This is a genomic window from Wandonia haliotis (assembly GCF_039523435.1).
GTDB lineage: Bacteria > Bacteroidota > Bacteroidia > Flavobacteriales_D > Crocinitomicaceae > Wandonia > Wandonia haliotis.
In genome coordinates, this window is the sequence record NZ_BAAAFH010000011.1 from 2530 (window position 1) to 60200 (window position 57671).

The 57671-nt window shown below is 37.5% G+C and carries 48 protein-coding genes and 1 tRNA gene (1 of these 49 running past the window's edge); 20 read left to right on the forward strand and 29 right to left on the reverse strand.

All coding sequences use genetic code 11. The features are described 5' to 3' along the window. Together ABDZ97_RS08175 and ABDZ97_RS08180 are read left to right on the forward strand one after the other, a co-directional pair. Positions 1-226: T9SS type B sorting domain-containing protein (locus tag ABDZ97_RS08175; protein ID WP_343786392.1), on the forward strand; the 226-nt coding region annotated here is incomplete at its 5' end. A 560-nt stretch (positions 227-786) separates the two neighbouring features. Next, positions 787-1449, forward strand: coding sequence for a hypothetical protein (locus ABDZ97_RS08180; protein ID WP_343786394.1), 663 nt, complete (start codon positions 787-789; stop codon positions 1447-1449). A 6-nt stretch (positions 1450-1455) separates the two neighbouring features. Here ABDZ97_RS08180 and ABDZ97_RS08185 read toward each other — a convergent pair whose 3' ends face one another. Further along, complete coding sequence (locus ABDZ97_RS08185) at positions 1456-4434, reverse strand: NACHT domain-containing protein (protein ID WP_343786396.1); 2979 nt, start codon at positions 4432-4434, stop codon at positions 1456-1458. A gap of 51 nt (positions 4435-4485) precedes the next feature. Continuing rightward, positions 4486-4683, reverse strand: coding sequence for a helix-turn-helix domain-containing protein (locus tag ABDZ97_RS08190; protein WP_343786398.1), 198 nt, complete (start codon positions 4681-4683; stop codon positions 4486-4488). Between the two features lie 103 nt (positions 4684-4786). Here ABDZ97_RS08190 and ABDZ97_RS08195 point away from each other — a divergent pair, with 103 nt between their 5' ends. Beyond that, complete coding sequence (locus ABDZ97_RS08195) at positions 4787-5743, forward strand: hypothetical protein (protein WP_343786401.1); 957 nt, start codon at positions 4787-4789, stop codon at positions 5741-5743. A 436-nt stretch (positions 5744-6179) separates the two neighbouring features. Here ABDZ97_RS08195 and ABDZ97_RS08200 read toward each other — a convergent pair whose 3' ends face one another. Both ABDZ97_RS08200 and ABDZ97_RS08205 read right to left on the reverse strand, forming a co-directional pair. Beyond that, positions 6180-6380 carry a hypothetical protein gene (locus tag ABDZ97_RS08200; RefSeq protein ID WP_343786412.1) on the reverse strand — a complete coding sequence of 67 codons (201 nt, stop codon included), beginning with the start codon at positions 6378-6380 and terminating at the stop codon, positions 6180-6182. A gap of 47 nt (positions 6381-6427) precedes the next feature. Next, the gene (locus ABDZ97_RS08205; protein WP_343786413.1) at positions 6428-7009 is read right to left on the reverse strand and encodes a DUF6037 family protein; all 582 of its coding nucleotides are present in this window, start codon (positions 7007-7009) and stop codon (positions 6428-6430) included. A gap of 180 nt (positions 7010-7189) precedes the next feature. On the opposite strand from ABDZ97_RS08205, the gene ABDZ97_RS08210 reads away from it, so the two are divergent. The 3 genes from ABDZ97_RS08210 to ABDZ97_RS08220 all read left to right on the forward strand — a co-directional run bounded on the left by ABDZ97_RS08210 (position 7190) and on the right by ABDZ97_RS08220 (position 8620). Next, positions 7190-7939, forward strand: coding sequence for a hypothetical protein (locus ABDZ97_RS08210; RefSeq protein ID WP_343786415.1), 750 nt, complete (start codon positions 7190-7192; stop codon positions 7937-7939). Positions 7940-7947: 8 nt separating this feature from the next. After that, positions 7948-8157, forward strand: a complete 210-nt coding sequence (locus tag ABDZ97_RS08215; RefSeq protein ID WP_343786417.1) for a hypothetical protein — start codon at positions 7948-7950, stop codon at positions 8155-8157. A 259-nt stretch (positions 8158-8416) separates the two neighbouring features. Then, positions 8417-8620 (forward strand): hypothetical protein, encoded by a 204-nt coding sequence (locus ABDZ97_RS08220; RefSeq protein ID WP_343786419.1) that lies wholly within the window; start codon positions 8417-8419, stop codon positions 8618-8620. 243 nt (positions 8621-8863) lie between these two features. Here the strand turns inward: ABDZ97_RS08220 and ABDZ97_RS08225 are convergent, their stop codons facing one another. Both ABDZ97_RS08225 and ABDZ97_RS08230 read right to left on the reverse strand, forming a co-directional pair. After that, the gene (locus ABDZ97_RS08225; protein ID WP_343786421.1) at positions 8864-9406 is read right to left on the reverse strand and encodes a hypothetical protein; all 543 of its coding nucleotides are present in this window, start codon (positions 9404-9406) and stop codon (positions 8864-8866) included. A gap of 741 nt (positions 9407-10147) precedes the next feature. After that, on the reverse strand, positions 10148-10858 hold the full coding sequence (locus ABDZ97_RS08230; protein WP_343786423.1) for a hypothetical protein: 711 nt from the start codon (positions 10856-10858) through the stop codon (positions 10148-10150). Positions 10859-11096: 238 nt separating this feature from the next. Here ABDZ97_RS08230 and ABDZ97_RS08235 point away from each other — a divergent pair, with 238 nt between their 5' ends. The 5 genes from ABDZ97_RS08235 to ABDZ97_RS08255 are packed head-to-tail and all read left to right on the forward strand — an operon-like array spanning position 11097 to position 14946. Then, a complete protein-coding gene (locus ABDZ97_RS08235; protein WP_343786425.1) occupies positions 11097-11639 on the forward strand; it encodes a toll/interleukin-1 receptor domain-containing protein in 543 nt (180 codons plus the stop codon). 2 nt (positions 11640-11641) lie between these two features. Then, positions 11642-13102: an SIR2 family protein gene (locus ABDZ97_RS08240; RefSeq protein ID WP_343786428.1), complete on the forward strand. Its 1461-nt coding sequence runs from the start codon at positions 11642-11644 to the stop codon at positions 13100-13102. A gap of 3 nt (positions 13103-13105) precedes the next feature. Beyond that, on the forward strand, positions 13106-13597 hold the full coding sequence (locus ABDZ97_RS08245) for a TIR domain-containing protein (RefSeq protein WP_343786430.1): 492 nt from the start codon (positions 13106-13108) through the stop codon (positions 13595-13597). Between the two features lie 11 nt (positions 13598-13608). Next, entirely contained in the window at positions 13609-14322 is a 714-nt protein-coding gene (locus ABDZ97_RS08250) for a TIR domain-containing protein (RefSeq protein ID WP_343786433.1), read from the forward strand. Beyond that, entirely contained in the window at positions 14323-14946 is a 624-nt protein-coding gene (locus tag ABDZ97_RS08255) for a TIR domain-containing protein (RefSeq protein WP_343786435.1), read from the forward strand. A gap of 204 nt (positions 14947-15150) precedes the next feature. Here the strand turns inward: ABDZ97_RS08255 and ABDZ97_RS08260 are convergent, their stop codons facing one another. The 11 genes from ABDZ97_RS08260 to ABDZ97_RS08310 form a co-directional block, all read right to left on the reverse strand. After that, on the reverse strand, positions 15151-15774 hold the full coding sequence (locus ABDZ97_RS08260; RefSeq protein ID WP_425542651.1) for a P-loop NTPase family protein: 624 nt from the start codon (positions 15772-15774) through the stop codon (positions 15151-15153). Further along, on the reverse strand, positions 15758-16405 hold the full coding sequence (locus ABDZ97_RS08265; RefSeq protein ID WP_343786439.1) for a hypothetical protein: 648 nt from the start codon (positions 16403-16405) through the stop codon (positions 15758-15760). The genes ABDZ97_RS08260 and ABDZ97_RS08265 overlap by 17 nt, the downstream gene beginning before the upstream one ends. Before the next feature lie 3 nt (positions 16406-16408). Further along, complete coding sequence (locus ABDZ97_RS08270) at positions 16409-16684, reverse strand: helix-turn-helix domain-containing protein (RefSeq protein WP_343786441.1); 276 nt, start codon at positions 16682-16684, stop codon at positions 16409-16411. Between the two features lie 99 nt (positions 16685-16783). Then, positions 16784-17605, reverse strand: a complete 822-nt coding sequence (locus ABDZ97_RS08275; protein WP_343786443.1) for an RteC domain-containing protein — start codon at positions 17603-17605, stop codon at positions 16784-16786. A gap of 72 nt (positions 17606-17677) precedes the next feature. Further along, on the reverse strand, positions 17678-19699 hold the full coding sequence (locus ABDZ97_RS08280; protein ID WP_343786445.1) for a heavy metal translocating P-type ATPase: 2022 nt from the start codon (positions 19697-19699) through the stop codon (positions 17678-17680). 22 nt (positions 19700-19721) lie between these two features. After that, positions 19722-20903 carry a M20/M25/M40 family metallo-hydrolase gene (locus ABDZ97_RS08285; RefSeq protein ID WP_343786448.1) on the reverse strand — a complete coding sequence of 394 codons (1182 nt, stop codon included), beginning with the start codon at positions 20901-20903 and terminating at the stop codon, positions 19722-19724. 207 nt (positions 20904-21110) lie between these two features. Beyond that, on the reverse strand, positions 21111-22307 hold the full coding sequence (locus tag ABDZ97_RS08290; RefSeq protein ID WP_343786450.1) for an efflux RND transporter periplasmic adaptor subunit: 1197 nt from the start codon (positions 22305-22307) through the stop codon (positions 21111-21113). A 77-nt stretch (positions 22308-22384) separates the two neighbouring features. Next, positions 22385-22549 (reverse strand): hypothetical protein, encoded by a 165-nt coding sequence (locus ABDZ97_RS08295; protein WP_343786452.1) that lies wholly within the window; start codon positions 22547-22549, stop codon positions 22385-22387. A gap of 18 nt (positions 22550-22567) precedes the next feature. Next, positions 22568-26938 (reverse strand): CusA/CzcA family heavy metal efflux RND transporter, encoded by a 4371-nt coding sequence (locus tag ABDZ97_RS08300; RefSeq protein ID WP_343786454.1) that lies wholly within the window; start codon positions 26936-26938, stop codon positions 22568-22570. 675 nt (positions 26939-27613) lie between these two features. Further along, positions 27614-28873: a site-specific integrase gene (locus ABDZ97_RS08305; RefSeq protein WP_343786457.1), complete on the reverse strand. Its 1260-nt coding sequence runs from the start codon at positions 28871-28873 to the stop codon at positions 27614-27616. A gap of 265 nt (positions 28874-29138) precedes the next feature. Then, positions 29139-29212 (reverse strand) — tRNA-Asp (locus ABDZ97_RS08310). Between the two features lie 344 nt (positions 29213-29556). On the opposite strand from ABDZ97_RS08310, the gene ABDZ97_RS08315 reads away from it, so the two are divergent. Together ABDZ97_RS08315 and ABDZ97_RS08320 are read left to right on the forward strand one after the other, a co-directional pair. Continuing rightward, complete coding sequence (locus ABDZ97_RS08315) at positions 29557-31443, forward strand: DNA topoisomerase IV subunit B (RefSeq protein ID WP_343786459.1); 1887 nt, start codon at positions 29557-29559, stop codon at positions 31441-31443. A 1-nt stretch (position 31444) separates the two neighbouring features. Then, on the forward strand, positions 31445-34123 hold the full coding sequence (locus ABDZ97_RS08320; RefSeq protein ID WP_343786461.1) for a DNA gyrase/topoisomerase IV subunit A: 2679 nt from the start codon (positions 31445-31447) through the stop codon (positions 34121-34123). 17 nt (positions 34124-34140) lie between these two features. On the opposite strand, the gene ABDZ97_RS08325 is transcribed toward ABDZ97_RS08320, so the two are convergent. Genes ABDZ97_RS08325 through ABDZ97_RS08345 form a run of 5 tightly spaced genes read right to left on the reverse strand, consistent with a single transcriptional unit; the run spans position 34141 to position 37496 of the window. Continuing rightward, positions 34141-34965, reverse strand: coding sequence for an outer membrane beta-barrel protein (locus ABDZ97_RS08325; RefSeq protein WP_343786463.1), 825 nt, complete (start codon positions 34963-34965; stop codon positions 34141-34143). 13 nt (positions 34966-34978) lie between these two features. Further along, complete coding sequence (locus tag ABDZ97_RS08330; protein WP_343786465.1) at positions 34979-35386, reverse strand: hypothetical protein; 408 nt, start codon at positions 35384-35386, stop codon at positions 34979-34981. Next, a complete protein-coding gene (locus ABDZ97_RS08335; protein ID WP_343786467.1) occupies positions 35371-35958 on the reverse strand; it encodes a nitroreductase family protein in 588 nt (195 codons plus the stop codon). Before ABDZ97_RS08335 ends, ABDZ97_RS08330 begins: the two co-directional genes overlap by 16 nt. Positions 35959-36009: 51 nt before the next feature. Further along, positions 36010-36630 (reverse strand): LysE family translocator, encoded by a 621-nt coding sequence (locus ABDZ97_RS08340; RefSeq protein WP_343786469.1) that lies wholly within the window; start codon positions 36628-36630, stop codon positions 36010-36012. Between the two features lie 23 nt (positions 36631-36653). After that, entirely contained in the window at positions 36654-37496 is an 843-nt protein-coding gene (locus ABDZ97_RS08345) for a CvfB family protein (protein WP_343786471.1), read from the reverse strand. Between the two features lie 221 nt (positions 37497-37717). Here ABDZ97_RS08345 and ABDZ97_RS08350 point away from each other — a divergent pair, with 221 nt between their 5' ends. Further along, positions 37718-38362: an alpha/beta hydrolase gene (locus tag ABDZ97_RS08350; protein ID WP_343786473.1), complete on the forward strand. Its 645-nt coding sequence runs from the start codon at positions 37718-37720 to the stop codon at positions 38360-38362. A 65-nt stretch (positions 38363-38427) separates the two neighbouring features. On the opposite strand, the gene ABDZ97_RS08355 is transcribed toward ABDZ97_RS08350, so the two are convergent. Genes ABDZ97_RS08355 through ABDZ97_RS08365 form a run of 3 tightly spaced genes read right to left on the reverse strand, consistent with a single transcriptional unit; the run spans position 38428 to position 44163 of the window. Next, a complete protein-coding gene (locus tag ABDZ97_RS08355) occupies positions 38428-40308 on the reverse strand; it encodes a T9SS-dependent choice-of-anchor J family protein (RefSeq protein WP_343786475.1) in 1881 nt (626 codons plus the stop codon). A gap of 12 nt (positions 40309-40320) precedes the next feature. Next, positions 40321-41604, reverse strand: coding sequence for a DUF5689 domain-containing protein (locus ABDZ97_RS08360; RefSeq protein WP_343786477.1), 1284 nt, complete (start codon positions 41602-41604; stop codon positions 40321-40323). 18 nt (positions 41605-41622) lie between these two features. Next, positions 41623-44163: a TonB-dependent receptor gene (locus tag ABDZ97_RS08365; protein WP_343786479.1), complete on the reverse strand. Its 2541-nt coding sequence runs from the start codon at positions 44161-44163 to the stop codon at positions 41623-41625. Positions 44164-44320: 157 nt separating this feature from the next. Here ABDZ97_RS08365 and ABDZ97_RS08370 point away from each other — a divergent pair, with 157 nt between their 5' ends. The 4 genes from ABDZ97_RS08370 to ABDZ97_RS08385 are packed head-to-tail and all read left to right on the forward strand — an operon-like array spanning position 44321 to position 48620. Next, the gene (locus tag ABDZ97_RS08370; protein WP_343786481.1) at positions 44321-45376 is read left to right on the forward strand and encodes an endonuclease/exonuclease/phosphatase family protein; all 1056 of its coding nucleotides are present in this window, start codon (positions 44321-44323) and stop codon (positions 45374-45376) included. A gap of 4 nt (positions 45377-45380) precedes the next feature. After that, complete coding sequence (locus tag ABDZ97_RS08375) at positions 45381-47030, forward strand: phospholipase D-like domain-containing protein (RefSeq protein WP_343786483.1); 1650 nt, start codon at positions 45381-45383, stop codon at positions 47028-47030. Further along, the gene (locus ABDZ97_RS08380; RefSeq protein ID WP_343786485.1) at positions 47023-47715 is read left to right on the forward strand and encodes a 5'-nucleotidase C-terminal domain-containing protein; all 693 of its coding nucleotides are present in this window, start codon (positions 47023-47025) and stop codon (positions 47713-47715) included. The genes ABDZ97_RS08375 and ABDZ97_RS08380 overlap by 8 nt, the downstream gene beginning before the upstream one ends. Next, positions 47706-48620: a bifunctional metallophosphatase/5'-nucleotidase gene (locus ABDZ97_RS08385; RefSeq protein ID WP_343786487.1), complete on the forward strand. Its 915-nt coding sequence runs from the start codon at positions 47706-47708 to the stop codon at positions 48618-48620. The genes ABDZ97_RS08380 and ABDZ97_RS08385 overlap by 10 nt, the downstream gene beginning before the upstream one ends. Before the next feature lie 71 nt (positions 48621-48691). On the opposite strand, the gene ABDZ97_RS08390 is transcribed toward ABDZ97_RS08385, so the two are convergent. Then, positions 48692-52438 carry a PA domain-containing protein gene (locus ABDZ97_RS08390; RefSeq protein ID WP_343786489.1) on the reverse strand — a complete coding sequence of 1249 codons (3747 nt, stop codon included), beginning with the start codon at positions 52436-52438 and terminating at the stop codon, positions 48692-48694. A gap of 91 nt (positions 52439-52529) precedes the next feature. Beyond that, a complete protein-coding gene (locus ABDZ97_RS08395; RefSeq protein WP_343786491.1) occupies positions 52530-53213 on the reverse strand; it encodes a T9SS type A sorting domain-containing protein in 684 nt (227 codons plus the stop codon). Positions 53214-53452: 239 nt separating this feature from the next. Here ABDZ97_RS08395 and ABDZ97_RS08400 point away from each other — a divergent pair, with 239 nt between their 5' ends. Continuing rightward, positions 53453-55804 (forward strand): choice-of-anchor B family protein, encoded by a 2352-nt coding sequence (locus tag ABDZ97_RS08400; protein ID WP_343786493.1) that lies wholly within the window; start codon positions 53453-53455, stop codon positions 55802-55804. Positions 55805-55894: 90 nt separating this feature from the next. Here the strand turns inward: ABDZ97_RS08400 and ABDZ97_RS08405 are convergent, their stop codons facing one another. Further along, positions 55895-56362: a Dps family protein gene (locus tag ABDZ97_RS08405; protein WP_343786495.1), complete on the reverse strand. Its 468-nt coding sequence runs from the start codon at positions 56360-56362 to the stop codon at positions 55895-55897. A gap of 86 nt (positions 56363-56448) precedes the next feature. Between ABDZ97_RS08405 and ABDZ97_RS08410 the strand changes: the two genes are divergently transcribed. Beyond that, positions 56449-57357 (forward strand): LysR family transcriptional regulator, encoded by a 909-nt coding sequence (locus ABDZ97_RS08410; protein ID WP_343786497.1) that lies wholly within the window; start codon positions 56449-56451, stop codon positions 57355-57357. A gap of 1 nt (position 57358) precedes the next feature. On the opposite strand, the gene ABDZ97_RS08415 is transcribed toward ABDZ97_RS08410, so the two are convergent. Further along, a protein-coding gene (locus ABDZ97_RS08415; protein ID WP_343786499.1) for a putative LPS assembly protein LptD crosses the window boundary here: on the reverse strand, positions 57359-57671 show its 3' portion. Its footprint extends 2312 nt past the window's final position; only the last 313 of its 2625 coding nucleotides appear in the window; the start codon falls outside the window, past its right edge; it ends in the stop codon at positions 57359-57361.

The window sequence follows — 57671 nt, forward strand, 5'->3', positions numbered from 1 at the left end:
TGATTTCTTCGGCATCACGACCAACGTTACGGTAAGCGGAAAGGTCTCTTTATTCAACCGTTGGGGGAACCCCATGCGCGAACTGGAATTTACCACACAACCACAGGTTTTTGAACCCCTCTGGGATGGAACGGATACCTCGGAGGGCGTGTATTTTTATCAACTGGAACTGAACTCCGATACGGAAACGTATAGTTATAGTGGATTTGTGCAGTTGGTGCGTTAACGGTTATTTCCAAGTTAAGGGAATAATTGAATTTTTTTACACTTACTTTTTATACTCTATTTTGGAATACCCCGAATCTTAGGTAATTCATTGTCTAAATTCTTTCTTATTTGCCAAAGTTTTCAGAACTAAGATCTCTGGCATTTTCTGAATTACAATGAAGAACGTAAATTATTTACGCCAACTGATGGTTACCTTTAGTGAAAATAAAAAGAAACTTCGATGAAGCATTTTTACTATCTATCTGATTTAGGTATAGTTTCTTTACCTGATGAAAAAGAAATTAACAAAATACGAACGGACAAAGAACTCCTTTTAATCCTTGATAGCTGTGTTTGTTTAGATATTGTAAATTTCATTAATCATAAGAAAAATGCTCGGGTTGATAAAGCGAAAATTTTCAGCTTAAAAGTTATGTACAAAAGTACAATGTAACATACACCCCAATTTTTGCTCTAACGGAATTATGCTATGATCGATCAAACTATGAAATTGTAGAAGATAAGCTTTGGGATTTTAAAAATAAGGTAGATTTCGCATTTAACTACCCAATAAAGTTGTTGAAAAGGTTTGAGTTCAACTATGAATTAAACTATAAGGTTTTTCCACGAAGAGAATCATTGAAGGGGTCGATTAAACCTTTTACATCAAATCTCAATCTATACTATGAAGGACTTTTAAAAATTCGAGAACTAGCAAGTCAAGGATTGAGTAAAGAATTTTCTGAAAAGAATATAGTTCATTTTATTGATTGGATGGATAGTGATTTGAATGTAATGCTTGGCTTAGAGTTTAGCCTTGCATTGGAGATATTTGGTGGTAATACTAAATTACTAACGATGATTTCTATTGGATCTAATTCAGAACAAACTAAGAAAAGACTATGGGGGACTGCATGGGATTTATTTCATGCTAGAATGAGTTGTAATCGCCCTCAAATATCTCGAATGGTCGGACGAGAAACAGATCCAATATTTGTTACAAAAGACTATGCTCTTTTTAAAATAATGGCTCCTTCTGTTTTACATGGGATAAGGTTTAATTCTACTATGTTTAAAATTACGCAGAGCAACGAGTATCCACATCATTACTCAAGAGAGTTTATGGATAAGTTAAATGAGAAATTACTTCGATTATCGGTAGATAGAGTTTCAGAAAAAATCGATATTGATGATTCAAATGTCTTATCAATCATAAAAAGCCTTGAATCTAATTTAGAGTAATTTTCATTACTTGATTTCTACATCTTTATATTCAATTTCTTCTTTTGTTATACTATCAATTTCCCTGAATAAAGGAATAAAACCTTGGAAATTACGAGGATTTCTATTCTTTAGAATATCTGTTGCAAACTTGTTCTTTGCTCCATTTGATTCTTTGATTTTATATATGTCTTGAATATTAGTTTCCTCTAACATTCCCTCCTTTTCCAATAGTTCTTTTGGGAAATAATGCTCAATGGCAAAATAGTTGTCATTTTGTTCATCTTTTAAATAATACTGCATTTCATGAGGAACTGGTAAGAGCAAAGCATATATGTTTTTTTCTTTATTAATTTTTATTCGTTGAGACCCTTCTACTAAATCAAATTTGGCATTTTTAAGCGTACCTTTAAACTGAGGAATCCCCTCCCTGTCATTATCAAAAATCCCTATAACAATCTGATCTTCTCCCAATAATGCCAATCCCTCGTAAAGAGTCTTAGCTAATTGATTTGCTCCACCATGTTTCTCGCTTCCTCCACCAACTTTAATCTCCCAATAAGGGAACCTACCCGTTAGCACAAAATATGCGTGTTCCAAAATTTTTGCATCAGTTGGTCCTTCGACTAAAAGTTTTACATCTCGATCTGAAAATATATAGTCATACTTACTAAAAAGCTGTCGTTTAGCAGGTTGTAAAAAAGTCTGTATTCTACGGTTTTTATGGAACATAGAATCTTGCGATTTTCTTACTTTCTTAGGTTGTAGTAAGTCCTGTTTTTGCTTTCTAAGATTTGCACTACCTAAGTTATCTATCGCTATTTCGAGTACTTGAGTGTAGAAATCATTTCCGATTGTTTTTACCTTATCAATTACCTCTACCAATCTATCTTCCATAGACAGTCTGTCACTAGACATTGTAACTGCTAGGATTAAAATTTTATATTTAAGTGCATCTAAATATTCATAGCCTTCTAATTTTTCTTTTTCTTCCAGTTCCTTCAGAAGATCGTTTAGTGCTAAATTGAACGGTTCTCGTAAAGTGATAGAGTCGAAATTGTCCATAAATAAAAAGAAGGGAAAAATCGAAAGCATAGGTAAACTCATTTTACTGATAAGTACCTTGTCTGGAAGACTTGAACTCATTTGCTTAAACCCTTCATAAGTTCGTACCATTACTTTCAATGTTTCGATTATCCCTTGCTTCCTAAGATCATCATCAGTAAGATATAATGCTTGAAGTAAATACCCCATTCCATTGGCTGAAGACCAATATTCCTGCATATTTGAACTCCTTTTAACTTTATCGCAAATCTTTTCTAAGAAAGCTGGCATACTTCGAGACATTCCCCCATAAAACACACCTACATACTGCCAATTAACATCAAAGAAATTAGATACAATTTCATCTTCCAAATCACGTCTATTGTAAAAAATTTCTTTGGCTGCAAAATACTCCATATAAGAGTCATGCCTGAACTTAACATATTTACCGTTGTGTAGAGTAAGAAGTCCAGTATGCTCAATTATATAATCAAGTGCAGCTGGGATTTGTTCAATTTTTATCGTTCCTGAAACAGATTTTAGTTTAAGTTTAAAAAAATCAACAAACTCTTGTTTCGTTAGGAGTTCACTATTAGGCTTTTCGATTAATTCTAATGCATAAGTTCTAAGAATATTTTCCTTTATGGTTATATCCAAGAAATCAATAGACTTATCTACCATAGTCCTACCTAAAAGTAAATTACTGAACTTGTCGTAAATATCGTTAAGAGTGGCGGGGATCTCTTGATTATCTGTTTCCTCATAAAGTATAGACATTAAGGAAATATTCAGAGGTGTAATGGGCAATTTTTCAAGGATCTTATTCTCACGCATAGAGTTCATTAATCCTGCTGCTCTATCCCCATTTCCTTCAAAATATCTTTGAGTAAAGCGTTCTATTTGCTCATCATTAAACTTTTGAATAAAGACATCGTGTTTGTTGGGAGTTTCGTTTGTTTTAAACAAAGATTCAAGAGTGTTAGACCTTGTTCCTAAAAATATTAATACTCCCTTTGAAAGAAGTTCTTGAATTTCATCCTTTATCTTTATTTGAAAATTATCCTCAAATTCATCAATACTATCTATCAGAAGAACGAGTTGATAATCTTTTAACAAGTTATCTTTCGTAATGTTGTTAAAATCTTGATTAAGGAAGTTATCTATTACTAAGCTTAACAAACATAAGTCATCTTCCACAAATGCGTTTCTAATACTTATAGAGTCAACAAAAACAGGTAAATAATGCTTGTCAAGTTCATTTTCATTTCTCTTGACTAATTTTCTCCCAAGTTCATTCAATAATCTTGTCTTTCCTGTTCCTGGATCTCCATGGAGTAGCATCAATGAATCATTAACATCTATCGCTTTATCGATACTAACTTTTGTAAATGCCTTTTTCGTAGATTGTTTGTCTTCTGTTCTCAAGAACAAGACTGGTTCAATAAATATTGAAATTAGCTTTTGGTAAGCCGCTTTAAATTCTATTAATTTCTTAATTTGAAACGAATCCTTAATCCCATTTTCAAACCTCTGTTCATAGGATAATAACTCCTGATCTGTGTGTCTCCAATAGTCTTTATAGTTTTCCTCAATTAAGTCAAGGAGGTCATCTATTTCCCAATATTCTATTAAATTTTTAGATTGTAATTTAGCTTCCAAAGAAGCTTTAAATCCACCCGAAATAGTTGATGATGAGATTAAATATATTTTTGTAAAACCTTCAGAAATCTTTGAATTAAGATAATCGGACATTGTACTGACATCACTATTCTTTAACAGTTTTTCAATAGTACAATGATAATAGGTGTTGAACTCACCAGCAGTAGAATCAATTTTAGCACTTAAAGAAGATTCATTTTCTTTGTTTACTGATGTTCTCCCCATTTTGGGAAGTAAGTTCTCAATCAATAATGTTAATTCATATAATGATATTTCGTCAAAATGCTCTCTCTTGCCTGTCATAATTTATTCTTTGGTTTTTACCAATCCTAAATATCCTTAAAATCTTATAGTTCATATATCATTCTCACTCTGAATTAAATCTTTTATATCGACTTGAAGAATATCAGCAATTTTAAACAATACTTCTAAACTAGGTTGTTTTCTGTTTTGCACATAGCCATTAACAATGTTGTAGCTTTTACCTAATTGATCAGCTAGCCAAACTTGTTTAATTCCCTTTTCTTCAAGAACTTCTTTTATTCTATTCATAAACAAGAAATTTCGACAGTAAATATATGTATTATATAATATAAATACCCCGTTTTACAGTGTATTTATTTAAAAAATGTATATTTAATTAAAATCTTTTCAAATGCTAAAGTACCGTGTCTATTTAGAAAATTATTGGGAAACCCAATTTGATGAATTTAATTATGTCGATTACTCACAACATTTCACAGAAGACAAACCGTGCAACATATACATGGTAGGTATTAGACCCCGAGTAATGATAGATCCTAGGTCTTTTGAAGTGATAAATAGTACTGCTATTATGTTAACCTTCATTATTCAATATGACTTAAAAGAGTATGACGAAAAAAGAATAGAAGTTAAGTTGCCAAGGGAGATTAGTGGCACAGCAAATTTGGTGTCTAATAAACCATATTCACGATTTCAAATTACTGATAATAAAGGAGATATATTTGAAGATATCGAGCTTTTAGGAGACTCTGGAATACATGCAAAGGCTTTTTATGTATTAAGGAATAATCTAAGTGATGAAGATGAAATAGCGGAAATTAATGATCTTGAGGTAGTTTATATAGGTCAATCCCTAAAAATGGATAAAACTCTTTCTGCTATGAAAAGATTAGGACATCATCAGAAAGCTCAAAAAGTGTTAGAAAGATGCAATAGGGAATTTATATACAATGAAGTCTATATTTTACTTTGTTCTTTTATTCAGAAGGTCGATCTAATAACAGATTCTGAAGAATTAACAAAAGTAGATGGACAGGATAAATTATTCAAAGCAATTGAAGAATCGAAAAGCTTGGAAGATGAGACTAAGTTTAGAACGGATATTGCTGAAGCTTCTTTAATTGATTATTTTGATACAAAGGATTTTAATAGTGACTTTATCGGGAGTTTTGGCAGGAAAACACATAAGTATTACAAGAAGTTAATTTTAAGCAGTATCTCAGAGGTTACTCTTGAAGTAGATCTTACGAAGCTTTGTTATATGTATTCACAAACAATAAATCGAAAAAACTATCATTCTGTATCTTATGCACCTCATTCTAATTTCCAAAAAACTATATTAAAATAACCCCCGTAACTTCACGGGGGTTGCTAAAGGGTTGCTTTTTTGCTTTCTAATAATACCGACTTAAAGATACTAAGAATTTAACGGAACAGGAGGATACAAAGACCTAAACCAGCTAAAATAGTTGTAAATAAAGGGAATCCGAAACTATAAGATATAAAAAAAGCCTCCAAATAGGAGGCTTAACTTTTAATAGTTGCGGTCTGGACGGGTCCTTGACCTATTTTTTAATGCCTTTTATTTCAACCACTTACATCTTAGTTCTAAAATCAGGTTACCGAATTGGTTACCGATTTCTTTGTTGGATAATGTATTGTTTTAAAGAACTATGATGCAGCAAATTTAATGAAAATCAACATTTTTACATAGATAAAATGCAATAAATTACCACAAATTTTATGATTGATATGCTGGGAATGTTTATGGCTGATTTTCAGCCTTAATCCAGGATGTATTGTTCGATTTCGGCTTCATTAATTCCCGTGTATTCGCTGAACTCTTTTATAGTAACGAACTGGTGCTGATCCTTTTCAAAGTGCTTTCTGATCTTCTGTAACAGCTTTCTGCCGTATCGCTCACTTCTGCCTGTTAATCTTTGTACATCCTTTGGGTATATGCATATTCGTTTAAGCTTACTCATTCATACATTATCCATACTTAATCCATAGCGTTAACATTGCTAATCTATTACTTTAAAAATTCCAATGATTTTTCAGTAGGTACATTGGACCATACTGAGCTAATATTTTCTTGATAGCACTTTTCTCTAACTTTGCTACCGAACAAACGTTCTGTCTTTCTTAAGTTGTCTCCACTTACATGAGTTCTTTCCGAATTTCTCCTCCAAGTTTTAAAATATGGTAAATTTCCTAATTCATCATATGATTTATCGTCTGTTTTTGTATTTCCTAAATGTTCTATTATGTCATTTGTACCTGCTATTTCGACATCTTTTTGTCGCAATAATGAAATGGAGTAATCAAGTGATTCCCAAAGTTGTGTTATGTTATGACTTCCCGTTTGGTCGAGTAAGGTACCTCTAATCGAATAATAAAACTCACTCGGAAGCTTACCGTTAAACTTCCCGTTATCATCTAGAGCAAACATGTAAGCACAATCCTGATTTGAATGTGAGATTAAAAATGTACTTGATTTTTGAAAGTAAAGGCACTTGAACTCTATTGTATGAAATTCAAATGAAAAAAGTAGTTTACTTAATTCTGATGAAATACATAATTCTTCAAGCTTTTTATGGTTTTTGATGATCATATTACAAAGATATTCATTCTAAGGGGTTGTATAGAAGTTCTTTTTCGGAATAAATACACTGTTACTGTTTTATGCGGAACGGGAAATTTTCAAATGTGATGTGTTGCATTGATTTTTGTGTTGTGCACTGGTGTAATGGTCGACCAGAAAACGGACCTGTAATTATCAACAACACGAATTATGGCAAGACAGAAAGGCATAATCAAGTTGGAAGGAAAAATCGGAGATATTTCCTTCTACAAGAGCAAAGACGGTTTCCTTGCAAGAGAAAAAGGAGGTGTTGATGCTGCTCGTATCAAGAATGATCCGGCTTTCGTTCGTACCCGTGAAAATGGTTCCGAATTCGGATCTTCTGCAAGTTCAGGAAAGCTTTTACGCGATTCAATCCGAACTATGATGCAGAATGCATCAGATAGCCGTGTTACGTCTCGTTTGACTAAACTTATGACGCAGATTAAGAACCTGGACGGAACCAGTGCTAGAGGAGAACGAAATGTTGGAGTTGGAATTGCTGTTCCTGCAGCAAAAGCCTTGCTGAAAGGATTCAATTTCAATGACAAGGCTATTCTAGGGTCAATTTTGTTCAATCCTTTTAATGTTGATCCGGGAACGGGTGTAATTACCTTAGATGACCTCATCCCGATCAATGACTTGAATGCTCCTTCAGGGGCTACGCATATCTCATTAAAAGGTGCCTGGGCAAAGGTTGATTTTGCAACTGGAGAAACGGATGTTCAGGAAAGTAACGTGGTAAACTTACCTATTGATGCTACCTCAACAGATGTGGTGTTAACTCCTGTAGCTGCCGCAGCTGGTGCAGGTACTGATCTGTTTCTTTTAATGGTAGAATTCTTTCAGGAAGTAAACGGGAACCAGTACACGCTCAAAAATGGCGCCTATAATGCGTTGAGTATCGTTGAAATTCAATAATCGAAGTTGTGAATAAAGGTAAATCGAAAGATAAATTGAAATCATTCTTCAAGAGATGTGGACAAGATACGCCTCCCTTCTTTAAGAAGTTACGCATTGCAGGATTGGTTGTAGCAGCAGCGTTAAGCGCCCTTGGTGGGTATCTGATCGTTGGAGGAACAGTAGCAACGGCAATGAGCCAGGCTGCTGTTACCGAAGATTCGGATTGCAAAGATTAGATTGTAATGGCAGGTATGCATCACATAGAGAATGATACTATTGCGGGCACAATCGGAGGAACGATTCTGGCCTTACTTCCACAAGTGAACACGTTGGACGTAACCAGGACGATTATACTGGCTGCCGTAGGCGCGGTGGCCAGTTTCTTAGTTACGCAGCTGTGCAAGTGGTTATGGAGCAGAATCAGGAGTAAATTCTCTCGACTACGCTCGAGACAAATGTTTAACCAAGGTCCGAAAGGACAAAAATCAAAAGAACATGACAAAAAGTGAAACTACGGATGTTAGCGTTAAGGTGCGCAGACGTCCACGATTTAAAGCAGGGTCAGATTTATCTGGCAAAGTAAATAAGGTGGGGATTGATATCAATCAAACTGTGGAAGAAGATTCTGACGCGGAATGTTTGGATATTGTTGTGAAATGGGAAACTGATGCTGAGTTGATGGATATTTCCAAATCATAAACCTACATCTTTTGTTTGACTAAAGGGATACTGGAAATGGTATCCCTTTTTTAATGACTTAAAATACAAAACGCCTTAAAATAATGCTTAGGCAACCAAAAGCGGAAAGTGAACCAATAAGGCAAGGTTTTCATCAATAAATACTATCCAACGGTTGGAGATTTTTGATGAAACCGAAGGCTTGACCTTGCCGTTTGGTGAACGGGGCTAATATTGACTAAGGTATATTTTGAGGATTCTTGATCAGAATAATCCTCTTGGACGAGTTTCAGGATGAAGATCAGGTAATTCGTGTACACTAAATTCCTGTTGGGTAAACACTTTTCTTAAGCTGGTATAAAATGTCTTGCCATTATAGCGATAAGGTCTTTTAATCAATTCCCGAATTAATGAAAGATCAAGCTCATTAATTTCTTCATTGATTAAGATATCATCTGCATTAATATCTGGAGTTGAAATATCTTCTCGACAGAAAAATACGGAATCAGTTACTAATGATTGTCCTAGCACTTTAAGAACAGTGATTTTATGACAGGTGTATAAATCCCTATGAGTAGAAGCGTTGAAATTTATCATTTCAGACACTTGATTAATGCTTGGATAGGGAGATTCTTCATCCAATACAAAATGCTTGATTTGTAATCGTTTAATTTTAAAGTCCCATCCCCATGAATTTAGGAAAGTTATCATCTTAAAATAATCGGCTAGGTGGCGATCATCTGAATGACCGTGAATCTCAGGACGTTTGATTTCTGAGGGTCTATATTTTCTTCGTTGAGGTATCAATTTTTTTAATTTACTGGAACAAAGTTAGGAAAAGCTGGTTATACAGCCTTGAGCCAGCGTTGGGTAAAACGAAAGGAAGCCATGTAGTATTACGGAATGGCTGACTGAAGTGTGCGCGCGAGCCGTCCTGCGAGTGGAGCAAGGGTGGAGACAACAGAAGAACCCAGAGGGGGCTGGTTGGATGCTACTGTTTACAGCAGGGCTGGCGGAGTTTTTGACGAGCGTTGGCAAAGGCAAGTGTGTGGGGCTTGGGGTAACAGGTTCCCTGGGAGCCAAAGTGCCACACTCTTGCGTGGGGTGCTGGAAGTGGCTTGCTGTTGGGAGGAACGACTGCCCTGATAAGTATTGTTTAATTATCCTTTAACAATGATTTGAAGTAAAGGAGTGAGGAGCAATAGCAAGCGACTGGAGGCACAGGATAATCAAAAACTGTGATCAGCCCGATTAGCCCGCAGCGACCCGCAGGCGAGCACAAACACTAAGCAGCGTTGACACCCCAATTAATATGCCTGCCTTTGGCAGAACCTTATAAGGGGCTTGGGGTGGCAGAGTAGCTGCGGATGAGGTGCTGACTGAACCACTGAACAAAAGCAACTGAATAGCTTACAAAGGAATTCTGACGATTAAGCGTGATGAGGGATAACTGCAAGGGCGACCGTAGGGAGTTTATATACCCTTGCAGATATGCTTTTGTGATTGGGGTGAAGGCAAACCGAATACCTTATAACCTGTGTGTAGGAATTACTTCACTTGAGTAATAGTGTCTGCTCTAAACGAAAACAAATAAACTCTGTCAAACTTTGTAATTATTTCGGAAAAATCAAATCCACTAAAACTATTGGAGGAAGATTTACTTCCAAAATCAGAGACCATCAGCAACCAGTTTTCTTGAAAAACCTCGTTGTAGTGTTTAATATTACGTTCTTTTTTATCAATTACCCCTCTAAACCAATCATTATCTATTTGTTCAACTAAGTAAGCCCCAAAGTGCTGCCAGTTACTGAATTCCCATGAATTATCTATCCAAATACTATCAATTAGACTGGATATTGCCGGACGATTCATTTTAGACGATATATGAAACTCAAACCCTTTATTTTTCAAGTACACATCTTCTACCAATTCAAATACGTGGTTGATATACTTATCTTCATTTTTTTTGCCGGATTGGAGAGTAATGTTATTAAAGGTAATTAGTACATAAAGTTTCTCACCGTATTTACTTTCAAATATCTTTTGAGCAGCCTTTATGATTTTGTCCTTATGCTCTTCTATCTTTTTAAGATCAGGATTAATCAATCGGGTGTGTTCTATGGATACTAGTCGATTGTCCTTTAATTTGAGTATGAAATCTGGACGTTCGTTATCTTCAATCTTAACAATATCCTCGCTAAAATTTTTATTTGAAATGAAACGTTCTAAATGGCTACGTTCAATTTGTTTTTTATTCATACAATTGACAATATCGTAAGTAATTATCTATAAACAGCCTAACTAGGATCGATTTTTTAAATTGCTTCAATACGTGCGGAAAACCGTTTTGGACAATTAAGCTGACAGTCAGTCATTTAGTCGGAATCAATATGTCATGTTGTCAGTTTTTTACTGTTTACAGTAACAATTTTTAGATTGGCATTTCATTTGTCAACAAATCAATATAAATTTTATTAATAACCAACCCATTACTACTATGGCTATTTTTACTAAACATGAATTTCAGGCTGTTGCCTTGGATATATCAAGAAAGAAAGGGCAACAATTTGTAAATGAGACCCGGACTTTTTCAGAAAGTACTGCTCGAACAAGCGTTTTTCTATCTCACTCTCATCATGACAAAGTTCTTATTGCACAAGCTAAAACTTTTTTTGAAGGTTTAGGTATTGCCGTTTATGTCGATTGGGCTGACAGTACGATGCCGGAACAAACAAATGGTTTGACAGCACAAAAAATTAAGAGACAAATTCAGAAGAATGACAAGTTCGTATTGTTAGCAACCAACAATGCAATTTCTTCTAAATGGTGCAATTGGGAAGTCGGAATTGGTGATACATATAAACTCTTAAGTGATAAAATCTGTATTCTTCCACTTGCTGATAATAGAAATACATGGGAAGGTAACGAATACTTACAAATTTACCCTAGGATAGAAGCCAGTGAGCTTCTTCAGGATTATTTCAAAGTAATTTATCCAGACGGAAGATCCGTTTCAATTAACGATTGGTTAAATAAATGATTATGGCATTTACAACACAACAACAGACGTTTATCAATGAATTTGTCAAGGAGATAAACAACGGAGACGCTGCAATTTTTGCCGGTGCTGGTTTTTCAGCTACCCATGGTTTCGTAAACTGGAAAGAGCTATTGCGCGACCTCGCGGAAGAACTGAATTTGGATATTGATAAAGAACATGATTTACTCTCTATAGCACAATATCACTTGAATAAATTTACTCGAAGTAAGATAAACACCAAAATTATAAATGAATTTACATCTCTTGGTGCCGCCGGGGAGAACCACAAAATATTGGCTCGACTTAACATCGATACATTTTGGACAACAAATTATGACCAACTGATTGAGAGAACATTAGAATCTGAAGGCAAAACGGTTGAGAAGAAGATAAGAAATGCCGATTTTTCTAGAAACATTAAGAAAAGAGATGCAATAGTGTACAAAATGCATGGTGATAAGGATTCTCCTGATGAAGCAATTTTGACAAAGGATGATTTCGAAAGCTATAATGACAAGATGAAATTGTTCTCGATTGCTCTGAGAGGAGAACTGGTATCAAAGACTTTTCTTTTTCTAGGCTTCAGCTTCGACGACCCAAACTTGGAGTATATTTTAGGTAGAGTGAAAGTGTTGTTAAACGGTAATACACCAACTCACTATTGTTTTTTCAAAGAAATTTTAGAAAATGATTTTAATGATCCGGAACTATCACCTGAGCAGAATAAGGAAAATTATTTATATGCCAAAATTAAGCAACAATTGAAGGTTGACAATTTGATACGATATGGTATTCGTGCAATCATGATTGATGATTATCCAGAGATTACATCAATTTTGTCTGAAATTGAAAAAAGAGTGAAGCGAAAGAACATATTTATTTCAGGGGCTGCTAACGATTATTCACCATTCACTGTAGATACAGCCAAAGATCTGATTCATAGCATGAGTTATACCATAGCAGAAAAAGGTTATAAGATAGTTTCAGGGTATGGTTTAGGCATTGGAAGTATTGTAATTAATGGAGCCCTTGATTATAAGATGAACTCTAATTATAGGAACTTAGATGATTTGCTTATTCTTAGGCCTTTCCCACAGATTCAATCAGGTAAAAAGCCCATTTCTGAAGTTTGGACAGAATATCGTAATGACATGATTTCGAAATCTGGAATTGCAATATTTCTTTTTGGAAACAAATTAGTTAAAGATGAAATAGTACTATCAAATGGAATGGAGGAAGAGTTCGAAATTTGTTTAAAACATAATGTTATTCCAATTCCAATTGGTGCAACAGGTTATATTTCAAAATCGTTATGGGAAAGAGTCATGTTAGCATTTGAAACATATTATCCTTCAAATACAGATTTACATGACGCTATCAAAGAACTCGGTAAGGATAGCCTTACTAAAGAAGAGATTATAATGAATACAATTAAAGCAATCAATATTTTACAAAAAATCTAAATCATGGCAAGAAAAGTATTTACAAGTTTTCATTATCATCCAGATAATTGGAGAGCTAATCAAATCCGCAACATGGGCAAGATTGAAGGTAACAGTATTGTTACCTCTAATAAATGGGAAGAAGTTACGAAAGGAGGCAATAAAGCTATTGAAGGGTGGATTGACGACAACATGAGTGGGAAATCTTGTGTAGTTGTATTTGTCGGTGAAAATACGGCTGGAAGAAAGTGGATTAACCATGAAATAGAAAAAGCTTGGAATGATGGACGCGGGTTGGTAGGAATCCATGTACACAATCTGAAAGATAGCAATGGTAATCAATCAAATAAAGGAAACAATCCATTTGATGGTTTTACTGTAAATGGTAAAACACTTTCTTCAATTGTTAAGTGTTATAATCCTCCATATAACATAAGTACAAATGTTTATGATTATATAAAAGAAAACCTTGAAGATTGGATTGAGGAAGCAATTGAAATTAGAAATAAGCATTAAAATAATCAGCAATGGGAAAGAAAATTTTCGTTTCGTATAAATATCTGGATGCCCAAGTTCAAGATTTAGATATACATGAAGATGTTGATTATGGTTGGACAAAAATTAAAACAAAGGTTACAACAACAGCGAGACACTATGTTGATGAACTGGAAGGACTTTTAGAGGAAGAAGATCATATCTATAAAGGGGAGGATGATGGTGAAGACATGAGTACACTTGCTGATTCAACCATTGCTTCTAAGCTAGGGGACAAAATATTTGATAGTTCTGTTACAATAGTATTAGTATCTAAGGGAATGAAAAACGCTTATAATATTGAAAAAGACCAATGGATTCCATGGGAAATTTCATATTCATTGAAAGAGCAAACAAGAGAAGGAGGAAGAAGTAAAACAAATGCCGTTTTAGCAGTTGTACTTCCTGATCAATTGGGCAATTATGATTACTTCATTGTTGACAACACTTGCTCCAAGTGTAATTGTCGTACTTTAAAAACAAACTTTTTGTTTCAAATACTTCGAGACAATATGTTCAATATTAATAAACCAGTTTTTACCGATTGTACTAATCATGTGGATAATCAGCCGTACAAAGGGGAATCATCTTTTATCCATTCGGTAAAATGGCTTGATTTTGCGAATGATCCAGGTAAATACATAGATCTTGCTTTGGATATTCGTGCAAAACTCGATGAATATAATATCACCAAAACAGTAAAATAAATGGCTCGATATTCTTTTTTCAGTTTTTGTTATGAAGACGTCAAAAACTTTCGTGTAAATGTTGTACGGAACAGCTGGGTTGCAAACAATATGCCCGACACTTTTATAGATAGTTCCATTTGGGAAAAAGAAAAAAGTAAAGGTGCAACTGTAATTAAAAATTTAATAGAAGATGGATTAAAAAAGACTTCGGTAACATCCGTTTTAATTGGAACTGAAACTGCTGGTCGTCGATGGGTGAAATATGAAATAGTTAAGAGTTTTGAAAGAGGAAATGGTCTACTTGCTATTCACATTAATAGAATCAAGAACAAATCAGGTCAGATTTCTTCCAAGGGTTTGAATCCGCTTGACCGACTTGGTTTTCAGGTTTCAAAAGATGGCAAGAAAATTCATTTTTTTGAATTGGTAAATCGTAAATGGCAGTTGTTTCCAGATTTTCCAGAAATAAACAACAAAAAGTCAAATTCAATCTATTTTGATGACCATTGGTGGCGTGGAAACGAATTTGGTGAGTTTTTTCGCTTCTCTGATAAGTTCCCAACCTACTGCTGGAAATCGGATGAAGGACACAGTAATTTTTCTGATTGGATCGAAAATGCAGCAACAAAAGCTGGAAGATAATTTTAATTTCACATTTACACTTTCCGCTGAGCAATCATCATTGTATAAATAATGATAGATTTAATTAAGAAATGATCGAGAATACTATAATATTATTTCCTGTATTCTTACTTCCTTTTATAAAAGTCTTTTCTCAGATGCAATAAGGTTAACATTTGCCAACTTACTATTACCTTTCTTGAAGAAATTCGAGCATATACAATCTCATTTACGTTTATCTTTCGCTTTACTATCAAATGCAATGAGATTGAATAATTCCCGCATCCGTGATCTAACCCGGTTACCGTAAAGTTTTTCCAGTTCTCCTGCGTTGAGGTTGGTGGTTGCGTGGGTTTTGGTTTTGTGGGTAATGAATAGTTCATAACGGCTTAGAAGGATTTCAGCCATAACGTTGCAATCGTTGCCGTAGTGTTTCATGATCTGCTCTACGCCTAGGTCGTCATAACAGAAGATGGTTTTAGGAGTAGCGTGTTTTTGAATGATCTGATGACCATGGGTGTTGAATTCAAAGGCAACTTCACGGGCGGGTTTCATGACATGGCCATGCACTGGAGGCATGAATAGTTTGATGAGGGTCATTAGGGAGGTTTTACCGCAACCAACAGGACCAGTTAAAAGGATTCCTTTGTTGGGATCGATTCCGTGTTTTTGGCAATTTTCTTCATCCTGAATAGCGTAAACAAGTAGTTTGTAAATGACATCTTTATCTTCTTTAAACAACATGAACTGATCGCCATAACGAGACTTACCCATTTTCTCAAGAAACTTCCATGATTCCATGAAGTCATATTGCTTGATGTTGTCTACTATTTTATAAGGGTTGGTCATAGTTCTTGTCTGTTGTGGCATTCAAGTTGTCCCGATTCTGTACTAGTGGGGTTTCGTTTGCTTTGATGATCCAGTTGCGGGCTGCTGCTTCCCAATCTTCCAAATGTGATTTTCCGATTTTCCAACCAGTGGCGCTGTAGTAGTTGTAGAATTTTTCCGCTTCCACTTCGGCAAGCTCAGTGTCCAGAATCATTTCAAAAAAATCTTTGATTTCTTGAAGAGAAGGACGTTTATTCTGTTTATCGTTTTTAAATGTTTCTATTGTTTTAGAAGGTACCACTGCTTGTCCCACAACTTGTCCATTTTTGGAACGACTGTGTATCTCTGCTTGTTCACTACTAGTACAAAAATTGAACATGTACACTTGACTACCCTTGAAGGGATTGTGGGAAGGATCGTACTCCAGGTAACTCCAATTGTGTAGGTCTTTGATGCACCTGTGATACGTTACTTTGGAACCGATTTTTGATAAGCGCATGATTTCATCCCGACTGATAGACACGGGATTTTTGAACCGGGCGAGGTTCCAATATTGGAACAATGCCAGGTACAAACTCACATGGGTTGGGTTTAACCGATTATCCGAAGCGAAGCGTTCCATTGCTGCTGTTAATTGCCTGATGTAATTCATGCATCATTTGTGGTGAATGCGGTTGGCTTGCATGACTTTCAGGATGTCGGCATATTCATAGTAGATTACTCCTCCCATTTTGGTGTAGGGAAGTGTGCCATTAATACGCAAGTTTTGGAGTGTGCCGGGTGAAATATCTAATAGTTCACGGACTTCAGGAGATCGCAACCATTTTTTAGGTTGTGTGGTTGATTGTGATTTAAGTAGTTCTTTGAATTCCTGCAGGAGCTCTACTTTGAACTCTTGCAAGTCTTCTGTTGTTAAAACTGTTGCTGCCATAATTTGTCTTGTTTTGAATTAATCCGTTTTGAGAACGGAAAGACAAATTTGTGGTAATTTGATGAGGTTTATTCACAAGTTGTACCCAAGTTGGGTAAATTATTTTTCATCATCTTCCTCAATTCTTCTGTTTAGCGAATCAGCTAGGGAATCGAGAAATTTTGTGGGGTTTTGACGAATTTTTAGTTCTAACCAGGTGCGGTAATAGTTTCCAAGTTCGATATCGAAAATTTTCTCCAAGTAGGCTGCCATACTTTTGATGTCGGTTTGTCCATTATTGAAAGAGCCGGATTGATGAAGCGCATACATGAGTTCGATTAATGATACTTTACTGCCTGTCCAACGCATCATGTTTTTGGGAATAAATTCGGTGTCTCTGGTGGTGGAATTGAAATCAAGTTTCATGAGTTCATTTTCTAAATGTACCTGGAGGAGGTCGTTAGCAAGGATGGTGGATATTTTAAAATCATGGCTGGTGCAGAATTCATTATCAAACTCGTAAGTGTGGGCATCTAAGCTTAAACGAAGATCTTGCTTTCCTCGAACAAAGTATTTGTGATCAAGGTAGTTGCTACCAGTACGGTAATATCTGTAGAAATCGAGATTTTCATCAAAATAATTTTTGAGCTTATTGAGTTCTATCTGGAGGTATTTTCGCTTAATCTTGATAGAACCATTAGGGCGGTTTGTTTCAATATTATATATGGATATATAGTAAATAAGCCTTGAAACAAAAAGTGGTTTTATATTCTTAAAAAAAGTAATTTCTTCTGATTCAGATAGCTTTTTTCTATTAAGAAAATCAACCTTAAGTTTGGCAATCATGGCCTCACAATACTGCGTACAAACTTCAGATAATTTAAGAATATCATCTATTTCAATTTCGATATCTGATAGCGATTTTTCAAAATCAGAAAGCATGTCACTGTATCTCGTTACCACAAATTTTTCACTCTCTTATTTAGGGGTTAAAGCATAAACCAATAGCCTGATTTAATGCTGGGTTTTGGAAATATTGTCAGATGAAAATTTAATTCTTTGAAGTCTTACTGCGTTCAGAATTGCCAAAAGAGCCACACCTACGTCAGCAAATACAGCTTCCCACATAGTAGCAATACCTCCAGCTCCAAGGATAAGAACTACAAGTTTTACCGCAAACGCGAGGATGATATTTTGCCAAACTATTTTTTTTGTTTGTTTACCAATGTTAATGGCAATCGGAATTTTACTTGGCATATCGTCTTGAATAACAACATCGGCAGTTTCGATTGTTGCATCGCTTCCAAGTCCACCCATTGCAATTCCTACATCACTCAAAGCTACTACTGGCGCATCATTTACTCCGTCTCCTATAAAAGCAACTGTTTCGTTTTTAGCTTTGATTTCTTTTACTTTATTGACTTTATCCTCGGGTAGCAAATCGCCAAATGCATCCGGTATATCAAGTTTTTGTGCCACAAATTGTACCACTGTACTTTTGTCTCCACTTAGCATTGTAATTTTAATACCAAGTGCTTTTAGTTTATCGATGGTAATTTGTGCATCCTGCTTAATCCTATCAGCAATTGTGATATATCCTACAAATTTACTGTCAAAAGCAATGGCGATTGTTGTGTAAATTATTGTACTTGGATCAATGTCATAGGTAATAGAAAATTTATCCATCAGATTGAAATTTCCAACTAAGATGGCTTTACCATTAATAGTTGCCTTTAACCCGTGTCCTGATATTTCTTCAACATCATCTAATTTAATAGCGCTATCAATATCACCAACGTATTCATGAATGGCAGTAGCAACAGGATGAGTGCTTTGACTTTCCAATGCATTGACCATTTGCAAGATTTCATCTTTGTTAAAAGCGGAATTTAATTCAACTTCTTGCACTTTAAAAACTCCTTCTGTCATTGTACCCGTTTTATCCATTACCACATTTTGAATATTAGCAAGGGTATCCAAGAAATTGCTGCCTTTGAATAATATGCCGTTTTTACTACCTGCTCCAATTCCTCCAAAATAACCTAATGGAATACTGATAACTAAGGCGCATGGACAAGAGATCACCAAGAAAATTAATGCTCTGTATAACCATTGGTTAACCTCATAGTTTTCTACAAAGAAATAAGGTAAAACTGTGATTAGAATTGCAAGTAGAACGACAATTGGTGTGTAGACTTTTGCAAATTTTCGTATAAATAATTCGGTTGGAGCTTTTTGAGTAGTAGCATTTTGTACCAATTCTAAAATTCTACCCAATTTACTATCGGTGTAAGCTGTGGTAACTTTTACTTGCACCACAGTATTGAGGTTGATCATTCCCGCCAAAACTGTTTCGCCTTTTGTTTTGGTATCGGGTTTACTTTCTCCAGTAAGTGCTGCAGTATTGAATGAAGCTGAATCAGAAATTAACTCGCCATCCAATCCTAATTTTTCACCTGATTTCAATTGAATAATATCTCCAATATTTACCTTTTCAGCTTTTACCTTTCTCGATTGATTGTTCTCTAAAACAGTAACCTCATCAGGTCGTTGATCGAGCAAACTTTTGATATTCGCTTTTGCTCGAGATACAGCCAAAGTTTGAAATACTTCTCCTATAGCATAAAAAAGCATTACGGCTACACCTTCAGGAAATTCACCAATGACAAAAGCACCTATTGTAGCAATACTCATTAAAAAAAACTCGGAAAAAACTTCACCTTTGCGTATAGCAAGAAATGCATCTTTTATTACTGGAATACCAACTGGCACATATGCCGATACGTACCAAGCTACTCGAATCCAACCTGTGAACCAAGATTGTGTAAAATAAATATCAAAAGCAATGGCAGTTAGTAATAAGCCTAAACTAATAATAGATGGTAAAAACATGCGTAAAATTGATTCATCTCCACCAGAATGATCATGACCAGCATGATCTTCTGCTTTTTTATTAATTTTTTCGTCCAACGAACAACAAGTCATTACACCTTGTTCGTTGTATGTATGTTTGTGATTTGGGTCTGTGTTTATCATAACAGATTTAAAAAAGGGTTATTTAATTTTTTTGAATTTTGAATATTTTGAAATTGTCTGTTGTAAATAGATGAATGAAGTAGGTGCCAGACGAATATTTGTAAAAATCAATATCAATAACGTCAGTATTATTAAATGAAGAGGATTTCAGAACTTCTCCATAAATATTACAAACCTCAACAGTAACAAGCTGATTTATAGCTTGTGAAAACTGTATCAAAAGATTGGAATCAACTGGATTTGGAAAAACAAATGAATTATTGATTAATTCCTCAATCGTTTGGTCTCCGCTTTTATTGTAGGCTAATGTCGAAAAAGTAGCTAGGGCTAATTTTGCATTTCGTTCATAGTATGGGATATTGAAATTACCAAGTGTATCTCCCAAACTATGCCAGAAAGGATTAAAATCTCCTTGATATTCTTCATTGATTCCAATTGCCGATAAATTATTAAGCCAAAATGGTGAATGGTCTGTATTTGAACTTCCTGGATTTACAATTTCAAGATTTAACCCAATAGAATACTCAATATTTGCTTTTTCAGCAATAGAAGCAAGAAACAAAGAGTTTGAAACTGGGCGAACATGAATTTCCGACTTACTATCAAAATTACCATCCCAACCAATCATATCTAGGTTGATATAGCCAAGAAGTGAATCTGATTCAAAATTGAAATTGTTTGTATACGCTGTGCTACCAATTAATCCTAACTCCTCTTCATCCCATAATGCAAAAATGATTGTGTTTGGAAATTGATAATTGGATAAAATTCTAGCTGCTTCAATTACAGCCGCTGTACCACTTGCATTGTCATCTGCTCCTGGTGCGACAACTCCTGTGGGTAAATTGTCATAATGGGCACCAAGTATACATAATCTGTCAGGAAAGACATTGCCGTATTTTATACCAAATAGATTTTTCCCATTTGAAGAAAACACCATTGAATCAATTTCTAATCCGTATTGTAAAAATTTTGCTTTTGACCATTGAAAAGCCTGTTCATTTCCAATATTGTTATAAAGTCTAGTTGGAATAAAAATAGAATTACCATTTATAGTGATTGGCAACTCACCACTTAGTTTTTTGACATTGATGAGAACGGAATCTAAAGAAAAATCTGATAACAGAGTTTGAACTCGGTCATCTTGAGCAAAGGAAGTGCTAGTAAATATTGACTGTATCAAAAATATTAAGACTAATCTCACTGTTTTTAATTTTTATTGCTTTTAGAAACCGGAACTGAAAAACCACGAGGTAATCAGTTCCGGAATTCATAACATTAATTAACTTATCTAATTCATTTTAATGGGCACGATCAAATTCATGATGCTTTTTTCCTCCATCCTGATTGATGGTTAATTTGTCAATCAGGACGTTATTGAAAATGGGATCAAAACTCGACATGACCTAATTTAATGAGTATGTTCTGCTTCTCCTTTCTTTAGTTCAGCCATCAAGTAATAGGCATTGTTCCAAGCAATCTGAACATTTGATTTCAGAGGTGAAAGCAATTTAATTTCGATCCATCCCCTGTCTTGAGTGCCAACACTCACTTCGATAGGTTTAAATCCCCATTCTTTTATATCACTTCCCTTTTCTTTTTCCGCTGTAAAAATGAAAAACTTATCTCCTTCTTTCACTACTGCCGACTCTGGTACAGCAATACTTTCAGCATTAGAAGTTTCAATTTGAGCATTTATATACATTCCAGGAATTAGATAGCCTTTTTTATTTTCAATTTCAGCATGTATGTGGACTGCTTTGGGATTCTGTTCGAAAGATTTACCTACGGAGTAAATTTTAGCAGTTAATTCCTCGTTTGGATTGGATGGAATCGAAAATCTAATATTCTGACCTTCTTTCACCTTATGCATGTCTTTCTCAAATACCATCAAATCTAAATGGATATGCTCTATATTCACGATTTCAAACATGTCAGTTTGGGGCTGCACGTATTGTCCAATTTTAATTTCTACCGATTTTATATTGCCATCAATTGGACTTTTAACTGCGATGTTAGAAAAAACCTCACCTTGTCGAATTTTTTCTGTATTCAAGCCCATCATCTCCAATTGCGCCTCTGAACCACGAACTTTACTTTTCATTCCAAGATATTCCGACTTTATTTTTTGAAATTCCTTTCCTGATCCAACTTTTTCATCGTACAGCTTTTTCTGTCTTTCATAATCTGAGCTCAAGTATTGTAGTTGATTCCAATTACTTGAATACTCTGTTTGTATATCAATTAAATCGGGATGAGATAAGTAGGCAAGTACTTGTCCTTTTTTAACCTTGTCTCCTTCAATTACTTTGATTGTTTGAATATTTGCTCCAAATAGGGCTGTAACTGTTGCTTCATTTTGGGGAGGCACTTCTAATTGACCATTCGATTCAACAAATTCACCCATATTTCGCACCTTCAATGTGTCCACTTTCATTTTAAGTGAAGTGAATTGTTGTTGAGATAAATGAACTTCATCTGCATGCTCTTCTTCGTGCTCTCCGTGGTCATGGTCATGGCCACCTTCTTTGTTTTCTTTACTTCCACATGCCGCAATTACAAGCGACAAACACAGGAAGAAAATTACCTTTTCAATATTTCTTTTCATTTTTTTCAATTTTTATTTAAACGCTTTTCAACAGTTGATTCAATCCATTCGTAAATTCAACTTGCAGCGTAAATTATTTAATGCGTATGCCCTTCTTTTTCATTATGATTATGTTCGTGGTCATGACTATCATGATGTTCGTGTCCATCGTGATTTTCATCATTACCATCACTGTTTCCACAAGATGATGTAAACGCGGATATAACTACTAAGAATGCTAATGTTTTAAATGTCAATTTCATAATTGTTCCTTTTCAATATTATTGATTAATAAGATGTTCTATATTGATTACTGCTATATTATACCCTTTGATTGTGTTGATATAATTGAATTTTACCTCTAGTGCTTGTCGAATGCTTTGAAAATACTCTACGTAATCTATTGCACCATTTAAGAAGCTTTTATGAGCATTATCAATAATCAATTCTGCGTGTGAAAGAGCACTTCCTTCGTAATAATTTAAACTTCCTTGAAGTTTTAATATTTCATTTAGAGACTGCTCATATTGACTGGTCAATGCAACTAGGTAATAGTCTGAATTCACTTGTGCCATCTCAGATTTTATTTGAGCCATTTTGATTTCGGACTTATAAGAACCGTAAAACAAGGGAATCGAAACACCTCCCTGTACCCCTGAAAAACGATTTGAACTTGTAGCAACTGATCCGTTGACCGTTGGGCTACCAATCAATGATTGATTGAAATAACCAATTGATAAATTTGGGAGCATTTTTGCTTTATTTACAGACATTTCGGCTTGAGCAACGATGATCTGTTGTTGAATTGACCTTAGTGTCGGATTTGATTGAATTAATTCTGAATCCAAGGTTGAATTCATTTGCTTTTTATCCAATTTTTGCGGAACGATTTCTGCAATTGAGTTATCATTTAACAAGGATTTTATTCTTTTTTCCTGAATAGAAATATCAACTTCAATTAAACTAAGTTCATTTCGGATCTGCATTAATTGTGTTTCAGCAGAAACTTTTTCAAGATAGGTTCCTTCTTCTGCTTCATAACGAATAGTTGCTGCACGAAGAAATTCAGAGTAAAGTGAGTCCTGATATTCAAGTAAAATTCGTTTATCATGATTATAGGATAACTCGTACCACGCTTGTCTTATTTCTTTACGCAAGTCATTTTCTACAACCGACAATTGTATTTCTCCTTCATCTGTTTTCTTTTCTGCAAGCTTTTTTTGCGAACTATAAACAGTAGGAAATTCAAATGATTGATTTACGTTAAATCCAAAGTCATTTTCCAAACTATTGTATTGTCCGTATTGCACATTGAAATCAGTTTTATCAATATTTATAGCGGATTTCTCTGCAGTTCCTAAATACTGAACATTCATTTTCGTTGAGTTTACATAACCATTGTTTTTTAGTCCAATTGATATGGCCTGTTCAATTGATGTAATTGAAGTACTATCCTCAGTCTGCGCATTTAGAATATTTGTAGGTAGTAGAAATAGAAATAATAGGCCAATTACTGGCACAGCTCCCCCTTTACTCTTACTCTTGTTTTCGATTCTTCTATAAAGAATTGGCAATACAAACAGCGTTAACAAGGTGGCTGAAATCATTCCCCCAATCACAACAGTTGCTAATGGCTGTTGAACTTCCGCTCCCGCAGAAGTAGAAATCGCCATTGGTAAAAATCCTAATACGTCTGTTAAGGCAGTAAGAAGTATCGGTCTAATTCGTCTTTTTGCTCCTAGTTTGATTCTTTCATCAATGTTGTCAACTCCCTCTTCTTTCAACTCGTTCCAACCACTAATCAGTACCAGCCCGTTTAACACAGCTACACCAAATAATACAATGAATCCAACTCCTGCAGAAATACTGAAAGGCATTCCACGTAACCACAGCGAGAATATACCACCGATAGCAGCTAATGGAATAGCCATGTAAATCATTAATGATTGTTTGAATGATTTAAGCGCAAAGAAGATTAACAAAAAGATTAATCCGAGTGCAATTGGTACAACAATTTTCAATCTTTGGCTTGCTCGTTCCAAGTTTTCAAAAGCTCCACCATATCTGATATAATAACCTGGAGGTAAATTCAAATTAGCATCTAATTTCTTTTCAATATCATCCACCACCGATTGAATATCTCGACCCCGGACGTTAATACCAACATAAGTTCTTCTATTCGTATTATCCCTGCTAATCTGCATTGGACCAGGCTGATAACTAATCTCCGCTAATTCTCGAAGTGGTAATTGTGATCCGTTGGGAAGGTTTACAAATAAATTCTTCAAATTATCGATGCTCTTTTTATGTGCTTCGTCCAAACGAACCACTAAATCAAAACGTTTTTCGCCTTCAAAAATGACACCTGCTTTTCCACCAGCAAAAGCTGCCTCAACATAAAAATTAAGGTCTTCAACATTAAGCCCATACTGCGCGATTTTTTTACGATCGTAATTAACTGTAATTTGAGGTAGTCCACTTGTAGCCTCAACTTTCATGTCTGCTACACCTTCAATCGAACTCACTATTTTTCCGATTTCCTCTGCCTTCGCTGCTAATACATCTAAATCTTCACCAAACAACTTAATTGCTAAATCTTCTCGAACCCCTGTGAGGAGTTCATTGAAACGCATTTCGATTGGTTGAGTGAATTCGTAATTTACACCTGGTACTACTTCAACGGCTTCTTTTATTTGATTGATTAAATCTTCTTTTGAAGAAGCAGAAACCCACTCACTTTGAGGTTTTAATATGATAAAACAATCCGCAATATCCATTGGCATCGGATCTGTTGGTACTTCAGCCACGCCAATTCTACTTAGTACATGTTCAACTTCAGGAAATTTAGACTTGATAATTTTCTCGATTTTAGTAGTCGTTTCGATTGTTTCAGTTAAGGAACTACCTGGCTTAAGGATTGCGTGAAATGCAAGGTCTCCCTCATCTAACTGCGGTACAAATTCACCTCCCATTTTTGAGAATGTGAAAGTGGCGAGTCCTAAAAGAAATATAGCGGATGCTCCTATTAACTTTCCTCTTTTAAATGTTTTGCTAAGTGAACGTTCGTAAACACCCTCAAGCCAATACACAAATTTATCTCCCCATGTTTTTTTCTTTTCGCTATTGACACGCAGAAATAGCGCAGACATCATAGGCACATATGTCAAACATAAGATCATTACCCCAATCATAGCAAACATGAATGTCAACGCCATAGGTTGAAACATTTTACCTTCCACACCTTGAAGTGCTAAAATTGGAATAAATACAATTAGTATTATCAACTGACCAAAAAAAGCAGAATTCATCATTTTACTTGATGCTTCATAGGTAATATTATCTCGGTCTTCGCTTGTAATATTTTTTAGGCTAGTTGTATTTTTAATTTTAGAGTATAAGAGAAAAACTGTTCCCTCAACAATAATTACTGCGCCATCTATTATTATTCCGAAATCAATCGCCCCCAGACTCATTAAATTTGCCCAAACACCGAATACATTCATTAAAATAAAAGCGAACAGTAACGAGAGCGGTATGGTTGAAGCAACAATCAATCCTCCACGCCAATTCCCAAGCAAGAAAACGAGTACAAAAATGACGATTAATGCGCCTTCAATTAAATTTTGACTGACGGTACCCGTAGTTTTGGCTATTAGCGTACTTCTATCTAAAAAAGGTTGAATAGAAACACCTTCAGGCAGTGATTTTTGAATTTCTTTCATTCTTTCGCGTACAGCCTCAACAACATCATTCGAACTAGCTCCTTTTAACATGAGAATCATTCCTCCTGAAACCTCGCCTAAACCATCTTTGGTTAGAGAGCCATACTTTACTGCCTTTCCAAATTGTACTTTGCCAACATCTCCTATCGTTAACGGAATACCATTTACATTTTTCACAACGATATCATTAATTTCAGAAAGGCTTCGGATAAGTCCTTCTCCCCGAATGAAATTAGCAAGGTGATCCTTTTCGATGTATGCACCACCTGTATTTGCGTTATTTGCTTCCAAAGCATTGAAGACATCAATAATGGTAATTCCCATCGCTTTCAATTGTTCAGGATCGATTGCAACTTCATACTGTTTAATATCTCCACCAAAGGCGTTTACTTCAACTACTCCTGGTACCATTGCCATTTGTCTTCTTACAATCCAATCTTGCATTGTTCTAAGGTCGGCAGCGCTATATTTATTGCGGAATTTTGGTTCAACTTCAAGAGTGTATTGATAGATTTCTCCTAATCCTGTGGAGATCGGCCCCATTTCTGGTACACCGAATCCATTTGGAATTTCCTCCCTCACTTCCGTGAGTTTTTCAGCAACCAATTGTCTTGGCAGATATGTTTCCATATCGTCTTCAAAAACAATGGTTACAACTGATAATCCGAAACGAGAAACGGATCTAATTTCTGTAACTCCTGGAAGGTTCGCCATTGAAACTTCAACAGGGTAGGTAACGAATTGTTCTATATCTTCTGTACCCAGATTTGGTGCCTGGGTAATTACTTGTACCTGATTATTCGTTATATCAGGTACAGCATCTAACGGAACTTTGGACGCACTCCATATGCCACCAACAATGAGGGCAATTGTGAGTAATCCAATGATCAATTTATTATTTATTGAAAATGAGATTATTTTATTAATCATTTTGACTTATTTATATAATGCAACATGTCCAGAAGAATCAATTCTTCCGGTTAATACTAGGCGAGTGCCTACACTATTTTATAAACAAGTAATTGGAGGTCCCCGATCAGGATATTGTGCTATCCCAGGGTTCGAAATCCCAAATATGAGATAGTTAGCGTAAGGTTTTCCAGATGATTCCGGAATTATAAAAGAGATGTAATTTAAAGAGGATTGTAAATCCGTAGATTTAAGTACTTTATCAATATAGACCTTGCTTTCGGCAGTATAGGTGTAGTGATCTGTATTGCATGAGTTGTCAGAATGATGAAATTCTTCAAGCAGACAAGCTAGATAATCGAAATAATTATTGTCAAAGTGGTCTTCGTGTACTAAATGGTTATGATCTCTATTTTGAGAACTATCGTCATCGTGAAAATGATGTGAATGGCTGTGATGAGTTATTACTTCGTCATGCTCTTCATAACCATGGACGGAATTGCAATGCGGTATTAAATTGTGCGCGAAGCCTAAAGAATACGAGCAAATTAATATTAATGATATTATTGATTTTACAAATCCGAATTGCATAAGATGCAAATATAACAATATCGACACATAATAGGACGTTAATTCCCTAATAATTGACACATTACAATTTATTTTGTTAGAATTTATCAGTAAAAAAGACTAGAATTAGTTGGCTTGATTCAACTTATTGGTTTTTTGTTTACTCCGTACAGTTGTGAGTTTTCTTTTTAGCTTATTCATGTCCTCACTAACTTTATGTTCTAGAACTTGCGCATAAATCTGTGTAGTTGCCAATTTGGTGTGCCCCAATAAGCGTGAAACCGTTTCAATTGGAACGCCATTGGAAAGCGTAACGGTTGTTGCAAATGTATGACGGGCTATATGCATTGTGAGCTTCTTGGAGATTCCGCAAAGGTCTGCGATTTCCTTTAAGTAGGCATTCATTTTCTGATTGCTTTTAACGGGTAACAATTTTCCCTTCGCAATACAGTAGGGATGTTCTGTATACTTTTCAATACTCTCTTGTGCCGGAGGTAAAAGAGGTACATTTGAAGTGGCTCCAGTTTTTTTTCTATTGGTAAAAATCCATTTACCACCATCAATGCCCAGGGCAACATCTGAAGGAGTTAGTTTCTCAACGTCTACAAAGGCGTAGCCAGTGTAACAGCAGAACAGGAAAATATCGCGGACTTCTTCCAGGCGTTGGATGGAAAAATCTTTCTCGGATAGTGTTTGCAGTTCTTTTTCTGTGAGGATCTCACGCGTAACTTTTTTAGTGGAGCATTTGAAGCTGATGAATGGGTTCTTAGTTATCCAGTCATTCATCACAGCCATGTTCATCACTTTCTTAAGGTTCCGGATATACTTCATTACTGTATTATGACTTATCGCCTGATCAACCTTCAGGAAGTATTCAAAATCTACTATGAATTTGTGATCGAGCTCTTGCAGAAAGATATCGGAACGCTTGTAATTATTTTTAAGGTAGAGCTTTAACTTTTTAAGTACTGTTTCAAACTTGGTGTGGGTTGCTTTTACCACGTCTACACCAATCAATTCTTTCATCTGGTCATTGTGGTACTGGAAGGTTTCGATTAAGCTTCTTTGTTCTTCTCCTGTCCCTAGATAACTGTTTTTGATGGTGTCTGCCGTAATAAATTGATCAGTGGCCTCCAGTAAATTATAATGCTTGTGCAGTTCATTGCGAACTTTGTTGAGGTAGCTGTTAAGAATTCGAGCTTCTTCTGTGTTTCCTTTTGCAGAACCTGCAGAGGCAATCCACTTTGTAGGTTCTATTGATCGCTTAAGGGAGAATTGCGCTCGCTTACCGTTTACTGTTATTCTGCAATAGATTGGTGCCTTTCCATTGCGCATTTTGCCTTTGTAAAGCCAAAACAAAATTGTGAATGTTTGATTTGTTTTCATACTATTTGAGTTTTTGGTTACCTTGAAAAATTCATTTTTTGGTATCAAAATCCTTCAAAACGCTACAAAACAAACCTTCTAAATCCTTTTATTAATAAGGGATTCAGTTTAATTCGGTAACCTTTTGCAATGTTACAAAAGAGGTTACCGAATAGGTTACCAACTTGGGTGTGATTTCTTGAATTTTTTGTGATATGCTAAAAACAAAAAACCGCTTAAATACTAAGATTTAAGCGGTTTTGATAAGCTTTGGATTTCTCCTTAGCGGTCTGGACGGGACTCGAACCCGCGACCCCCTGCGTGACAGGCAGGTATTCTAACCAACTGAACTACCAGACCAATATTGTGAAGAACTTTTTCAAGTCCCGTTAGCGACAGCTAACTCATGTTTGTCTCAATACTGTTGTGCCTTTCGTTTAAGGCGTTGCAAAGGTAGGTATAAATTTTGCTTGTGCAAGAAAAAAATGAAAAAAAGTTGAAGTTTTTTTGAAAATTATTTTCAGTTGGTTGATTTTCAATAGGTAGTGTGAGGTGACTTTTTTTGTGCGAAAAGCAAGGAGAGAGGGAGGGGATAACAGCTACCTTATTAACGAAAGATCGTTAAAAACTGGTTCGTTGTACGTGTCGCTAAACCACTGTTCTTTCGTATCTTTGTTAGGTTTCATCTCAAACTTCTTTTTCGCATGGCAGAAAATAATTATACGGAAGATAATATCCGGTCACTTGATTGGAAAGAGCATATCCGTTTGCGTCCCGGTATGTATATCGGGAAACTCGGAGACGGTTCTTCGCCGGACGATGGAATTTACATCCTGATAAAGGAAGTCGTGGATAATTCCATTGATGAATTTGTCATGGGGAATGGTAAAAAGGTTGAGATCAAGATTAAGGACGGGAAAGTAACCGTCCGGGATTACGGACGAGGGATTCCTCTCGGGAAAGTTATCGATTGTGTTTCCCAGATTAATACCGGAGGGAAGTATGATTCCAAAGCCTTTAAGAAATCGGTTGGTTTGAATGGAGTCGGTACAAAAGCAGTCAACGCTTTGTCTTCTCACTTTATGGTCTATTCAGTTCGGGATGGTGAAAAAAAGATGGCCGAATTTTCCAAAGGAGAGGTGTTGCAGGATTATCCTGTAGAGAAAACCGATGAACCGAATGGAACTTACGTGGAGTTTGTGCCTGACGATACGGTGTTTAAAAAATTCGTTTTTAAGCTTCCGTTTGTCGAGAAAATGATTTGGAACTATTGTTATTTGAACCGGGGATTAAGTATTTATTTCAATGGACAGCGCTATTTGTCCAAGAATGGATTACAGGATCTGTTGGAGAATAATATGGATGGCGATCCGTTGTATCCGATCATTCATTTGGAAGGAGATGATATTGAGTTGGCCATGACCCATGGGAAAACCTACGGGGAAGATTATTATTCTTTCGTAAACGGACAACATACAACACAGGGAGGTACACACCAAAGTGCTTTCAGGGAAGCTGTAGCACGGGTAATTCGCGACTTTTACAATAAAAACTACGAAGCTTCGGATATCCGACAGTCGATTGTGGCAGCTATTTCGGTAAAAGTAATAGAGCCGGTATTTGAGTCACAAACAAAAACAAAACTGGGGTCGCAGGAGATTGAACCGAATGGGAAATCTATGCGGGCGTTTGTCAATGACTTTCTAAAAGAAAAACTGGACAATTACCTGCACAAGCATCCGGAAGTAGCTGATATTCTGGAAAAGAAAATCAAACAGTCGGAGAAAGAGAGAAAAGAACTTTCCGGAATTCGTAAACTGGCACGAGAACGGGCTAAAAAAGCTAGTCTTCACAATAAAAAATTACGCGATTGCAGGGTTCACCTGACAGATGTAAAAAATGATCGGAGAGAGGATACGACACTGTTTATTACCGAGGGAGATTCGGCGAGTGGTTCCATCACCAAATCAAGAGATGTTAACACACAGGCTGTTTTCTCGCTTCGGGGAAAGCCGTTGAATTCGTATGGGCTAACCAAAAAGGTCGTGTATGAGAACGAAGAATTTAACCTGATTCAGGCCGCACTGGACATTGAAGATGAGATGGATAATCTCCGGTATAATCGCATTGTGATTGCAACCGATGCCGATGTTGACGGAATGCACATCCGCATGTTGTTGATGACTTTTTTCCTGCAGTTTTTCCCGGATCTGGTAAAAAGAGGGCATGTATATATTTTGCAGACACCTCTTTTTAGAGTGAGAAACAAGAAAAAAACAATTTATTGTTACTCCGAAGATGAGCGAAGAAAAGCTATGGCAGAGTTAGGGAAAAATCCGGAAATTACCCGATTTAAGGGATTGGGAGAGATTTCTCCGGATGAGTTTGCCAACTTTATCGGAGAAGACATTCGTTTGGAACCGGTTATTTTGTCCAAACAGAATAGTATTGAAACCATACTTTCTTACTACATGGGGAAAAACACACAGGAAAGACAGGAGTTTATTATAGATAATCTGCGTGTTGAAAAAGACGAAGTAGAAGAGAAAGAAACGGTAGCCGAAGAATTAATCAAAGAAGAACAGGAATAATATGGCAGAGAACGAAGAGCCTGAAATGGAAGAGAACAACAACCTGCCGGAGAATAATGATGCCGATAATGATCAGGTTGTATCCCTCAGCGGATTATACGAGGATTGGTTTTTGGATTACGCATCGTATGTAATTCTTGAGCGGGCTGTTCCTTCGTTAGCTGACGGATTAAAACCTGTCCAGCGACGTATCCTGCATTCCATGAAAGAAATGGATGATGGCCGTTACAACAAGGTTGCCAATATTATCGGGCATACCATGAAATATCACCCGCACGGGGATGCTTCGATTGGAGATGCACTTGTGCAATTGGGACAAAAAGACTTGTTGATTGATTGCCAGGGAAACTGGGGGAATACCTTGACAGGAGATTCTGCTGCAGCTCCCCGATATATTGAGGCGCGTTTGTCTAAGTTTGCCAATCATGTTGTATTTAATCCGAAAACAACAGAATGGCTGGCATCCTATGACGGACGAAACAAGGAACCTCAGAACCTTCCTGTGAAATTTCCACTGCTTTTGGCGCAGGGAGCGGAAGGAATTGCTGTCGGAATGGCTTGTAAAATTCTTCCGCATAACTTTATTGAATTAATTGAAGGGTCCATTCAGATTCTTCGTGGAAAGAAAGCCGAAATTCTTCCGGATTTTCCAAATGGAGGAATGGCTGATTTCTCGGGTTATAATGATGGATTACGGGGAGGGAAAGTCCGTGTTCGTGCCCGGATATCCAAGCAAGACACAAAAACCCTTGTTATTACTGAAATTCCCTTCGGAACCACGACCACTTCTTTGATTGATTCCATTATCAAAGCAAATGATAAGGGGAAGATTAAAATCAAAAAAATTGAAGATAATACTTCAGCTATTGCTGAAATAGTGATCCATCTGGCTACAGGAGTTTCACCGGATAAGACGATAGATGCATTATATGCGTTTACCGATTGTGAGGTTTCTATTTCTCCGAATGCCTCCATTATCGATAATGATGTACCTCGTTTTCTGGGGGTAAGTGAAATGCTGAAAATCTCTGCGGATAATACGTTGCATTTATTGAAACGCGAACTGGAGATCAGGAAGGGAGAATTAGAAGAACAATGGCATTTTTCCAGCCTTGAAAAAATCTTTATCGAAGAACGTATCTACCGCGAAATTGAGGAAGAAGAAACATGGGAAGGTGTGATTGCTGCAATCGATAAAGGATTAAAGCCATTTATTAAACATCTGAGAAGAGACGTTACAGAAGAAGATATCGTTCGTTTAACAGAAATAAAGATTAAACGGATTTCAAAATTTGATAGTTTTAAAGCAGACGAGGCGATCAACCGGTTGGAAGATGAACTGGCAGCGATTCAGTATAAGCTGGATAACCTGACAGAATATGCGATTGATTACTTTAAAGAACTGAAAACAAAATTCGGAGCCGGTAAGGAGCGAAAAACAGAGATTCGTGTATTCGATACCATTCAGGCCAGAAAGGTTATTATAGCTAACAAAAAGCTTTATGTAGATGTGGAAGAAGGTTTTATTGGCTGGAATCTGAAGAAAGCTGAGTTTGTAGCTGATTGTTCGGAGATCGATAATGTGATCCTGTTCTTCGATACCGGTAAAATGATGGTTACCGAAGTGGCTGATAAAAAGTTTGTCGGGAAAGGGATTGTGTATTGCGGAATCTGGAGAAAGGGAGACAAGCGTACCATTTATCACATGATGTATCAGGACGGGAAAGGTGGTCCTACCATGATGAAACGATTCTTTGTAAATTCACTTACACGTGATACTGAGTATGACTTGACAAAGGGGGCAAAAGGATCGAAGTTGCTATATTTCTCGGTTCATCCAAATGGTGAAAAAGAAATTGTAACAGTTCATTTACGTCCGCGTCCGCATTTGAAGCGGGTTCGTTTTGATATAGATTTCGGAGATCTTCTAATCAAGAGCAGAACAGCGGCTGGAAACAGAGTAACGAAAGAAATTGTTGCCAAAATCACCCAGAAGGAAGTAGGAGGGTCAACACTTGCTGCCAGAAAAATTTGGTTCGATCCGGTTGTCAAACGATTAAATGACGAGGGCAGAGGGAAATTCCTGGGACAGTTTAAAGGTGAGGATAGGATCCTTACTTTGTATCAATCCGGACAATATCGTTTGTCTAATTTTGATCTGGCGACTCACTTTGAAGAAGATCTGATTCACATTGAAAAGTGGCATCCTGATCATCCGATCTCTTGCGTGTACTATGATCCGGAGAGAGATTTACATTTCGTAAAACGTTTTCTTTGTGAAGTAACTAGCGATAAAATGGTTTCGTTCCTTCCGGAAGCAGAAGGGGCGCGAATGGATGTCGTTTCGACAGCATACCGACCGAAGGTGAATATTGTCTTCAACAAACTTTTGAAAGCAACAAAGAATTTGCCGGATAAGGAAGTAGAGATTGCTGATTTTATTGATATCAAAGGAATGAAAGCTATCGGGAATCAGTTGACGAAATTGAAAACGAAGGAGATTCAGTTGGTTGGTCCTGTTGAAGGAGATGAACCATGGCCGATAGAAGAACCTAAGGATCAGAACGGAAAAGAAGAGATATCAGCAGATGACGAAGCTCCCTTTGAAGTGGAATGGGATATGACAAAAGATGACCAGGAGGAGGACGATGAAGAGTCCGGTCAGGCAAAATTATTCTGATATGATTTCCTGAGAGATTAACCTATAGGTCCCGGTATAAACTGAGGACCTTTTCTTTTTATAAACGGTAAGAAATACTTAATATCGAAGGTGACGTAAGTCCCGTTCATTTCTCCGTATATGGGTTTATTGATGTTTTTATATTTATAAGTAGTAGCTATTTTAAAAATGGCACCAAAAGGATACTGGAACGAAGCTCCCAGATAAAAAGTTCCTGCTTTTTCGGTTCTTAGTTCGACCCCCACATTAGCATTCATGGCAGCACGAATCCAGCTCATCCGCAATCCTTCTGTGCTAAACATATTCGGGTAACCGTTATCATCAGTCCGAACGTTACTCGGATAGAAATTTCCTGAAACTCCGTAGGAGGCATTCATAAACCATTTCTCTGACATTTGTACATAGATCAATAAATTTAGAGGAATGTCATAACTGACTACGCCAAGAGTTGTTTGAGAAGAAAGGTTTGAATCAGGAACAGCATAATCCGTACGGTAATTACGACGAACAATATTCAGACCGGTTTCAATAGCAAAACGCTTGGTAATACCAATGCGAATAGTTCCCCCGAAAGAGTATCCCCACAGAGGCGTAACAGTAGCTGAAAAATTATCTTTAGAAAGTGTTTCCGGTCCGGTTCCGAACATACGGATTGGAATGATCGGTTTAACTTGTAGTCCGAAGTAACTTGGGAAACGATTCCGCTTCTGACTCTTCATTTTCTTTTTAGCTTCCTTTTCCTGATCCCACTGACCGTATGTGATGGCAGGCGAGAGTACAAGAAGAAAAAGAACGAATGAGATACGTTTGAGAAGCGTGGTATGTGTACGTTTATTTTTCAAATGTTTCCGTTTTCTAATTTGATGTTCCCTGTTCAATTTGTCTGGTCTTTTCTTCCAGATATACATTTCGTCTGCAGTATCCCAGAGCGGCTAAAGTAACCAGTGCAATCATGAACAAAACGAAAAAATAACGTAAGAATCCACTTTTTATTAGTGGTTTCTTAAATTTTCCTTCCGTCTCATAATTGAGTTTTTGTGTTTTACCAAAATTCTTTTTGTGGATGGCAATGAGATAATACTCTTTTTCGTCTGCTTCCGGGTTGGAGCGTTCGTACCAGATTTTATCTTTTACCAGTAATTGTTCAAAATGATCCGCCCGGTTTTTATCCTTGAAGCGATAAACTACATAATTGGCATCGGAAGGATGCTTGTGATAATTGACCAATCCCAGGTCAAACGGATGTTCTAGTCCTGAATCCATTCGGTAACGTATTCAATTGGTTTACGATGTGCTTTAGGCCATTCGATTTCCGGATAGCCCATGTAGAAAAGCCCCAGACATTTGTCTTTTTCTCCTAATCCGAGAAATTCATTCATGGTAGCTGTATAAACAACTTTCGGAGATGCCCAGAAACCACCAATTCCATAAGCTGTACACATCAAATGCATATTTTGCACCGCACAGGCAACAGCCTCGATTTCTTCTAGTTCAGGAATTCTTTCCTCCGGTTGTCGTTCCATACAGATTGCAATAACGACAGAAGCTTGCAGAGGACGTTCGCGCATACGCTGAAATTTCATCGTGTTAAATGCATCTTCCGGAGTATTGTCAACATACCATTTCGCCAAAAAATCGGATAGTTTATTACGTGAATCATCCATAAATACTTTAAAACGCCAGGGTTGCGTGTTTCCATGAGTAGGAGCCCAGATAGCCCCATTCAGGATTTTTTCTACGATTTCCCGGTGTACCTTTCGGGTTGTATACTGTTCCGGATATATGGTGCGTCTGTCTTTAATCAGATCTGTAATTTCGCTGAGATTATATTTCATATCCACATGATATTTGGAGTACAAATTTACATATAATAGAGCAGAATAAGATCAGGTAAGCAGAATACCCGCAGCAATCGCAATAAAAAGTACAATTTGCGCCCATTTTAGAAAAAGAAGTCCTGTTTCTGATTGGCGAATGAATCCCAAAAGACGATCCGAAAAATAAGCGGAAGCGGTGAAGATAAGCAGAGCCTGTGCAAAGAAAATGAAGCTCAAAAAGTAGGTGTGAAATAGGGGAGAGGTACTGGTTACGGGAATAAACTGGGGTAAAAAAGCCAGAAAAAACAAAGTAACTTTAGGGTTCAAAACATTCATGAGAAACCCTTTAGAGAAAAGCCTGAAAAAGGTAGTCTCTCTAAGGTTTTCCTGAATAGGTTCAATACGATGTGAGGAGCTGAATACCTGATACGATAACCAAAGAAGATAACCAGCTCCAAAAACTTTAATACTCCAGAATATCCAGGGAGTCGTTTTTAATAAACCGGCAGCTCCAAATGCAACAATTGAAGAATGGATAATCAGACCGGAACACAAGCCTGTTGCTATCGCAAAACCAGTTTTAAATCCTTTGGCAGAACTACTGGTAATAACAAGAAGAATATCCGGTCCGGGAGATAGTGTAAGTAAAATACTAGCTCCCAGAAATGATAAAAAAGTATCCGGTTCCATATTCTTTTACTACTGACCGCGCGCTATCTGTTCAACACGATTTTGTCCTTTTCGATACGGATTATTTTCTCTTTATAGAGGTGTCCGATTGCCTTTTTAAACATCTTCTTACTCATACCAAAAGTGTCATAAATCATTTCAGGATCGCTTTTATCGGTTATAAACATGACACCATCATGTGTTTTCAGGTAATCAAGGATAGGATCTTTGCGTTCGTGAGAACTATTTTTCCCCGTCAACTGTAACGCAACATCTATTTTTTCATCTTCACGAACCTGTTTTACAAAACCTCTCCTTTTCTCTCCGATATGAACAGGAGTGAAAATTTCGTTGTGATAAATCATCCCTGAGAAAAGATTGTCAACAATGCATTTAAAACCGAGTTCATGTTCCTCAGTAACAAGAATATTTACCTCTTCGTCGGGTACATATTCAGGGGGGACTGTATCCAGAAACTTAGCTGTTTTTGTTGACCCTGCAAGTCGTTCACTTTCCTGATCATAGTAACAATATACAAGGTAATTTCCACCTTCCTGGATATTTGCTTTCTGTTCCCGGTATGGAATGAGCAGGTCTTTTTGTAGCCCCCAGTCCATAAAAGCACCGATACGGTTCACTTCCCGGACATCAAGAAAGGCAAATTCGTCTCGTTTTACATAGGGCTCTTCAGTTGTTGCGACAATTCTGTCTTCAGAATCAAAGTAAACAAACACCCGGACAACATCTTCTTCCTGAAGCTGTTCCGTACAATAGCGTTTGGGTAACAGGATATCTCCTAACTGTTCCCCATCAAGTACAGCACCGTGAGGTATAATACGCAGTACTTTTAAATCGGCAAATTGCCCTATTATTGAAGTATCAATCATAGGGCAAAAGTACGGAAATACCATGAGAGATAGCGAAGGGTATACAAATTAAGGATGTACCTCTTTATCACTATCGTATTTTGCGGATCGGTAGACCTATTGAGAGGTATAAATTTAGCTCAATAGGATCTGAAAAAGTTAGATCGTGTGAAAGATGAAAAATACCAAAGGAATTAGCAGATAAGTAAAGAAGGAGTTTACTTTAAGCCTAAATTTGTCTTATGAAATTAAAAATTCAGAAAACGGCAAAAGTAGCTGTACAGGGAAATCCGGAAACAGCAAAATATTGTTGGATTGTACTACATGGATATGGACAGTTAGCCGATTATTTTATTCGGAAGTTCAGTTCTTTGGATGAAAAAGAACATTTTGTTATCGCGCCGGAAGGAATACACCGGTTCTACCTGAAAGGAACCTCGGGTAGAGTAGGGGCTTCCTGGATGACCAAAGAAGAACGACAGGATGATATTACGGATAATATACAATATCTTGATCAGGTAGCAGCAGAATTGGCTGCGAATCATTCGTTTGAAAAAGTCGTTGTATTGGGATTTAGTCAGGGAGCCTCGACAGCTGCAAGATGGATTCAGCAGGGACAGTTTCCGATAGATTGTTTTGTACAATGGGCGGGTGTATTTCCTCCTGATCTCGAACTACCAAGTGAGAATAACCGATTTGATACGATCCGGCATTTGGTGGTTATAGGAAAAGAAGATCCCTATTTTAAAAATCAGGACGATCTTTCTCAACCGGAACAAGTAAAACGAGTAAGTAAAGATCCGAAGGTTATTTGGTTTGCCGGTGATCATAATATCTATCCGGAACCTTTGGCAGATGTTTGTAAAGAGATAGTCGGTCAGAATTAAAAAAAACAGGCACAAAAAAAACGGGGAGTTTCATACTCCCCGTTTTTGTATCGTTGTTCGATAGCTTATTTAACAATAAACTTCATGGTCTTATTTCCTTCGAAATTGATAAAGTAGATACCACTCTCAAGGTTTTCTACATTGATTGTCTCAACTGTGTTAGACATTGTAGAAGAATAAACTGTTTTCCCCTGTGCGTCTGTAACTGTTACGTTAGCACCTTCAGCTCCGTTTACTGTAAGTACATCAGAGGCAGGGTTCGGGTAAATGCTAATTGCATTCAATTGCTCTTCAGTCATTCCCAAAACAGCTTCGATATCTGATGCTGAACGAGGAAGAATTCTGTGCTCGTTAAATCCGAATGATTTGATACCTGTAATGTTATAAATCGTTCCCTGAACACCTCCGTAAGCGTATAATTTGTCATCAACGATAACAGAACCATTTGCATCAGAAACAACCCATTCACCAAATCCGTTTACTGGTTGTGTACAAACAACATTTTCAAAACGTACCAATACTGATTCATACTCCTCAACTGAAGCAGCATCAGTTGAAAGAACAACAGGGTTTGGAAGAGCATTTCCTTGAGAAATAACATTAAAAGAAGTTACATAGTTGATCTGAGTAACCGTATTAAATTCAACTACTTTTCCTGTAATTAAAAGTTCATCACCAACACTTGGAGTATTCGCACTGTTAAATACTTCGATTCCAGTCCATGGTCCTTCATCATCCTGAATAAAATATCCATTCTGATAAGTTGCTGTAACAATACCGGTAGTTGTAACGGTTTGATCCATATATGGAGAGTTTCCTGAAGGATCAGTTGTGTTCTGGATATTGTAAATTGCTACTACAGGAGTAAGCGGGCTTTCAGAAACAAGAACATTGTCTATTTGGTATGTACTTCCATCTGAAGCTGATCCAATATATTTGAATGCAAGGTAAACTGTCGATTGTCCGATATAATCTTCAAGATTAAAGTCTCCTGAGTTCTCGAAGTACCATGAGTCAATATCGCTATCCATGTTTAATGAAGCTGTAATATCGGTCCACGTTCCATTTGCAGAAGGATCACTTGTTCCATCATAATCAGTAGAAAGATAAACAACCAAATCATCACCGGCAAATCGCTTTGCATTATCAAAAGATAAAAAAGCCGTTGTAGTTGCAGAAAGATCAATAGCTGGAGATACTAACCATGATTCTAATGCAAGATTTGTTTGTGTTGAGTTTACATAGTTGCTAATACGTGCATTACTTGCCCCACTTGATGTGTTATGGTACCAGGAGAATGTTAATGTACCGCTTGTTGCAGAACCAAATACTTGCCAGTTATTATTAGCAGTAAGATCCGCTCCGTCAAAACGATCACAGAAAATAGCTCCTGCACACAGATCTTCTTCTAATTTTACATTGTCAATCTGATAGGTACTTCCATCTTGATCGCCACCAATGTATTTAAACGCAAAATAGATTGTAGATCCTGCATACGCTGAGACATCAATTGGGTTAGAAGGAACCATTGTCCAAGATGCATCATCCGCGTCAAACCCCGCTACAGCTGTATAATTATCCCAGGTTGCTGTAGTTACATCACCAGCATAGTCTGTACTTATGAATAATTCGATATCATCACCAGGAAATCTTTTTGTGTTGGAGAATGAAAGCATTGGGTTCATTGCCGAAGTTAAATCAATAGCAGGAGATATTAACCAGCTCTCAGTAAGATGGTTTCCTGAACTGAAGTTAGAAACTTTAGCATATCCATTAGACTGGTATTCTTCATATACCCACTCATATCCATTGTTGACAGGAGTTTCTACAGTCCATACATTACCAGATGTTAGATCTGGTCCATTAAAGTACTCTGTAAAGTACGATTGTCCGAAAGACAAAGCCGTCATAAAAACTGACGCAAGAGTTACTACTTGTTTTTTCATAATTTTCCGAATTTAATTCTCATTAACTATAATATCATCTACTTGCCAAGTTGCAGCTGAGTTTGGAGTAGAACTGGTGTATTTGAAAGCAAAATAAACAGAACTATTCCCCATGAATTGACTCAGCTGAATTAATCCTGAAGGAGTCCAGCTGAAACTACCCGGAGACCAGGTTGCATAGCTGGTATAATTTACCCATGTTCCATTTGTAGAAGGATCACTGGTACCATCATAGTCTGTTGAAATCATTAACTGAAGCGCTGGACCGTTATAGTTCTTAGACGATTTAAATTGCAGTCCCGGAGCAGAAGCCTGAGATAAATCTACAGCCGGAGAAATCATCCATACCTCGGTTGTGTTTGTAGAACCGTTCTGATAACCACTAATAACCGCATAGTGATTCCCGGAAGATCCCTGATCAGAGATGTACCAGTTGATTCCTGCTTGCGGGGTGCTGGTTACCACATAGTTGATCCATCCTCCGGAAGTAATTGATTCATCCGAGAAGTTTTTAAACAAGTAAGAATCAAATGGGTTTGCCGTACAACGGTTTCCATTCATGTTAATTTCAGATGGTTTACGGATGTACAATTGTTTGTCGTTATTGAAGACACCTACCACACAAACGATGGAACCATTTCCCTGAGCGACCATTTCGTCAGCGAAATCAGCATAACCGCTTGTTCTTACAAGTGCAGAGTGAGTTTCATCGCAATCAATCAAGGTGCGATTCTGAGTTTGTTGCGTAATGGCATTTGCATACGTATTGTTTAGTTCTGAACCGCTAAACTCAACATTATTGATACGAACCAGTTTTGCCTGATAATCTCCGTTAACAATATCAGCAAGTGTTACATCTTCCGGAGCGATGTGTTTTCCGGTCGCTTGCTTAATTATGTTCTTATCAATATCAACTGAATCCAACTGCAACATTCCGTTATAACTTGAAAGGGTAGTTCCTTTTAGTGCAATTCTAACAGAATCTCCTTCATAAAGTCCTCCGGAAAACAGTGTTCTCAGAACGATTGCTCCCGTAGGATCCTGTACATAGGCATTTTTATAAATGTTTCCGTTTTGATCATCCATCGTGACATTCGCATAGATAGAATAGTCTTTATCAAATCGGATAGGAACATTTCCTCCTGCGGCAAATGTATCACGCAGGTCCTGAAGTGTTAGTAAATGTCCAACAGGGATTTCCTGTACAGGAGGTGAATCAAATTCTTTCTTCACACATGATGCAGCAGTCAATACAAGTGTAGCTGCAAGAACGGGTAATTTTATTTTATTTTTCATACGGATAAAATTCTAAGATTAAAAGCTAAAGCTTACCATCGCAAAGAAGGTAATTCCAAACATATAAGCATATTTAGGTGGGAAACGATCAATGTCATTCGACATGTAACGAAGTTGTTCATATCCACCGGTCTTAAATTTGGTATTATTCAATAGGTTACTGATACTCAGATTTACATTAATATACTGACCACCTTTTAAGCGCCATGATTTTCCACCATACAGGTCAACTGTTATACCTCTGTCAAGTCGAGTCTGATCTAAAATCTGATTCCATTGAGGATCGGATGTTACATAGCCTTCAACAGCTTCTTCTGTTCTTCTGTCCGGGTTTGGATCCAGATAGATGTGATCAAAATAGTTAACATTGAATCCGGCAAACCAATATTTTGGAGAGTTGTACTTCAAACCAATTGCGGCTGCCGTTTGCGGCATTCCTCCGACACGGTAATTTTTTAAGTAAACGGTTCTGTTCTCAGCAACAAGTTCTGAATTATTATCACGGGAAATCGTAGCGGTTGGACGAGAGTTGTAAATGCTTTCTCCATGTGCAAGAACTCCTGTCATTGTAAAGGTAGGAGTCATGTTCCACTCAATACCTAATTCAAGTCCCATGTGACGAGTGTTAACACCCGTCATAGCATAGTTAACAAGTGTATTATATTCATCGTGATAGAAAGAACGCATCCAAACCTGATCTTTTATTTCCGTATAATACAAAGTAAAACGGGTTTTTAATTTGGAGTAACGGATGTTATAGTTCAAATCAGCTGTCATAAGCTTCTCATTTGTCAGACCATTAACAAAGTCATTACGGGTACGGGCAGAAATAAAAGCATTTCTAGCCTGAGGAGCACGCGTTAAATAAGCTCCGTTTAGACTCAGATAGTGTCTTCCCGTAATTTTATACGTAGCACCTCCCTTAACCCCAAAGTTATCGAATTTTTTCTTTTCGGAATCACCCAATGAGTTGTCAGGGAATCGTCCGTTTCTTACGTTACCAGTTCTCCAAAGAGAGGTGTGCGAATAACTTCCTGTAAGATAAACATTCACCTTTTTAAAATCATGCTCTACTTGAGCAAACACATCCTGTTTGTTGACGTGAATGTCGTAGTCATGTCCGAAACGTTCTCCTTCTTTTACAAGACGGTTCGGATTATCGATGTCATTTTGAGATGCTTCCGGATCATCAAGATCTCTTTCGGCAAACTGGTCAACATCAACCCAAAACTCTCCACCTAACAGATCCTGCACTACGCGGAAATTCTTACTGGTATAAAAGTTCGCTGTATATCCGGCTGTGAAATTCGTTTTTTCAGTAAACTTCTTTTCAAATACAGAGTTGAAACCATACTGAATGTGATCGTTACGCATTTCTTCAAGAATATATTTTGAACGCAATCCGGTTACATTATTTCCGGGAGTACCATTCACATTCTCAATGGTAGAAATATTCTTGTAATTGGCATTATACATTCCATCCCAATTTACCTGTCTGTAATTCTCATCTGTCATCCAGCTATTGGTAACCTGATTGAACAAATCACTTCCGGGATCCTGATAACTTGGTAGATAGCGATAATAATCCGGACGAGGGTCACGGGCTTCGTACCAGTTTAAACGTGTTACCCCGTTTCGTCCTCCTGAAACATACGCTGTTGTTGTAAGTTTCATCGTCTTGTTCATATCCCAGTAATGAGAAAGCATTCCCGTAGGAATATGGCTTTTACGAACACGTGAATTGCGTTTTTCGCCATCCTGATATCCCCAGTTGGGATTGTAGTAATTATTGTCTGACAAATCGTAAGCTTCCTGAACAACTAAAGACTGTAAACCTCTGTATGAAGGTGCTCCGAAACCGGTTAGACCGATTGTATGTTTTTTATTGATTCGCTTTTCGATAGCCAGATAGTAAGCCCAGGCATCAAAACTTGTTCCGTCAATATATCCTTCCGAAGCCCACCTTCTTGAAGCAGAGGCAGCAATGGCCCATCCGTTTTTCATCATTCCGGTTCCATGAGAAACCATAACTCGGTGATGGTAAGCACGGTTCGTTCCGGCGTAAGAAACTTTGGTTCCTTTTCTCATAGAGGATGCCCGTGCAGAGATTGAACTATAACCACCTATTCCCTGAAACATAGAGCGGGAAGGAGTAAGACCTGTCTGAACGTCCATGTAACGGGTAACATCATTCAAACCACCCCACATAGCCCATATAGCACGCCCCGTTTCCATATCGTTCATAGGAATACCGTTAATAAGAACAGTGGTATTCATTCCATCATATCCTCTGATACGGAAGCGAGCAGGTCCAAAGCTAAATCCTGCAGTTGATGTAAAAATGTCGCGTGATGATTGTAATAGTCCGGCAATATCCTGTGTACCCATGTCCGACTCTCCGTCGTCGTCTCCAAGATTAAATACAGGAAGCCTGGTTTCTGTAATGGTATTTGACGTATCTTTAGGTAGGGAAAGGGAGTCGGGTTCTGTTTGCCCCCATATACCAAAGCTTGTTAAGAAAAACGCAGCAGACAGCGTTTGACAGTAAATTTTATTCATTCTGCACAATTCAATTTGTGGCAAAATTAACAGGTTCCCCTGAGATATTTTAAGAAATTTTGGTATTTAACGTTTTAATAATGTCCATAACTTGACAAATCCCTATCTTCGCGGAGTAGAATTTTTCATTTTCTAAATGTACAGAACCAGGTATTTTATGAGATCATTAAGACAAGCATCCTTATTGTTTACAGCTGTTTTGTGGAGTTTTTCCGTTAGCTGGTCGCAGGATAAAGATAAGGAGTATTTAGTATCATGTATCGGATTTTATAATGTTGAAAACTTATTTGATACACTCAATTCGGAAAATACAATTGATGAGGAGTACACTCCCGAGGGAAAAAACGCCTGGACTTCCGAACGCTACATGGAAAAATTGGACCGTTTGTCGGAGGTGATTTCCCAGTTGGGAGAGGAGTACTCTCCGGACGGAGTTGCTGTGTTAGGCCTGGCAGAAGTAGAGAATCGTTCTGTAATTGAAGACCTGGTCGCTACAGATCGGTTGAAAAACAGAAACTACGCTATTGTACATTATGACTCTCCAGACAGAAGGGGTGTGGATGTTGGACTGGTCTATAATCCGAGCTATTTTACTGTCGAAAGCAGTAGTAGCCATGTTCTTAAAATTGAAGGAATGGATGACTTCTATACCCGGGATCAATTGTTGGTTTCCGGACAGTTTTTAGGAGAGCGTATGCATTTTATTGTGGGACACTGGCCTTCGAGAAGAGGTGGGGAAAAAAGAAGTTCTCCTTTGAGACAGGCAGCAGCGGATTTGGCCCGATCTATTATTGATTCAATTCAGGTAGCAGAGAACGGAACGGCGAAGATTGTTCTGATGGGAGATTTGAATGATGATCCAACCAATAAAAGTGTAAAGAATAATCTGAATACATGTGGTGATAAGGATGATCTTGAAGAAGGGCAATTGTTCAATGCTTCTATGGGGCATTTCAAGAAAGGAATCGGTACGTTGGCATGGAGAGATACATGGAATCTTTTTGATCAGATGATTTTAACACCTCAGTTAGTGAACGGAGACTTTAACGGACAGAATTTTTATAAGTTTGTTGTGTTTAATAAACCTTTTTTGATGCAATCTTCAGGAAGATTCAGAGGGTATCCGTTTCGTAGTTTTGCCGGAGGACAGTATTTAGGAGGGTATGCTGACCATTTCCCGGTTTATACGGTTCTATTAAAAGAAAAAAAATAAAGATTTGAGACAAATTATCTTAGTTGCAGGTATCGCTTTTTCAGCTGTTACCAATGTTTTTTATTCCCAGATTATTAATTCGGAAATAGAGGTTTCCAATATTACAACTGATGGATTGACAATCAGTTGGGACAACGCACAAAATGCTGCTTCCTATTTGAAATATGGATACACCCGAAACCTTGAACAGGGACAGCTAAATGGAGGGACAACACTTTCTCCTGAATTTCAGATTTCCGGAGCAGGTGATGCACGTTTGATTTATGTACAGGCAATTGCAGATAATGGTTCTGTTACAGATGAAGGAGATACGTTGGTATTTATAACGGCTTCGGAGTCTAGCGGTGAAATCAGAACCTATTTTACAAAAAGTGTCAATACTTCGTATGCAAATAGTGTATCTAATGAAGCTATTCAGTTGAATAATCTGATAGATGACACTTTGATAGCATACATCAACAGAGTGGAAGAATCATTGGATATCGCTATCTATAACTTATCATCAGCGTCCGGTATTTCTAATATCGCCGGGGCCATTAACGCGGCTTATTCAAGAGGGGTACGGGTGCGTATTATCTATAACGAAGATACGGGAAATACAGGAATTGCACAATTGAATTCTTCTATTCCGACATTAGAAAGCCCAGTACCACAGTGGCCGGATGGACATGGTATTATGCATAACAAGTTCGTGATTTTTGATGCAGAATCTGCTGATCCGAATAAACCCATTCTTTGGACCGGATCAACCAATTTTACATCACAGCAAATCAATACGGATGCGAATAATGTAATTATAGTTCAGGATCAGGCATTAGCTAGAACGTATCAACTGGAGTTTGAAGAGATGTGGGGGGGAAGCGGTGCTAATCCTACTATTTCTGCTTCTCGTTTCGGACCGGATAAAAAAGACAATACACCTCATGTCCTTTCAATAGCCGGAAAACGTGTTGAAAGTTATTTTAGCCCTTCGGATCAGGTAAATCAACGAATTATCCAGGCTGTAAATGATGCACAGGGAGATTTGTGTATTAACACAATGTTAATCACCCGGGATGATATCGCAAATGCGATTGTGTATCGTAAGGCAATGGGGCTGGATATACGTGTTTTAGTGAATAGTCAGGGAGAAACAACGGTTTGGGATCAACTGGAGTCCTCTTTGGGGGTAAGATTGGCGAACTATTCAACGGTTACTGGCGTATTGCACCATAAATTGTTAATTGCCGGAGCCGTTTCCAATATGAATCCGTTTGTTTTGACAGGTTCGCACAATTGGTCTACTTCTGCAGAATCACGTAATGATGAGAATACGTTGATCGTATTTGATGAAGATGTTGTAAACAGGTACTATCAGGAGTTTATGGGGCGTTTTGGTCCGATTGCTTCAACAGATGAATTAACCGTTGAAGACGACAATATCCGGATATTTCCGAACCCTTCTCAGGGAAATGTCTTTATTGTGAATGAAGGGAATACAGCCATAACCTCCGTTTCTGTGTATACTCCTTCTGGAAAGAAAGTATATGAAGAAAAACCATCTCCTGAAAGTGAATTACATGAGTTACGTTTAGCTGATTTGGCAGGAGGAATATATTTCGTTGAAATTAAAAGTGGATCTCATTTAAAAACGGTGAAAATTGTTCTTGAGTAAGTGGGTTAAAATAGCAGTTGTATTATCGCTTTTTACAGGCTTTTTTTATTCCTGCCAGCATTCGTATGTCGCATACGAATCAGTTGTTGTGGAAGTTAGTGACAGTTTATCAGGACAAGATAAAATAGAGGAGCTTATCCGCCCTTATTCTGATCAGTTAAAGAGTAAGATGGGAGAACGATTGGGATACGCAGCATGTGATCATGTAAAAAACCGTCCGGAAGGAAATTTAGGAGATTGGGTAGCGGATCTTACGTTGGAACGAGCAACAGTAGATTTTAGAGATTCGGGAGAGGTAAAACTAATTGCTTTGTTTAATCATGGTGGTTTACGTGCTCCGATTGGAAAAGGAGATATTTTGTTGAGTAGTATCTACGAATTGATGCCTTTTGACAATGAAATTGTCTACATACAATTGTTACCGGAACGATGGAAACAGATTCATGAGTACCTGAGGCAATCAGGAGGTGAACCAATAGCTGGATTTAGTTATGCAGATAGTTTGTGGAATGATAATTTTTGGGTGGTGACATCTGATTACCTGGCGAATGGCGGAGATCGAATGAACTTTTTTAAAGAACCTCTTCAGTCAGTTAAAACCGGGAGACTATTACGAGATGAGATCATTGATTTTGTAAGAGAAAACGACACTATTTGTGTGCAAATGGACGGGAGATGGCAGTAGACAGAAGAGAATTTATCCGAAATACAACTGTTTTCGGGGTAGGGGTATCACTGGCGCCCGCATTGCTTGCTTCTGCGGGAAGGAGCTATAAAAAACTGACCATCCTTCATACAAATGATACGCACTCAAGAATAGATCCTTTTCCTGCTAATGATAAAAGGTATGGAAATCGTGGTGGAGTAGTAAGACGAGCAGAGTTAATTCGCCGTATCCGTAATGAAGAGGAGCACATCCTTTTAGTTGACGCAGGAGATGTTTTCCAGGGGACACCTTATTTCAATCAGTTTAAGGGTGAACTTGAAATGAAAGTTATGCAGCAGATGGGGTATGATGCCATGACAATGGGGAATCATGATTTCGACATTGGATTGAATGGTTTTTTGACAGCGTATTCAAATAATGCTACGTTTCCTGTTATCTGCTCTAATTATGATTTCAGTGACACTATTCTGAATGATATTACTATTCCACATAAGATTTTTAAAAGAGGAGAGGTAAAGATTGGTGTATTTGGACTGGGTGTTGAATTGAACGGGCTTGTAGGAAAAAAACTGTACGAGAATACAAGATATCTGGATCCGGTATCAGTAGCTAATGAAAAAGCAACATTTTTGCGCCACGAAGAAAAATGTGATCTGGTAATCTGCCTTTCTCATTTGGGGTACGCTTATAAAACATATAAGATCTCGGATACCTCACTGGCGGAACAAACAGAAAATATTGACTTGATTATTGGTGGACATACACATACTTTTTTGAGTGAACCGACACAGCTGAAAAACAAAAGAGGAGAGAGTGTACTTGTCAATCAGGTTGGTTTTGGAGGAATTAATCTGGGAAGAATTGATTTTTACTTCGGAGACGGTGAGCGTAAAGAGCATTCTAAACTGCTTAGAATAGAATAATTTAAAATTCATTTTCAGGACATAAGAAAGAGGTCGCTTACAATAAGCGACCTCTTTTATTTCTTGTGTATTTATTTTCGGACAATTAGTTTTTGAGAAGAAAGTAACGTACCATCTTTTTCATAGGCATTAACAAGGTAGATTCCTTCTGCTAATGACTCTATATCCATTTCCGTTGCTGCATTTCCGTTAACAGGGAATTGTTTAACCACCTGTCCGGTAACAGTCGTAACTTCTATCTTTTCGATGGTTGCAATACTGGTTACCAGAGAAACTTCATTTTTAGCCGGATTCGGGTACAAAAGGAATGTAATTTCATCATTTTTTTCTATTCCTGTCGTATTGGCAGAGACCGAAACCGTATAACAAGTTGTACTCGATTCACAGGTGCCGGTTACCGAAAGGCAAACCGTATAAGTTCCTGGTTGATTATACGAATGTACCGGATTTTGTGAAGAAGAACTATTTCCATCTCCAAAGTCCCAACTATAGGAAGTGGCATTACTTGATGTACTTGTAAACTGAACATTGAGGAAATTTTGTGTCAATACGAAATCAGCAACAACCGGTGCAGGAGAAGCTAATAACGTATAATCCTCAGTTACCTGACAGCCATCCGCCGAAGTTGCTGTGATCTGATAGGTTCCATTACCTATATTACTCCATTCTTCAATTGATGGTCCGTTTTGCCATTGGTAGGTTATCCCTGAACCTCCCGAAGCAGAGGCTATTACACTACCATCCTGACTATCATCACAACTCGGGTGAGTAACTGTTGCGGATAAGACAAGATTGGAACTGTAAGCAAGGTTGAATGTCTCGTTGACTACACATCCATTGCCATCAGTCGCAGTAACCGAATAAACTCCTGGCGCTAAATCGTTGAGTAATGTTCCGGTAGCTCCGGTATTCCATTGGTAGGAAAATCCTGAACTTCCCAACGCATTTACTGAAATTTCTCCATCTTCATTAGGAGAACAAGTAGGAGAAGTTATCGTTGATGATACTGATAAATCAAGGTCATAGTTCAGATTGTATTGAATAGTAGTGTCACATCCGGAATCATCTGTTACAACCAAAGAATAGGCTCCTATATCTAATCCTGTAAGGGAAGAGGTTGTATTTCCTGTGTTCCATGCATACGTATAGCCGGGAGTTCCTCCGGACACATTTACAGAAATACTACCATTCGTATTGTTTGCGCACAAAGGTTCTGTAACAGTGGAAGTGATTGATAAATTACAAAATTGTGTTTGTAATAATTCTACACAATAATCTTCGGTTTCGCCTGACATAAACTCTCCGCATACTGATGGAAGAGAAGTTACCGGATAATCCTGATACGATAACTGAACACGCATACGCGTAGTTCCTGGAGTAGCACTGGCGGGAATTGTTAGATTGTCGGTTACAACTCCATAACCCGCAGATGATTGATCGTAGACTAATTCACCGGCAGTAAAAGAACCATCCTGATTCAAATCCATCCAGATTCTGGAGTATGTTAGTAACGGCTGTCCGTCAAATCCCGGGGTAACAGAAAAAGGATAGGTAGCTCCTATATCCAGTGAAGAAATAGCAGATAAAGATGCAGGGCGGTATCCGTTATCGTCACCTGATACAACCTGATTCCCGTTGATTTCAAAGCTTTCAATCCATTCATTCTGACTTCCCAATAAACCAGTAACAGTATTTCCTCCGGAAAGTTCACTGAGTAACCCGGCTCCGTCAGCCTGAGAAACCATTACAACCGGAATGGTAATGAGATTACCTTCTCCACCATCTCCCAGGGAAGCAGGAGATGTTCCCTGATTATTTATAATAATAAGACCTGTGGCACCAGCATTTTGTGCGTTAAGCGCTTTCTGCGAGAAGTTACAAGTACCACGAACAGCAACGGCAATATTTCCGTTTATCTGTGCTGCGTTTGTAAGTGCATTACAGCCTTCTTCACTGGCGGCTGTTCCGTCATCTACCAGTATCAGATTACCGTAGGCATATCCATTATCAAGAGTCGCTCCCCAATTATCTGTAAGCGTATAATTTGTAAAGTCTCCTGCTATTCCGGACGGAGTATGTACAGAAACTTCTTCTCCCGGATCTGTTGATGAAGCATCACAATAAGTAAGATCCATGCAAGCTCCGCAACCTGTTGTACTAAAAGTTCCGATCTCCGGAGAAGAATTTGTTTCGTCAGCACATTCAACAGACATATAGTACTCATAAACAGTGCAGGTGTTCAGGTTATTTACCTGTATAGATAAAGTACTGGAAGAATACTGTGTCCAGTTTGCACTTCCTTCTTCTCTTACGAAAACAGAGTAATTGATTACATCCTGAATGGCATCATACGTAAATGTTACTGTATTATCATTCACTGTGGTAATAACGGGATTGGCGGGAGGGGTACATGTTGAACAGGTGGCATCCATCAGTAGATCCATTGAATTTTTAGCATTGAGTCGTCCTCCTGCAATAAACGAATTCGTCATGTTTGCTTTTAGGTCAACACCGTCCATAAGAGCCTGATAAATCAGGTCAGAACCATCCTGAGGATTGTTGAGCACAATATTCATAAATCCGGGACAGGGAATAGCGTACAGCAAAGCAATAACTCCTGCCGTATAAGGACTTGAGAATGATGTACCGGTTGTCGTTGTATAACTGTTTCCGTTTGCTGTAGTTCTTACGCTAATTCCGGGAGCAGGAAAGTCAATGGTTGTAGCTCCATATCCTCCGGCAAAATTATCATTGTGCCCTGATCGTCCAACGCCTACCATATAATCGGAAGGACATGCAGTCGGCATATCACCTGAAACATCTACATTGAGGTCACTGTTGGTGGTTGCTCCACAGTTAACAATCCCATATTTTCCAAGTGTATCATAAAACTGACACCAAATAGGGTAGTTGTTTGGATTTCCTCCGTCAATTCCCCATGAAGCATTTGTTGCCACAATAAAAGCTCCTTCTGTTCCATTCGTTTCGTTGTATTTTTTTCGTAACGAAAGCGGATAATCATACGCTGAGACAACAGATGATTCTGTCATCGAATAACCAACGACATTCATCATCTTTACATCCCAGTTAGCTCCGACAACTCCCAGGTTATTATTCCCCTTGGCACCAATCATTCCGGCTACATTTGTACCGTGCGTGGTAGATACTCCTGTAAGGTTTCCTGAGTTGTTACTAACGTTCCAACCATTTATATCGTCAATATAACCGTTTCCATCGTCATCGATACCATTTCCCGGAATTTCGAAAGGATTGGTCCAACGGTTTTCTATCAGGTCACTGTGACTGAAATCCACTCCTTCAAGTATACAAACAACAATATCGTGTCCGAGTGCGTTTTGTCCCCCTGTGGTAATGTCCCAGGCTTCGTCTATATCCGTATCGGCATCTGCTGTTCCTCCGGTTTGTCCTGTGTTCAGGTGGTGCCACTGCTGATCAAACTGAGGATCGTCCGGAGTGGTGGAGCGTAATTCAACAACATGGTCGTTCTGGGCTAAAGTGATTCCATCCAGTCGGTTCACCATTTTCAGAGCTTCCATTTGAGAAATAGAGAAGGGATTAAATTCAATCAGCCAGGCTCGCATGTGAACCGATAATTGTTTATTGACTTTGAACTCATATTGTATCGGAAGTCGTTGAAATAAAAGTTCAGGGTCTGTATTTTCATCCACCTGAATAATAAGATGCCCCGGAATAAAAGGTTCCTGTTCGGCATTCCTCATTTGTCCCAGACCGGGACTTGCATACGCGATAAGTAGAGTAAAGAGTAGTAATAGTTTTGAGAATATAGAATCAAACATGGTTGCTTGTTTTTTTGGTTCGGGTAAATTTAATACATTTTCACCAAAATTTAAAAACAAGTTTATATTGCTGTATTTGAGTGTTTTGATTCTAGTTTAGAACAATTCGTATTGTTTTTCGATGCGTATTGTCTTTACTCGTGAATCGTATGAAATAAACACCTTGGGGTAATCCGTTTAGGTCTATTGATAACTGATCTGATTGTTGTAATTCTATTTCTTTGACAGAAGTCCCAATGAAATTAATAATTTCTGCATATTCAAACCTGTCCAGATCATAAGACAATGATACTAACCGTTCATTCCCAACAGGATTTGGATAAATTGTTAGTGTTTTTTGGGGAGGTATTTCTGGTTTATGTTCTACAATAAAAAGAATATATGACTCCTGTTTACTTTGCTCATCTGAAATACGCAGTTCTATTTCTCCACTTCCTTCAGTCGTATTCCAAACCGCTAATTTCATAAAACCAAAATCGCCAATAGCAATAGGTTCCATATATGCTGATGAAGGTACTGTATTATAACAAATACGATTGTCACACAATGAATACCCCCAGTTTTCAGGAAGCGTATTTTTTGTAATTTCCCATTTGAGCCAAATAGAAGAGTCTGAGATGTTATCAAAATAAAACTCTCTTGTGATTTCTTCTCCTTTTTTGACTTGCATGGAAATAACTCCTGATTCGGGATGGATGGTAAACAACTGTCCGAACAGGTTCGATCCGAATAGAAGAAAGACCGCAATAAATAATATTTTCAGTATTTGCTTCATTGTAAAGAAAAGATACAAATTAATTGCGATAAATCATAAACTGGAAGGATGTTTCGATAAAACCGTTTAATTTTGTATTCAGTATGAGACGTTTGCAGGAACTTTATAAAAAGTACTATCCCTATTTTATTGATGTGTGGCAGTATATTGCTATTATTCTACTGTTTATAATTGCTGCTTTGTTGTTTCTGTAAAAGGACTTTTAACATAAAGCCGTATATTTATAAAAAAAAGTAACAATGAGATTACTCTTTCTGTTTTTAGGTCTTTTTCCATTCATTTTTCCCGTTTATCAATCCTATGCACAGCTTAATCTTGAGCAGTTGGGACATGTTGATTATTTTCAGGAAAGAAATACATATATCAATGATGTTTGGGGGTATGTGGATGAGACTGGAATCGAATATGCATTAGTAGGAGCCCGATCCGGTGTTTCGGTTGTTTCTCTGGCAGATCCTGAAAACCCAGTAGAGGTGTTTTGGTATGAAGGCGATTTTTCGGTTTGGAGAGATTTGAAAACGTTTGGAGATTACTTATATGTGACAACAGAAGCGGAGAGTGGGTTATTGATTATTGATCTGAGTCCTCTTCCTTTGGGTACGGTTACCGATGTTAGTTTATATGACGGACCTTCCGGAAATACATGGAAGTCTGCGCATAATCTGTATATAGATGAAAACGGATTTGCCTATGTTTTTGGATCCAACAGAGGGCTGGGAGGTGTAATAATACTGGATGTAAGTACAGACCCGATGAATCCGATAGAGGTGGGGGAGTTTGATAACTGGTATGTACATGATGGTTTTGTTCGAAATGATATGATGTATCTGGCTCATATTTACGACGGTTTTTTTTCGATCGTGGATATAACAGACAAACAAAATCCGGTTCTTTTGGGTACGGCAAATACACCGTCAAATTTTGCGCATAATATCTGGCCGGATAATACGGGGCAATATGTATTTACAACGGATGAGGTTTCTGATGCTTTTCTTGCTGCGTATGATGTGTCTGACCCGGCAAATATTGTTGAAGTAGACAGAATTCAATCCAGTCCGGGAGCGGGAATAGTGCCGCATAACGCACATTATTACCAAAACTGGCTGGTTACGAGCTATTATACGGATGGAGTCACCATTCATGATGTTTCGCGCCCTCATAATATGATAGAGGTTGGGAACTACGATACTTCTCCTTTGCAAAATACATTCACACAAGGATGTTGGGGAGCATATCCGTATTTCCCCTCAGGAATCATACTGGCTACTGATATTGAAGAAGGGTTATTCATCCTTCAGCCGGATTATAAATTGGGATCTTACCTGGAAGGTCTCATAACAGATCAACAAACAACCAATCCGTTGCAGGGAGTGCGTATTACCATTGAAGGAAACGATCAGGTCGCGCTTACGGATAACATGGGGGAATATGCAACAGGAATAGTGCAAACGGGGATATTTGATGTTACATACAATAAGGTCGCTTATTACCCGCAAACGATTTCCGTTTCTCTTTCCGAAGGAAATGTTACAAATCAGGACGTACAATTGGAACCAATGCCTGAGTATAGCCTGAATGTGATTGTTGAAGATGCTACTACCGGAAATGGTATTATGGGAGCAGATGTTCTTCTTAGTTGTACGGAAATAGAACACGAAATCGTGAGTAATGGTCTGGGAGAAGCTTCTGTTCAGATGTATTATGAGGTAGAATATGAAGTGGTTGTTGGAAAGTGGGGGTATCGTACAAGTTGTGAGAATATATATATTGATCAGCATACAGGAACACTAACGATTCAACTGGAACCCGGATACTATGATGACTTTACTTTTGATTTTGGTTGGTCAGCCACTTCGGATGCAGAAGCAGGAGAGTGGGTTCGTGATATTCCGCTTGCGACCCTATCGGGATCAAATGCTTCGCAGGACGTTGCATTTGATTGTGGAAGTAAAGCATATATAACAGGAAATACAGGAATAGATCCCAATATTGATAATGTCACGAATGGTACGGTTGTATTGATTTCTCCTGTTTTTAATCTTACAGGTATGTCGGATCCACACGTGAATTACTGGACGTATTTCTATAATATGCATGGTCCTTATCCACCTAATGATACGTTAAGTGTAGTGCTGACGAATGGATTCGTAACAAGCCGGGTGGATTATGAAGCTTTTCCTGATTCTCCTATGGAAGAGTGGGTTCCGAAATCAATACGCGTATCTGATTACATGGCACCTACAGCAAACATGCAGTTGTTTATATCCATAAGTGATTATGCCGAGACGGTCAATATAACAGAAGCGGGGTTTGATTACTTTTCGATAACCAATTCCAATGTATTAACTGTTGAAGAGGAAGAATCGGATTACGGGATAACCATATTCCCCAATCCGGCAGATACATATTTTGAGATTTCTTCGGAAGATCAGATATCTGAAGAGGTTACTTTGTTTGATAGGTCAGGTAAATTGGTACTACAAACGCAGGAAACGAAGATTGATATTAGTGATCTGTCACCTGGTATGTACTTCATAAAGATACAGCTTGAAGGTGGTAAAGTACACAATCAAAAATTGGTAGTACGATAAAATATACTTGATACGATACTAAAAAATCCCGTTCAGCAATGAACGGGATTTTTGGTTGATAACGGATGAGTTTGTGGAAAGAAACAAATTTTATTTAGACAACCATGAACGGAACATCCAACTGTCTTTCTCTTTTTCTCTGATGAGATCACTGATCATGCTGTTGGTTCCTTCGTCATTTACTTCTCCTGATAATTCAAGAATATCTCTTTCAAGAATCAGTAAGTCTTTTTGTGCGTTAAGTAAATATTCCATTCCCGCATGACCGTCCGAAGTCGTTGGTAATTCTTTAATACTCGAATGCGACAGATAATCGGTAAATGTGTGCAGCGGACGATGACCTAATGTCAAAATACGTTCTGCTATATCATCAATTACAACCTGCGTGCGTGTGTATAACTCTTCATATTTCACATGAAGCTCAAAGAAATTAGTTCCCTGAATATTCCAGTGCAATCCGCGAAGGTTTTGGTAATGTATCTGATAAGAAGCAAGTAAATTATTCAGTTTTTCTGAAAGTTCATTTGTTCCCTTTTTCTCTAATCCTATATAATTCATAATTCTGTTTTTGTGTTCCTTTCAAAGATAATGAATTAACTTTATAGTTTTTATTAATACTTTCAATGGTTTAATTTATATTTTCTATGATATCACTGGTTCAGGTAGAATATTTGCTGGCACTATATGAAGAACGAAATTTTCAACGAGCAGCAGAACGTTGTTTTGTGACACAACCGACACTTTCGGTTCAGATCAAGAAAGCGGAAAGACAGCTTGGGGGAAGGTTATTTAACCGGGATGTTACCCCATTGGAACCTACACCGTTATTTATGAAGATTCTTCCGGTTCTTCACCAGCTGAATAATGATATGCGGACATTAAAGCAGAAAGTACTACAGGATACTGATGGGGTAAAAGAAGAACTCAGAATAGGTGTTATTCCTACAATTGCACATTATCTTATTCCCGACATGTTTGGTATTCTGAATGAACAATTAAAAGACTTCTCTCTGAAGTTTGAAGAATATCGTACTGCTGAGCTTCTTGAGTTGTTAGAAAAAAGAAAATTAGATATAATTATCCTTTCCGGTCCATTGGAAACAAAAGGATTCGAAATTCAAAAGCTATTTATTGAAGAGATTGCTTTTTATATGAAAGAACCCAAAAAACTGGATTCTGTACGTGGATTAATTGATGAAGATCCCTGGCTGTTGACGGAAGGAAACTGTTTACGGGCACAAATGATCAACTTTTGTGAGCTAAAAACCAAGGAAACAGCAAAATGGGATTATCAGGGGAGTTCAATAGACGTATTGATTCGGATGGTAGATCGTTATGGTGGATATACATTGATCCCTATGAATTATCCGAAAGATCATATTAATAACGGAAATATTGTTCGAATGAGGGATTCTGTTCCCGCGCGAAGTGTAATTGCAGGCTATCACCGGAAAAATAGTAATTATGATGCTCTGGTGAAAATAATTCAGGCGATCCAGGCTGTTTATGCCAATGACGCTTCAAAAGACTGGGAGTTTATTGATTGGCACTAAATCAGAAGAACAAAGGAGGTTTTCTGAAGTCGTATTTTACATCTCTCAACATACTTGCATTTGCAGATATACTCAGAACGAATCCGGTAAATGGACCTACAGCATTCCAGCGGAAATTTAAACTCCAGCAGTGAATGTTACGGTGAATGTTTACAAGTACCTGCGTAAATTCTCCTCTGTTAAGGTCATAAGTACCATTTGTTGAAATACGCCACCTCGGAGTTAGCGATAATTCTGCATTGTATGCCAGCGTATGTGTAATATTATCAGGAGCAGGATTATTTACCGTTGGATAACGCCAGTTCACAGTATGA

Bases quoted from the DNA above. Each gene is read 5' to 3' on its own strand.
- ABDZ97_RS08185 (WP_343786396.1), bottom strand. From the start codon at position 4,434: ATGACAGGCAAGAGAGAGCATTTTGACGAAATATCATTATATGAATTA.
- ABDZ97_RS08190 (WP_343786398.1), bottom strand. From the start codon at position 4,683: ATGAATAGAATAAAAGAAGTTCTTGAAGAAAAGGGAATTAAACAAGTT.
- ABDZ97_RS08195 (WP_343786401.1), top strand. From the start codon at position 4,787: ATGCTAAAGTACCGTGTCTATTTAGAAAATTATTGGGAAACCCAATTT.
- ABDZ97_RS08200 (WP_343786412.1), bottom strand. From the start codon at position 6,380: ATGAGTAAGCTTAAACGAATATGCATATACCCAAAGGATGTACAAAGA.
- ABDZ97_RS08205 (WP_343786413.1), bottom strand. From the start codon at position 7,009: ATGATCATCAAAAACCATAAAAAGCTTGAAGAATTATGTATTTCATCA.
- ABDZ97_RS08210 (WP_343786415.1), top strand. From the start codon at position 7,190: ATGGCAAGACAGAAAGGCATAATCAAGTTGGAAGGAAAAATCGGAGAT.
- ABDZ97_RS08220 (WP_343786419.1), top strand. From the start codon at position 8,417: ATGACAAAAAGTGAAACTACGGATGTTAGCGTTAAGGTGCGCAGACGT.
- ABDZ97_RS08230 (WP_343786423.1), bottom strand. From the start codon at position 10,858: ATGAATAAAAAACAAATTGAACGTAGCCATTTAGAACGTTTCATTTCA.
- ABDZ97_RS08235 (WP_343786425.1), top strand. From the start codon at position 11,097: ATGGCTATTTTTACTAAACATGAATTTCAGGCTGTTGCCTTGGATATA.
- ABDZ97_RS08240 (WP_343786428.1), top strand. From the start codon at position 11,642: ATGGCATTTACAACACAACAACAGACGTTTATCAATGAATTTGTCAAG.
- ABDZ97_RS08245 (WP_343786430.1), top strand. From the start codon at position 13,106: ATGGCAAGAAAAGTATTTACAAGTTTTCATTATCATCCAGATAATTGG.
- ABDZ97_RS08250 (WP_343786433.1), top strand. From the start codon at position 13,609: ATGGGAAAGAAAATTTTCGTTTCGTATAAATATCTGGATGCCCAAGTT.
- ABDZ97_RS08255 (WP_343786435.1), top strand. From the start codon at position 14,323: ATGGCTCGATATTCTTTTTTCAGTTTTTGTTATGAAGACGTCAAAAAC.
- ABDZ97_RS08260 (WP_425542651.1), bottom strand. From the start codon at position 15,774: ATGACCAACCCTTATAAAATAGTAGACAACATCAAGCAATATGACTTC.
- ABDZ97_RS08265 (WP_343786439.1), bottom strand. From the start codon at position 16,405: ATGAATTACATCAGGCAATTAACAGCAGCAATGGAACGCTTCGCTTCG.
- ABDZ97_RS08270 (WP_343786441.1), bottom strand. From the start codon at position 16,684: ATGGCAGCAACAGTTTTAACAACAGAAGACTTGCAAGAGTTCAAAGTA.
- ABDZ97_RS08275 (WP_343786443.1), bottom strand. From the start codon at position 17,605: ATGCTTTCTGATTTTGAAAAATCGCTATCAGATATCGAAATTGAAATA.
- ABDZ97_RS08280 (WP_343786445.1), bottom strand. From the start codon at position 19,699: ATGATAAACACAGACCCAAATCACAAACATACATACAACGAACAAGGT.
- ABDZ97_RS08290 (WP_343786450.1), bottom strand. From the start codon at position 22,307: ATGAAAAGAAATATTGAAAAGGTAATTTTCTTCCTGTGTTTGTCGCTT.
- ABDZ97_RS08295 (WP_343786452.1), bottom strand. From the start codon at position 22,549: ATGAAATTGACATTTAAAACATTAGCATTCTTAGTAGTTATATCCGCG.
- ABDZ97_RS08300 (WP_343786454.1), bottom strand. From the start codon at position 26,938: ATGATTAATAAAATAATCTCATTTTCAATAAATAATAAATTGATCATT.
- ABDZ97_RS08305 (WP_343786457.1), bottom strand. From the start codon at position 28,873: ATGAAAACAAATCAAACATTCACAATTTTGTTTTGGCTTTACAAAGGC.
- ABDZ97_RS08315 (WP_343786459.1), top strand. From the start codon at position 29,557: ATGGCAGAAAATAATTATACGGAAGATAATATCCGGTCACTTGATTGG.
- ABDZ97_RS08320 (WP_343786461.1), top strand. From the start codon at position 31,445: ATGGCAGAGAACGAAGAGCCTGAAATGGAAGAGAACAACAACCTGCCG.
- ABDZ97_RS08330 (WP_343786465.1), bottom strand. From the start codon at position 35,386: ATGGATTCAGGACTAGAACATCCGTTTGACCTGGGATTGGTCAATTAT.
- ABDZ97_RS08335 (WP_343786467.1), bottom strand. From the start codon at position 35,958: ATGAAATATAATCTCAGCGAAATTACAGATCTGATTAAAGACAGACGC.
- ABDZ97_RS08340 (WP_343786469.1), bottom strand. From the start codon at position 36,630: ATGGAACCGGATACTTTTTTATCATTTCTGGGAGCTAGTATTTTACTT.
- ABDZ97_RS08345 (WP_343786471.1), bottom strand. From the start codon at position 37,496: ATGATTGATACTTCAATAATAGGGCAATTTGCCGATTTAAAAGTACTG.
- ABDZ97_RS08350 (WP_343786473.1), top strand. From the start codon at position 37,718: ATGAAATTAAAAATTCAGAAAACGGCAAAAGTAGCTGTACAGGGAAAT.
- ABDZ97_RS08355 (WP_343786475.1), bottom strand. From the start codon at position 40,308: ATGAAAAAACAAGTAGTAACTCTTGCGTCAGTTTTTATGACGGCTTTG.
- ABDZ97_RS08360 (WP_343786477.1), bottom strand. From the start codon at position 41,604: ATGAAAAATAAAATAAAATTACCCGTTCTTGCAGCTACACTTGTATTG.
- ABDZ97_RS08365 (WP_343786479.1), bottom strand. From the start codon at position 44,163: ATGAATAAAATTTACTGTCAAACGCTGTCTGCTGCGTTTTTCTTAACA.
- ABDZ97_RS08370 (WP_343786481.1), top strand. From the start codon at position 44,321: ATGAGATCATTAAGACAAGCATCCTTATTGTTTACAGCTGTTTTGTGG.
- ABDZ97_RS08385 (WP_343786487.1), top strand. From the start codon at position 47,706: ATGGCAGTAGACAGAAGAGAATTTATCCGAAATACAACTGTTTTCGGG.
- ABDZ97_RS08390 (WP_343786489.1), bottom strand. From the start codon at position 52,438: ATGTTTGATTCTATATTCTCAAAACTATTACTACTCTTTACTCTACTT.
- ABDZ97_RS08395 (WP_343786491.1), bottom strand. From the start codon at position 53,213: ATGAAGCAAATACTGAAAATATTATTTATTGCGGTCTTTCTTCTATTC.
- ABDZ97_RS08400 (WP_343786493.1), top strand. From the start codon at position 53,453: ATGAGATTACTCTTTCTGTTTTTAGGTCTTTTTCCATTCATTTTTCCC.
- ABDZ97_RS08405 (WP_343786495.1), bottom strand. From the start codon at position 56,362: ATGAATTATATAGGATTAGAGAAAAAGGGAACAAATGAACTTTCAGAA.
- ABDZ97_RS08410 (WP_343786497.1), top strand. From the start codon at position 56,449: ATGATATCACTGGTTCAGGTAGAATATTTGCTGGCACTATATGAAGAA.